The following is a 57,671-nucleotide window of genomic DNA, read 5'->3' on the forward strand; positions in this document are numbered from 1 at the left end:
GTTCGGCGAAGGCACGATCACGGCGCTCGAGGGGACCGGCGGCGATGCGCGCGCGCAGGTCAATTTCCGGCGCAACGGGCAGAAGTGGCTGGCACTGTCGATCGCGAAGCTGCAGCCGATCGAGGACTGAGCCGCGGGAGCCGGGGCAAGCGACACAGGCCAACGGCTCAGGCCAACGGCTCAGGCAAACGGCTCACGCCACTGGCTTCGCCGGCAGCGACGGGTCCGGTGCGTCGGGCACGTCGAACGAGCCGCGATAGGTCGCATAGAACGAGCAATACAGCATGGCCATGATCGCGACCATCAGCGGGATCAGCACGATCAGCGCGAGCATGCTGCCGCCCGCGAGCGCCGCGATCTGGGTCAGCGGGAAGGTGATCGCGATATCGAGCGCGCCCCAGCACAAGGCGTAGACCGCGAACGCCCAGCGATGGCGCCAGAGGGCGACCCAGCTGAAAAACAGTGCCTTGACCGGCGGCACGTCATGCCAGGCCACGAGGATCGGTGCAAACCACATGATGGCCGAGATCGGGATATAGGCGAGCGCCGCGATCAGCATCGCGCCCGTGATCTGCGTGCCGTTCGTGAATTCGCTGACATCGACCTCGCTATTGAGCACGGCCACGCGGAACAGAATCCCGCCGTCGGCGAACGCCGAAATGCCGAAGACCCCGATCATCCCGACCACATAGATCACGCCGAGGATGAGCAGCCTGCGCGAGGTGATCTGGCCATGTTCGCGAAAACCGCTGAGCAGCACGGTCGGATAGAGGGGCTTGCCGAGGATCGCATTGCGGCAGGCCGCCATGAAGCCGACCGACATGCCGGGCACGAACAGCAGGGGCAGCAGGCCGCCGACCACCGGGACTTGCGAGACCAGCAGCCATGCGAACAGATAGGCGATCAGCAACATCATGAAGGCGGCCGGGTTGCGCCGAAACACCCAGATGCCCTGGCGGAACCACACATAGCCAGCTTTGGCAGGAACTTCTTTCAGGCGCATGGGTGGTTAGTGCACTCTTGATCAGGATAAGGGGTCGGTCCTACGACGCCGAGCCGACCGGCGCGGGCGCGCCGATCCGGTCGACAAGGATTCGTTCGAAATGACGGGGGTCGTGCGGCTTGAGCATTTCGGCCGCGCGGGGCTTGTGGAAATCGTACAGCCGCGAGACCCAGAAACGGAAGGCACCGGCTCGCAGCATATCGCGCCAGTGGCGATTCTCCGCATCACTGAGCGGACGCACGCTCTGGTAGGCCCGCACCATCTCCCCCGCACGCCGCGCGTCGAGCGCACCGCTCGCGAGATCGACGCACCAGTCGTTGACGGTGACCGCAAGGTCGAACAGCCATTTGTCGCAGCCGGCGAAATAGAAATCGAAGAAACCCCCGAGCCTGTCGCCGCTTGCCTCACTGCCGAGCAGGCCGGTCGCGCCGTCGCCGGAGCCCGCTGCGTCGCCATGCGCAAACAGCACATTGTCACGGAACAGATCGCAATGGCATGGGCCGCCGGGCAGCGCCGCATAGTCGGCCGAGGCGAAGAACGCCTGCTGGTGCGCGAGTTCGTCGAGCAGCAAGCGCCGCTGCTCGTCGTCGACCATCGGCTCGATCTCAGGCACGACCTCTTCCCACCATGACAGGCTGCGCAGGTTGGGCTGCGAGAATTCGAAGTCGCGTCCCGCGAGATGCATGCGCGCAAGCATTTCGCCGACTTCGGCGCAATGATGCGCGTCCGGTGCGAGCTGCGGTCGACCCGCGAGCTTCGTGACGATCGTCGCGGGCTTGCCGAGCAGATCGCCGAACAGCTGGCCGTCGTCCCGCAGGACAGGGTCGGGCACCGGCACTTGATGCGCGGCAAGATGCCGCATCAGGTTCAGATAGAACGGCAATTCCCCTGCGCTCAGCTTCTCGAAGATCGTCAGCACGTACTCGCCGCGCTCGGTCGTCAGGAAAAAGTTGCTGTTCTCGATTCCGGATGCGATGCCCCGGAAATCGAGAACCTTGCCGAGCGAATAGTGCGTCAGCCAGTGTTCGAGTTGTGCGTCGTTAACAGCGGTGAAGACAGCCATGCACTCAGTATGTGATGTGGATTGATGGGACGCGGCCGGTGTTCGGCCCGTTGCCCGAGTTCGGAATATTGGGCGAATCGTCCGGCGGCGGACTCATCTGATAGTTCGTGCCGAAATTCGAATGCACATTGATTTCGGTCGGTTTCGCGTGATCGCGATATTCGGTGATCTCCGTGCCGCTGCGGTCCTTCTCATGAAAACTCGGCTCGCGCTGCTGGGGGAACTCGACTTTCGAACTCGCGCTGCCGTTCTTCGCCGGCGTCCGGTTGATCGCATCGAGGTCGGGCAGACCTGCGGCTTCGTTCGGCGACACTGGCTTGGATGACGCAGCCGCGGGCGGTGCCGCGGCTGCGGCATTCGCTGGTACGGCTGGCGCACGCTGCGCCGCGCCGGGCGGCGGCGGTGGCGTCGTGCGCGTCGAATCGACCTGCGGGGGCACGGCCAGCGGGTTGTCCTTTCCGGGATCAGCCGCCAGGGCGGGTGTCGCGGCAAGGACAAGCATCGCGCTGAGCGCGCCGGCTGCGACGAGGAGCGGCTTCATTGAGATTCTCCGTTCTGATGCGCCGATTCTAGCAAACCGGGCAAGAGCATGCGGCTTACGGGACAGAAATCAGGGAGATAATGTCAGTGGACAACACTGAGCGAATGACGATGAGCCATAAGCCCTTCGAAACAGAGCCGATTGCCGATCCCGCGGAAGCCGTGGCACGCGCGACGACGATCTACGAGGCGAATACCGCAGCCCTGCGCGATGCGTTCGCGCGCTATCGACGCGGCGAGCAGTTCGATGCCCAGGTGCACGCGTACTACCCGTTCGTGCGAGTGCGCACCAATGTCAACGCGGATATCGATTCGCGCCATTCCTATGGTTTCGTGTCGGGACCCGGCATTTTCGAGACAACGCTGACGCGGTTTGACCTGTTCGGCGACTACTATCGCCAACAGTTGCGCCTGCTTGCGCGGAACCACAAGGTCGCCATCGAGGTCGGCCAGTCGGACCAGCCGATCCCGGTTCATTTCTCGTTTCCCGAAGGGATTCATCTCGAGGGCGACCTGAGCCCCGAGCGTTTGAGGCAGATTCGCGACTTCTTCGACGTGCCCGACCTCGCGTCGCTCGACGACCGGATCGTCAACGGCACGTATGACCCCCCCGACGGCGCGCCGCGACCGCTCGCGCTGTTCACCGCGGCGCGCGTCGACTTTTCGCTGCACCGGCTACGCCACTACACGGCGACGTCGCCGACGCATTTCCAGAACTTCGTGCTCTATACGAACTACCAGTTCTATATCGACGAGTTCGTGAAGCTTGGCCAGAAGATCATGGAGAAGACCGACGATCCCGTGGAGCGCGCCTACCGCAGCCAGTACTCGGCATTCGTCGAGCCGGGCGACGTGACGTCCTACAACGCGAATCTCTACCACGACGCGCCGCATGGTTCGCCGCCGCCGCGCCTGCCGCAGATGCCGGCCTATCACCTGAAGCGCGCGGACGGCAGCGGGATCACGATGGTCAATATCGGGGTAGGGCCGTCGAATGCAAAAACGATCACTGACCATATCGCCGTCCTGCGTCCGCATGCATGGGTGATGCTCGGCCACTGCGCGGGCCTGCGCAACACCCAGCGGCTTGGCGACTATGTGCTCGCACACGGTTATGTGCGCGAGGACCATGTGCTCGATGAAGACTTGCCGCTCTGGGTGCCGGTGCCGAATCTCGCCGAGATCCAGGTCGCGCTCGAGCGCGCGGTCGCCGACGTGACGAAACTCGAAGGGCCTGAACTCAAGCGCGTGATGCGCACAGGAACGGTCGCGAGCGTCGATAACCGGAACTGGGAGTTGCGCGATCACCGCGAACCGGTAATGCGCCTGTCGCAAAGCCGCGCGATCGCACTCGACATGGAGAGCGCGACGATCGCCGCGAACGGGTTCCGCTTCCGCGTCCCTTACGGCACGCTGCTCTGCGTGTCGGACAAGCCACTGCACGGCGAACTCAAGCTGCCCGGAATGGCCGACCAGTTTTACAGCGACCAGGTCGGCCAGCATCTGCAGATCGGCGTGCGGGCGATGGAACTGCTGCGCGAGAATGGCCTCGCGACACTGCACAGCCGCAAGCTGCGCAGTTTCGCGGAGGTCGCTTTCCAGTAGCTGCGGATTCACGCGGTCACTGCAGTACCCATTGATAAGTGAATGATGGAGGTGTGCAATGGCGAGCATGTACGGTGCCATTGCCTGTTGGATCGTCTGATTGAGCTTCGCCTCCACTATTCCCGGGGCGGTTCATCCGGGTCAAGCACGAGATCCTGCTTCAGCATGGCGATAAAAGCGTCACGCGCTGGATGGTGCTTCGTTTCCTTGTGCCAAATGAACAAGTTATCAATGGCATTTAGGTCAGAGAACTCGTAGCCAGCCAGGTTGGTAGCTCGATCGTACTGAAGAAAGATTCCCTTTGGGACCAAAGAGATCCCCGCTCCAGCACTAACACAGCCTACGATCGCGCCGTAGCTCGCATAGCTCACGATTGGCGAATCAAGTCGATGTGTATGCAACCATCGCTCTAAGGCCGCTCGGTAGGGACAACCGTCAGGCCACATAAAGATGGTCTTGCCCTCTACATCCGCAGGCTTTCGCAACGGGCCCATCGACTTCGAGGCGATCAGTACGAGATCCTCCGTGCAGATCACCGCCGTGTCCAGTCCGGGGCGCTTCACTGACACTGCAATTACAGCACCGTCCAGGCGATGGCGCAACGTGTCCTCCATAAGACTAGGCCAAGTACCCGTGTTCAACTGCAAATCGACCTGCGGAAATTGCGCGTGGTACTTGGCCAATAGTCGTGGAAGCCGACCGGTTGCGGAGGACTCGATCGCCCCAATCCGTAGCGTGCCAGACGGCGATGAAGCAGGATCGACTGCCCTCTTGGCTTCGACCACCAGCCCAAGAATTTTCTCGGCATACGCGAGGAACACTTCTCCGGCTGGAGTGATACACAGGCCTCGCCCATCCCTGTGGAACAACGGCGTTCCGAGTTCCTGCTCCAACGCCTTGATTCGAGCGGTCACGTTCGACGGCACACAGCAAGACTTCTCCGCCGCGCGCGCAACGCTGCCGGTATCTGCAACCGCCTTGAACATCCGTATCTGGCCGAGTTCCATCATTCACAATTAGTGAGCTAATGGAACATTATAAGTCACTTGTCGAGATATTTGCTCGCTTGCATAGTGCATCGCAATGTCAGAAGGCACTGGTTGAATGTCCGGCCTTTGTGCGATCCACAACGACGCAGGAGTAAGCATGGATTTTCCAATTAATGATATTTGGATCGCAAGCGCACGCGATCGTAAATCAATGCAAGAATTTGGGAGGATTTTCGTATCGGCCCTGCCCAAGCACATTCAAGTTTTGCAAATTCCCGGACGAAGAATTTCCACGGATGCCGCGATAAACTCTCAGCTCGCCAAAATCGATAAAATAGTGGAGATTCAGAGGGCGATGCAGGAGGTTCTCGTTGATCCCATCACGCGGCAGGCTGAATCGCATGCTGAAAACACGTTCAAGGCTTTCCTTGAAAAGAGAAAAGTGGATGTCGGGCTGTTGAAATTCTTAAACGGTTGGTATGGTACTCATAAAACCACAAGTTTAGTATCGGCAAAAATTATAATGCGACTGGCAGGAGACGCAATATTCATCCCCCTTGATCAACAGATTGGTTATTGTAAAGCCATGGCTCACATGCACGAGGTCGCCAAGGATGACTTTGGGCTCGGACATAAGGGGCATGATGGCATGTACATTCATATGACGGCGGCACTAAAAGCAACAGATTGGGCTGAGAATAAATATGAAGTGCTGGAATGCAATGAATTTTCAGATTTTCTATACGAAACCGGCGTTGCGGAGCACAAGTCTCTATTGAATTCTGATCGCCACAATGAATCGATCTTGAAGGCCATGATGATTTCCATTGCTTCAAAGATTTGGAATGGGAGGGAGTTCAATTATATTGCCCAATACATCGAGGAAAAGATTATTTCCGTCGATCCAGCTTTGGCCAATGAAGCAACGAGCATGAGGAACGCAAAAGGATATGTAGCAGGACATGCCGGTGAAGTGGAAAATAAGCACGGACTGCATGCTCTGGCCGCAGCGCAAATCTTTGCCCGCACGAGAGGTGTGGAGTTCCGTATCGAGCGCCTCAAGGAAGTTATGCTCGAGTACAACGAACGCGTGGGACGAGCTTTCTGGGCATTGCATCGAGCCCTGATGTAGTTTGTCTGATAGACATAGGCGATGTTGTGTCGATGTAAACTAAAAGGCCCGTTTCCGTTTAAAGCAGGCTGAATCCATTGGAAATGGAAGGTGGAAGATTCTAAAGGAGGCCTGCCGTCATGGGAAAATGCAATTCTTCCAATGAAAAAGAGCGTCAGGAACCCGCGTGGAATGAGTTTGATCAATCGATGCATGCACACGAGGTTTCGCGCAGCAATGAGACGAAATTGTCAGACCAGGTGGTTTCGATTTGGATGATGGTTTTGTCTTGTTTGTTATTTGCGCTCATGGGCGCATTCGTAAAGTTGGCTTCTGCTCACTATTCAATTGGTGAGTTGGTTTTTTATCGCAGTCTAATTGGGCTGATTCTAATGTTGGGGGCGGCTCGCGTGCAACGTGGCAGCCTGCTCACAAAATATCCCAAGGAGCATTTGCTGCGCAGTTTGTGCGGGGCAGTCGCCTTGTCCCTGTGGTTCTATTCGATTGGGAAGCTGCCTTTGGCGATGGCCATGACCCTTAATTATACTGCCCCCATCTGGATGGTTTTATTTGTGATTATCAGCGCGCAGTTAAAAGGTTATCGCAAAGTTAGCCCTTTTATGCCGATTGCTGTCACCGTTGGTTTCGGAGGTGTTATCTGCATTCTGCAACCCACGCTTCAGGATAACCAGTGGTGGGGTGGGTCTGTTGGGCTGCTTTCGGGAATCGTGTCGGCTATCGCTTTTTTGCAAGTCGCGGCGTTGGGGAAATTGGGCGAGCCAGGATACCGTGTTGTATTCTATTTTTCTTTGGTGGGCATGATTATTGGTGTTGCTACCGTTATGCTTGAAGGAGGATTTACTTCTCACACTTTTAAAAGTATCTTGATGCTGCTTGCCATGGGCGTGCTGGCTGCTGGGGCCCAGTGGTCATTGACCTATGCGTTTTCAAATGGTAAGACTTTGGTCAACGCCAGCTTGCAATATTTGACTATTGCTTTTTCCAGCGTATTGGGAGGGCTAATTTTTGGAGATCAAATTACACTCATGGGAATTTACGGCATGATCCTGGTCGTAGTATCGGGGGTCATGGCTGCATATTTTCGAAGCAAGACAAGTTGCTATGACCCTGACGCAAGAAATACTCCGCACGGATTCACGCGGTCACTGCAACACCCTATTGATAAGTGAATGATGGAGGTGTGCAACGGCGAGCCTGGACGGTGCCATGACTGCGGAGAGGAACGCCCGGATCTGGGGCAGCTATGGCGAAGGGGTCTTGGCAGGCTACACGCAGCGTCAGCTAAACGACGTCGCCGCCAAGCTGAACTCCCGCTCCAGATAAACTTTGGAATTCAGAACGTCGGCGGAGGCGCTGGATAGCGTGTTCCAGTGACCACGTGCATCCGCAGCTCTTACAGGTAGAACATCCGGTCGTCGTCGCTCTTGGCGGGTACTTCGGTCGGCGCGCCACGTTCCTCGTAGAACTCGAGCACGTGCGACAGCACTTCGTCAGGATCGTCGGTGACTTTCATGAGATCGATGTCGTTCGGGCCGATCAAGCCCATCGGCACGAGCGAATCCTTGAACCAGCCGAGGAGGCCCGCCCAGAAGGTCGAGCCGACCAGGATGATCGGCACGTGGCGCGACTTCTTGGTCTGGATCAGCGTCAGCACTTCGGCAAGCTCGTCGAGCGTGCCGAAGCCGCCGGGCATCACGATGACCGCGTCCGAGTTCTTGACGAACGTCACCTTGCGCGTGAAGAAGTGCCTGAAACGCAGGGAGATGTCCTGCCATTGATTGCCGTGCTGCTCGTGCGGCAACTCGATGTTCAGGCCGACCGACGGCGCCTTGCCCGCGTGCGCACCCTTGTTGGCCGCCTCCATGATGCCGGGGCCGCCGCCTGAGATTACCGCGAAGCCCGCATCCGAGAGCTTGCGCGCGATCTGGACCGTGAGTTTGTAGTACTCGCTGTTCGTCTTGATCCGGGCCGAGCCATAGATGCTGACCGCCGGCCGGATCTCCGACAGGTACTCGGTCGCCTCGATGAACTCTGCCATAATCGTGAACATTTGCCACGACGCGCGGGCTTTCTTGGCTGTCGCCCTCTCTTGATCTGCAATTGATCGCAGACTCGGAATCACTTTTCTCTTGTTCATATGTCTGTACAACCCAACCTGGACGGTAAGACCCTCTTATTGGTCGACGGTTCGAGCTACCTGTATCGGGCGTATCACGCGATGCCCGATCTTCGCGGGCCGGACGGCGAGCCGACTGGTGCGCTGTACGGGATCATCAATATGCTTAGACGTCTGCGCAAGGAATACGCTGCAGAGTATAGCGCGTGCGTATTCGACGCTAAAGGAAAGACGTTTCGCGATGCGATCTATGCCGACTACAAGGCGCATCGCCCGCCGATGCCCGATGACCTCGCGCGCCAGGTCGAGCCGATTCATATCGCGGTGCGCGGGCTCGGCTGGCCGCTCGTGATGGTCGACGGCGTCGAGGCCGACGATGTGATCGGCACCCTCTCGCGGCGCGCTGAAATGGCCGGCATGAAGGTCATCGTGTCGACCGGCGACAAGGATCTCGCGCAGCTCGTGACCGACCATGTGACGCTCGTCAATACGATGAGCAACGAGACGCTCGATCCGGCCGGCGTGACTGCGAAATTCGGCGTACCGCCGAACCGGATCATCGACTATCTGTCGTTGATCGGCGATACGGTCGACAACGTGCCCGGCGTCGACAAGTGCGGTCCCAAGACGGCTGTCAAGTGGCTCACGCAGTTCGACTCGCTCGACGGCGTGATCGAACATGCGGCCGAGATCAAGGGGGCGGTCGGCGACAACCTGCGCCGCGCACTCGAGTTCCTGCCGACCGCGCGCAAGCTCGTTACGGTCGATACGGACTGCGATCTGACACCGCACGTCGAGACCATCGAGGCCTCACTCGAGACGCGTCCCGAAGCGGCCGACCAGATGCGTGAGGTGTTCAAGCGTCATGGCTTCAAGACCTGGCTGCGCGAGATCGATGCGGCCGCGCAGAGCGGACTCGGTTTTGCCGATGCGGGCGCAGGGGCCGCATCGGGTGCGTCGGGGGAAACAGGCGCATCGGGCGTATCAACTGCGACAGACACGGGTTGGGTCAATGGCACACAGGCCGCGCAAGCCGTCGGACCGGGCCAGCTCGAACTCATACCGGCCGCGGAGATCGAGAAACGCTATGTGGCGATCCAGACCTGGGAGCAGTTCGACACCTGGCTTGCCAGGATCGAGGTTGCGAAACTGACCTCGCTCGATACCGAAACGACTTCGCTCGAACCCCTGCATGCGCGCCTCGTCGGCCTCTCCCTGTCGGTCGAGCCGGGCGAGGCGGCCTATCTGCCGCTATCGCATCGCGGCCCCGATGCGCCGACGCAACTGCCGATCGATGAAGTCCTCGCGAAACTCAAGCCCTGGTTCGAGAATCCCGCGCGCCGCAAGCTCGGCCAGAACCTCAAATACGACGAACACGTGCTGGCGAACCACGGGATTCGTCTCGCGGGCGTCGAACACGACACGCTGCTCCAGTCGTATGTGGTCGAGTCGCATCGTCCGCACGACATGGACGGCATGGCACTGCGCCATCTCGGGCTCAAGACGATCAAGTATGAGGATGTCTGCGGCAAAGGTGCCTCGCAGATCGGTTTCGACGAAGTCGCACTCGAGCAGGCCAGTCACTACGCGGCGGAAGACGCGGACATCACGCTGCGCTTGCATCAGTACCTCTATCCGCTGGTCGCGAAGGCGCCCAAGCTGCTTGAGGTCTATCGCGATATCGAGATGCGGGTCGCACGTGTGTTGTGGGCCGTCGAACGCAATGGCGTGTTGATCGATGCCGCGCTGCTCGAGAACCAGAGCGGCGAGATCGGCGCGAAGCTGATCCAGCTCGAGGCTCAGGCGCACGAACTCGCGGGCGGCGAGTTCAATCTGAATTCGCCCAAGCAGATCGGCGAGATCTTCTTCGAGAAGCTCAAGCTGCCGGTCATCAAGAAGACGCCGAGCGGTTCGCCGTCGACCGACGAAGAAGTCCTGCAGAAGCTCGCGGAGGACTATCCGCTGCCGAAGCTGCTGCTCGACTACCGGGGTCTTTCGAAGCTCAAGTCGACCTACACCGACAAACTGCCGAAGATGATCAATTCGCGGACCGGGCGCGTGCATACGAACTATGCGCAGGCCGTCGCCGTTACGGGGCGACTCGCCTCGAACGATCCGAACCTGCAGAACATTCCGGTACGCACGCAGGAGGGCCGCCGGATTCGCGAAGCGTTTATTGCCCCCGCGGGCAGCCGCATCGTATCGGCCGACTATTCGCAGATCGAATTGCGGATCATGGCGCACATCTCCGGTGACGAGAACCTGCTGCGAGCGTTTGCACAGGGCGAGGACATTCACCGCGCCACAGCCGGCGAGATCTTCGGCGTCACGCCGCTCGAAGTGAACGCCGATCAGCGGCGCGTCGCGAAGACGATCAACTTCGGCCTGATCTACGGGATGAGCGCGTTCGGCCTCGCATCGAACCTTGGCATCGCACGCGATGCGGCCAAGCTCTATATCGACCGCTACTTCACGCGTTATCCGGGTGTCGCCGCCTATATGGAAGAGACCCGCCAGAACGCGCGTGCGCACGGCTATGTCGAGACCGTGTTCGGGCGCCGCCTCTGGTTGCCGGAGATCAACGGCGGCAATGGCCCGCGGCGGCAGGCGGCGGAACGCGCGGCGATCAATGCGCCCATGCAGGGGACCGCGGCCGACCTGATCAAGCTCTCGATGATCGCTGTGCAAGGCTGGCTCGAAACCGCGCAGCGGCGCAGCAAGATGATCATGCAGGTCCATGATGAACTGGTGCTCGAGGTGCCGGACGAAGAATTCGACGAGGTCCGGGTGAAGTTGCCCGAGCTCATGTGTGGTGTCGCCCAACTCAAGGTGCCGCTCGTGGCCGAGGTCGGATCGGGTGCAAACTGGGAAGAGGCGCATTGAACAGGCGGTCGGCTGATATCCGGGAGGGCGGCTGAGTCTGTCAGGTCATTCGTCATGACGTGAAGCGGAGGGTGAAGATGCGACGGATCATAGTGGTGGGCGGGGGCGCAGGCGGCCTTGAACTGGTGACGCGTCTGGGCGACCGGCTCGGCGCCCGCGCGCGGCAGCCGCGGGCTGAGATCGTCCTGGTGGACCGGGATCCAACCCATATCTGGAAACCCCTGCTTCATGAAGTCGCGGCGGGCAGCATGGATCCATTCACCCATCAGCTCGAGTATGCCGCGCAGGCTCGCTGGCATGGCTTCGAGTTTCAGCAGGGGGAACTCATTGGCCTCGATCGTGCGAACCGCGTGATCCGAATCGGCGCATTGACCGATGAAGACGGCGCTGCGCTGCTGCCGGCTCGCGAATTGCGCTATGACACGCTGGTGATCGCGATCGGCAGCACCACGCATTTCTTCGGTGTGCCCGGCGCGGAAGACCATGCGATTGCACTCGATACCCCCGAGCAGGCTGAACGCTTTCGGCGACGCATGATCTCGCAGTGCATCCGGGCGCAATATCGGCGCGCCAGCGGTGCGGCTGACGACGATGTTGCACGACCGGACGTTGCCCGCGACGGGGCCTCGATCGCGCCGTCCGGCGAGCATCCCAAGGTCAGAGTCGCGATCATTGGCGGCGGGGCGACCGGGGTCGAGCTGTCCGCCGAACTACGCAATACGGCCCAGGTGCTCGCGGCATATGGCTTGCACGATGTCGATCCCGCTTACGATGTTTCGATCACACTCGTCGAGGCCGGCCCGCGGTTGCTGCCCGCACTGTCCGAACGTCTTTCCGAAGAAACGCGCAAGCTGCTGACCAAGCTCGGCGTGACCGTCATGACGGGGGCGCGCGTCGAAGCCGTCGAGGCGGGCGGCTTGCGGCTACCGGACGGGGATCTGCTGCCGGCCGATCTGATCGTGTGGGCCGCGGGCATCAAGGCGCCTGCGATTCTCGGACAACTCGACGGCCTCGCCACGAACCGGCTCGGCCAGCTTCTCGTGCGCGAGTCATTGCAGACCGAAGCCGACGATGCGATTTTCGCGCTCGGGGATTGCGCAAGTTGTCCGTGGGCCGGCACCGGCAAGACCGTGCCGCCTCGCGCACAGGCGGCCCACCAGCAGGCGAGTTTTCTGTTCGAGGCCTTGCTGCGGCAAATGGACGGCAAGCCCTTGCAAACCTTTAGCTACCGCGACCTCGGCTCACTCGTCTCGCTGGGCCGCTTCAGCGCGGTTGGCAGCCTGATGGGCGGCCTGATCGGGGGGAGCATGTTCGTCGAGGGTATGTTCGCGCGGCTCATGTACAGCTCGCTCTACCGGCTCCATATCGTCGCATTGCATGGCTTTGCGCGCATGGCACTCGACACCGTCGCGCACTGGCTGCGCCGCTCGACCATGCCGAGGGTCAAGCTCCACTAGGGCGTCGGCTCGCATCGCACGCATGGGCCGACGCGAATGATATCGGCCGGGGCGATGCCTGCCTGGTCGATATCGACCGCCACGAGGCGGCCTTTCGGCCTTGTAGAGCGGCCGGGGCCTATGCGGCCCCCAAGCGATGGGCTCCTGCCTCGATCCCTTTAAGCCGCCGACCCGATTGCGACGGGCCGCAAGGGACTGGCACACCATTCGCTCCACGAACCGCCATAGAGCGCCGCGCCGTGCAAGCCTGCGACTTCCATCGCGAGCAGATTGTGGCAGGCGGTCACACCCGAGCCACACTGCATGACCGCGCGTTCCGGGGCGATCGGGCCAAGCACGGCATGAAATGCTTCACGCAGTTCATGTGCAGACTTGAACCGTCCATCCGGCTGCAGATTGTCCATGAACGGACGGTTCAGCGCGCCGGGAATATGCCCGCCGACCGGGTCGATCGTTTCGTTTTCGCCGCGATAGCGATCGGCTGCGCGGGCGTCGACGATCAGCCGCTCACGTGACTGCAGATTGCGTTCGACCGCGGCGACATCGATCGTGACGGCGAGCGGGGCAGCCGCGGCGAAGTCGCCCGGGGTTTCCGCGGGTACCTCGCCGACGAGCGCACGACCCGTTTCGGTCCACGCCGCGAGGCCGCCGTCGAGCACGGCGACCGAATCGTGACCGAGCCAGCGCAGCAGCCACCAAAGCCGTGCCGCGTACGTGCCGCCTTGCGCATCGTAGGTGATGACCTGCTGGCCCTTCTTCAGTCCGCGGGCCGCGAGGTTGCGCGCGAGCGTCTCGCGATCGGGAAGCGGATGGCGGCCGTTGCCGCCACTCTTGGGTCCTGAGAGATCGCGGTCGAGATGCAGGTAGTGTGCGCCGGGCAGATGACCGGCGGCATAGGCGCGTTCGCCGGCTGTGGGATCGGCCAGCTCGAAGCGGCAGTCAGCGATGAACACCGACTCGGGGGCGGCATCGAGCCGTTCGCCGAGATTGGCGGCGGAGATCAGGGTGGTGAAGTGTGTATGGGGCATGGCGACCTCGTGATGGGCCGGAAGGCGCCGGCCGATGCGTTGCCGGAAAGCCGCGGCGGGAGAGACGATAGTCCTCCGCGCCGCGCATTTCGGCAAGATGCACGTGCTCGACTACCCGAGCGCCCCGGTCGGCTCGATCTCGCGCCGGTAGAACTCGTGGAAGTGCTGCATGCCGTCTTCCATCGGGCTCTGGTACGGACCGGCCTGCGACTCGCCGCGCAGCATCAGCGCGTGGCGGCCCGCGTCCATGCGTTCGGCGATCTCGTCATCCTCACGTGCCGTTTCCATATAGGCCGCGCGTTCGGCCTCGACGAACTCGCGCTCGAACAGTGCGATTTCCTCGGGGTAGTAGAACTCGACGATATTGGTCGTATGCTGGGGCCCGCGCGGGATCAGCCACGATACGACGAGAACGTGCGGATACCACTCGATCATCAGGCCCGGGTAGTAGACCATCCAGATCGCGCCGAACTCCGGTGGTTGCCCGTTGCGGAAATTCAGCACCGCGTCGTGCCACTTGCGATAGGTCGGACTGCCGGGCGTGGCGAGCCCCTGGTGAACGCCGACCGTCTGCACGCTGTACCAGTGGCCGAATTCCCACTGGAGATCGTCGCACGAGACGAAGCTGCCGAGTCCCGGATGGAACGGCACCACGTGATAGTCCTCGAGATACACCTCGATGAACGTCTTCCAGTTGTAGTTGCATTCATGGATTTCGGCATGATCGAACTGGAAGCTCGAAAAGTCGAAATGATGACGCGTGCCGAGATCCGCAAGGTCGCGTGCGACATCGCGGCCCCCCTGTTCAAACAGCATGCCTTGCCAGTTCTGCAGCCGTGTGCGGCCGAGATCGAGGCAGGGGTTGTCCGGAAAGTGTGGGGCGCCGAGCAGCTCGCCTTGCAGGTTGTAAGTCCAGCGATGCAGCGGACAGACGATGTTCTCCGTGTGGCCACGACCGTTGAGCATGATCGCCTGTCGGTGACGGCACACATTCGAGAGCAGTTCGATCGACCCCTGATTGCGCACGAGCACGCGCCCCTCAGCCTCGCCAGGCAGCGCGTAATAGTCGCCGGCTTCCGGCACCATGAGTTCGTGACCGATATAGCGCGGCCCGCGCTTGAACAGCGTTTCGATCTCCTGGGCCAGCAAGGCCTGATCGAAATATGCCGAAACCGGCAATTGACTATGAATGGACTTAAGCTGAACAGCAGTGCTCAGATTGGACATTCCCACTCCCCGAAAGCGTGAAAGCAGTGAACAACCCAACCATCGAAAATTCGATTTGGGGAGCCGATGATTATAACCGGCCCGCGCGAAACGGGGTAATTCCAACATCTGCCGGATACGCTTAAGTCCATGATTTCGTCTGGAAAATGTTGGATTCGTGAGGTCAGGCGGACCACCCACGGGGCGGATCGAGCCTTTTTTACCGTAGAATGATGGACTTGGTTGCGATCTAAAATACTGACATGGCGAACACCGCTACCCCGCGCACTCCCGGCGAGCCGGCCGAAGCACTCGAAGCATCCGCAGCACTCGAAACGGCCGGACCCGTGAGCTATGAAGCGGCCGTGGCCGAGCTCGAAGCGCTCGTTGCACGAATGGAGGGCGGTGCGCTGTCGCTGGAAGAATCGCTGAGTGCCTATCGCCGCGGTTCGCAACTGGTCTCGTACTGCCAGCAACAGCTGGAAAAAGTCGAGCACCAGGTGCGTGTGCTCGACGGCGAGGTCCTCAAGCCTCTGGCGACCGACGAGGACAATGCATGACTTTTAATGAATGGACCCGCTCGGTACTTGCGCGTACTGAGGCGGCACTTGACGCCTGCCTGCCGCCGGCCGATCTCGAACCCGCTCGTCTCCACGATGCGATGCGATACACGACGCTTGGCGGCGGGAAACGCGTGAGACCGTTGCTCGTCCATGCCGCCGGACTGTTGACGGGCGCGACGCCCGAGGCGCTCGACGCGGCCGCCGCCGGCATCGAGATGATTCATGTCTACTCGCTCGTGCATGACGACATGCCAGCGATGGACGACGATTCGATGCGGCGTGGCAAGCCGACCGTGCACGTCCAATATGACGAAGCGACAGCACTGCTGGTCGGCGATGCGCTTCAGTCACAGGCGTTCATCGCGCTGAGCGAGGCTCCGGTGCCGCCGGTGCGGCAGGCGGCTTTGCTGCGCGAACTCGCACTCGCGAGCGGTTCGATCGGGATGGCGGGCGGGCAGGCCATCGATCTCGCGAGCGTGGGTGTTGCACTCGATCGCGCCTCGCTCGAAAAGATGCATCGGATGAAGACGGGCGCGCTGCTGCGGGCGGCCGTCCGCATGGGTGCACTGTGCGGTGCCGAGGCACCTGATAGTCTTGCGGCCGCTGCGCCGACGCAATTGGGCCAGTCGGCTCCGTCGTCGCTGGCTGTCGCGCTCGAGCGCTATGCGGCCGCGGTCGGGCTGGCCTTCCAGGTGGTCGACGATATTCTCGACGTGACCGCCGATTCGGCCACGCTCGGCAAGACTGCCGGCAAGGATGAAAAGGCCGGCAAGCCGACCTATGTATCGCTGATGGGTCTGGCCGAGGCGCGCCAGCTCGCGACCGAGCTGCAAGCCGAGGCCCATGCGGCGCTTGCACCGTTCGGCGAACGCGCCGCCCGGCTAGCGCAGCTCGCCGACCTCATCGTGGAGCGCGTAAATTAGCGCGAGCCCGAGGCCCGCAGTGTCAATCGGATCCGTCAATGGATCCTTGCAGCGGGTGCTGACTAAAATAGACGGTCCAAGACCGCCCAAGATCCCTGGAAACGAACAACGATGTATGACTTGCTGAAAACCATCGACGACCCTGTGGCGCTGCGCCGGCTGGAACGCCGCGAGCTGTCGCCGCTCGCCGACGAACTGCGCGCCTTCGTGCTGGACAGCGTGTCGCAAACGGGGGGGCACCTGTCGTCGAATCTCGGCACGGTCGAACTGACCATTGCTCTCCACTACGTGTTCGACACGCCGAACGACCGCATTGTCTGGGACGTCGGCCATCAGACCTATCCGCACAAGATCCTGACCGGCCGCCGCGACAAGATGGGCACGCTGCGCCAGGCCGGCGGCATCTCCGGTTTTCCGCGTCGCGACGAGTCGGAGTTCGATACGTTCGGCACCGCGCATTCGAGCACCTCGATATCGGCGGCGCTCGGCATGGCGCATGCATCCAAGCTCAAGGGTGAGTCGCGTTATTCGATCGCCGTGATCGGCGACGGTGCGATGACGGCCGGCATGGCCTTCGAGGCATTGAACAATGGCGGCGTGGCCGACGACCTGCCGCTGCTCGTCGTGCTCAACGACAACGACATGTCGATTTCGCCGCCGGTGGGCGCGCTCAACCGCTATCTGGCACGCCTGATGTCGGGCCGTTTCTATGCGGCCGCGAAGAAGGGCGTCGAGCGCGTACTGAGCGTGGCGCCGCCGATGCTCGAACTGGCGCGCCGGATCGAGGAACATGCGAAGGGCATGGTGGTTCCCGCCACGATGTTCGAGGAATTCGGTTTCAACTATATCGGGCCGATCGACGGCCATGACCTCGAGTCGCTGATCCCGACCCTGCAGAACATCAAGGGGCTCAAGGGACCGCAATTCCTTCATGTCGTGACGCGCAAGGGCCAGGGCTACAAGCTCGCCGAAGCCGATCCGGTGCTCTATCACGGCCCGAGTAAGTTCAACCCCGCCGAAGGTATCAAGCCGTCGAAGCCGGGCGGCCGCAAGACCTACACCCAGGTGTTCGGCGAGTGGCTGTGCGATGCGGCCGAGCTCGATGCGCGTGTGGTCGGCATTACGCCCGCGATGCGCGAAGGCTCGGGCCTCGTCGAATTCGAACGCCGTTTTCCCAATCGTTATCACGACGTGGGTATCGCCGAACAGCATGCCGTCACGTTTGCAGGTGGGATGGCGACCGAAGGGCTCAAGCCCGTCGTCGCGATCTATTCGACCTTCCTGCAGCGCGGCTACGACCAGTTGATCCACGACATCGCGCTGCAGAACCTGCCCGTCTTGTTCGCGATCGATCGCGCGGGCCTTGTCGGCGCCGACGGCGCGACGCACGCAGGCGCCTATGACATCGCGTTCCTGCGCTGCATTCCGAACATGACGATCATGGTGCCGGCCGACGAGAACGAATGCCGGCAGATGCTGCATACCGGGTTGACGATCGACGGGCCGTCGGCGGTACGCTATCCGCGCGGAGCCGGTACGGGCGTCGAGACGGTCAAGCACCTCGCGGCGCTGCCGATCGGCAAGGGCGTGGTGGTACGCGAGTCGGGCAAGCCCGCGGGGCATCGCATCGCCATCCTCGCCTTTGGCACGATGGTGGCGCCGAGCCTCGACGCGGGCATTGCGCTCGATGCGACGGTGGCGAACATGCGTTTCGTGAAGCCAGTCGACCACGAATTGATCCGGCAACTCGCCCAAACGCATGATGTGCTGGTGACCGTCGAGGAAGGATGCATCATGGGCGGGGCGGGTACTGCGTGCGTCGAAAGCCTGCTTGCGAGTGGCCTGAGCCGTCCGGTCCTGCAACTCGGACTGCCGGACCAGTTTATCGATCACGGCGATCCGGCCAAGCTGCTGTCGGGTTGCGGACTCGATGCGAGCGGTATCGCGGCTTCGATTCGCCAACGTTTCTTCGCGAAAGACGGCGCGGGCGAAAAGATCAGCGTGGCGAAGCTCGTCGCCTGAGGCGGGGCGGGCCGGTGTATCGTCAGTCGCCGGCGAGCGCCGACAAATCCCAGCGAGGCTTGACGGTAAAAGCATACGAATGCTCGGCCTGCTCGGGCCAGCGTTCGAGCCGCAGTGCACCGGCGAGCGCGATCATCGCGCCGTTGTCGGTGCACAGGGCCAGATCCGGATAGTGGACCGCGAAGCCGCGGCGTTTCGCGGCATGATTCAACGCTTCGCGCAGTTGGCGATTCGCACCGACGCCGCCGGCGATGACGAGGCGCTTGAGTCCGGTTCGCTTGAGCGCCGCAATTGATTTTGCGGCCAGCACATCGACCGCTGCGTCGACAAAACCTCTTGCGATATCGGCCTTGTCCTGCTCGCAGATATTCGTGCCGAGCTTGCGGACCTGTGTCAGCACCGCCGTCTTGAGACCGCTGAAACTGAAATCGAGATCGCCGGAATGCAGCATCGGCCGCGGCAGCACGATCGCGCCGGGAGTGCCGAACTCGGCGAGCCGCGAGACTTCCGGGCCCCCCGGATAGCCGAGACCGAGCAGCTTCGCTGTCTTGTCGAACGCCTCACCGGCCGCGTCGTCCAACGTTTCGCCAAGTGTCTCGTATTCGCCTACGCCCGTGACGCGCATCAATTGGGTGTGTCCGCCCGAGACGAGCAGCGCGACGAACGGAAACGGCGGCGGTGCGTCGACGAGCAGTGGCGACAGCAGATGGCCTTCCAGATGGTGAATGCCGATCACGGGCTTGCCGAGTGCGAGCGCCAGTCCGTTTGCGACACTTGCCCCGACGAGCAGTGCGCCCGCGAGACCGGGCCCCTGCGTGAACGCGATGGCATCGACGTCGACGAGCTTGACGCCCGCTTGTTCGAGTACCTCCTCCAGCAAGGGGAGCGCACGGCGGATATGGTCGCGCGAAGCGAGTTCCGGCACGACGCCCCCGTACTCCCGATGCATGGCAATCTGGGAGTGAAGCGCGTGTGCGAGCAGGCCGCGCTGCGTATCGTAGAGCGCGAGGCCGGTTTCATCGCAGGAGCTTTCGAGACCGAGAATAAGCATGGGGCGTGGGTGTGTTCGGAAATGTCCGCGATGTCCGCAAGATCGGAAATCCGGGACGTGAGGGTCTTGGGAATCGTGCCTGGCAGGCACGGGCCCGGCAAACCGGCGATTCGACAATCTGAAAGTATAGCGCGCGGCCCCTGTTTACCCGGTCGGGCCGTATGTGCCACGTACAATGCCGCCCATGGAAAATTTTGATGTCGCAGTGATCGGCGCCGGTGCCGCCGGAATGATGTGTGCAGCCGTGGCGGGACAGCGCGGGCTGCGGGTCGTGCTGATCGACCATGCATCGAGCCTCGCGGAGAAGATCCGGATTTCGGGCGGCGGCCGGTGCAATTTCACCAACCGCGACGCGGGGCCCGCCAACTATCTGTCAGAGAATCCGCGCTTCTGCCGCTCGGCACTTGCGCGGTATTCGCCCCAGGACTTCATCTCGCTGGTCAAGCGCTATCGAATCGCTTTCCATGAGAAGCACAAGGGCCAACTCTTCTGCGACGACTCGAGCGAGCAGATCATCGACATGCTCGTGCGCGAATGCGGCGCGGGCAATGTGACGTGGCGCCGTCCTGTTGACGTACACGAAGTCCGCGCGGGCACAACGTTCGAGTTGTCGACGAGCGCCGGCGAGATGACCGCGGCCTCAGTCGTGGTCGCGACAGGCGGACTGTCGATCCCGAAGATCGGGGCGACCGATTTTGCCTACCGGCTTGCCCGGCAATTCGGCCTCGCGACCGTCGAGCCACGACCAGCACTGGTGCCGCTGACCTTCACGTCGACTGGCTGGGAGCCCTTTGCAGCGCTGTCAGGCCTCGCCCTCGAAGCCCGCGTGAGCACGAGCGCGGGCCGCACGCGCGGCGATTTCCTCGAGGATCTGCTACTCACCCACCGCGGTCTGTCTGGCCCGGCGATCCTGCAGATATCGAGCTACTGGCAACTGGCGACCCCACTCACCATCGATCTGTTGCCCCAATTCGATGCGACCGCGCGCCTGCTCGAGGCCAAGACCGGATCGAAGAAGCAGGTCGTGACCGAGCTGTCGGGATGGCTGCCCGCGCGCTTGGCTGAAGTCTGGGTCGCCGTCCATGGCCTCGCGCCCGATGCGCGCATGGCCGATGTGCCCGATCGTCAGCTGCGCGTGCTCGGCGATGCGCTGAACCGCTGGACGCTGACGCCGGCTGGCAGCGAGGGCTGGCGCAAGGCGGAGGTGACGGCTGGTGGTGTCTCGACGCAGGAGCTTTTTTCGACGAGCCTCGAAGTGCGCAAAGTGCCGGGGCTGCATTTCATCGGCGAGGCGGTCGATGTGACAGGCTGGCTCGGCGGTTACAACTTCCAGTGGGCATGGGCCTCGGCCGTGGCGGCGGGGCAGGCGATTGCGGATCGCCGCGAAGCTGCTTAGCTGTGGCTCGGGCAAGTCCGTGGTACACTCGTGGACCCTCGGAACTTTCCAGTCGCTGGGCTGGTAACCCCCGTTATCGAATCATGACCATCATTCATCTAAAAGAGAATGAGCCGTTCGAAGTCGCCATGCGCCGGTTCAAGCGCACGATCGAGAAAAACGGCCTGCTGACGGATCTTCGCACACGTGAGTTTTATGAGAAGCCGACTTCCGAGCGCAAGCGCAAGAAGGCCGCGGCCGTGAAGCGCCACTTCAAGGCGCTGCGCAGCCAGATGTTGCCGAAGAAGATGTATTGAACGACAGCGCCCGCCAGACGGGGCGCGCCAAGCAAAACCCGCTCGCGGATAGTCCGAAGCGGGTTTTTGTGTTGCTGGAATTGACAAACATTGCACTTGCCGGCCTTGCAGTATCCCGGCGACACGCTATTTTATTTCCTAGTATCTTGTGTTGAGGACTCGCCGTCGATGAGCAGCCTGAAGGAACGGATCACTGAAGACATGAAAGCCGCGATGCGCGCGCGCGACACCGACCGCCTGGGCACGATTCGGCTGTTGCTTGCGGCGATCAAGCAGCGCGAGGTCGATGAGCGCATCGAGCTTGACGACGCAGCCATCACCGGGGTGATCGACAAGCTCGTCAAGCAGCGCAAGGACTCGATCTCGCAGTTCTCGAGCGCTGGGCGCCAGGATCTGGTCGACAAGGAAGAGTCGGAGCTCGTGGTGCTGAAGGGCTATATGCCTCAGCAGCTCAGCGCGGCCGAGGTCGAGGCCGAAGTGGCCGCGGCGGTCGCCCAGGTCGGCGCGGCGGGGCCGCAGGACATGGGCAAGGTGATGGGCGTGCTCAAGGGCAAGCTCGCGGGGCGTGCCGACATGACGGCGGTGTCCGCTCAGGTGAAAGCGGCACTGGCGGGCAAGTAGCGGGGACCCGGCGGGAAGCCGATCGGATAGGCGAGAAGACTTGCGGTAATAAAGGCGGCTTTGATTCCCCACTCTTTCCTGCAGGACCTGTTGAACCGCGTCGATGTCGTCGAGGTGGTGGGTCGCTACGTGCAGTTGAAAAAGGGTGGCGCGAACTTTATGGGGCTTTGCCCGTTCCATAACGAGAAAAGCCCGTCTTTTTCGGTGAGTCCAACCAAGCAGTTTTATCACTGCTTCGGTTGCGGTGCACACGGGACAGCCATCAACTTCCTGATGGAGCACACGGGCCTGACGTTCCCCGAAGCCGTCAATGAGCTCGCCCAAGGGGCGGGCCTTACCGTACCGCAGGAGCCGCGTGCCGGGGGTGAGGCGCGCGAGGGCGGCAACTGGAAGCCGACCACGGGTCTGGTCGATTTGATGAAGACGGCTTGCGACTTCTACAGGCAGGCATTGCGCGGTGCGCCACAGGCGATTGACTACCTCAAGAAGCGCGGCCTCACGGGGCCGATCGCCGCGCGCTTCGGGCTTGGGTATGCGGCCGGCGGCTGGCAGAACCTCGAGGCGGCGTTCGACGACTACCGGTCCGACGCACTCGTCGAGGCGGGACTGGTGCTGGTCAGTGAGAAGACGGACGAGGCGGGCGTCGCGCGCCGCTACGACCGTTTCCGGGATCGGGTGATGTTTCCGATTCGCAACGTGCGCGGCCAGGTGATCGGTTTCGGCGGTCGGGTGCTCGACGGCGGCGAGCCCAAGTATTTGAATTCGCCTGAAACGCCCCTATTTAGTAAGGGCAGCGAGCTTTACGGCCTGTTCGAAGCGCGCCTCGCGATTCGCGAGAAGGGTTATGTGCTGGTCGTCGAAGGGTATATGGACGTGGTGGCGCTTGCGCAGCTCGGGTTTCCGAACGCGGTGGCCACGTTGGGCACCGCGTGTACGCCCGTCCATGTGCAGAAACTGATGCGCCAGACCGATATGGTGGTGTTCAGCTTCGACGGCGACAAGGCGGGCCGGCGCGCGGCCCGGCGGGCGCTCGACGCCTGCCTGCCGCATGCAGCCGACAATCGCACGATCAAGTTTCTGTTTTTGCCGGCCGAGCATGATCCGGACAGCTTTGTGCGTGAATTTGGCACCGACGCGTTCGCGGACGAAGTCGAGCAGGCCCTGCCGCTGTCGCAGTTTCTGCTGAACGAAATCGTCGCCGACAAGCCGCTCGACCAGCCCGAAGGCCGCGCCAAGGCCCTGTTCGAGGCCAAGCCGCTGCTCGCCGCGCTGCCTCCGAACGCATTTCGGACACAGGTGGTCCATATGCTGGCGGATCGGCTGGGCCTGCCCTTCGGCGAGGTGGCGGCGCTGTGCGGGATCGATGGCGCGATCCAGCGCGCGGTGCACGACGCGCCGGCGCGGGCCGCACGGCGCCGGGTGACGGGCAACGAAGAACGCGCCTTGCGCAACCTGATCATGTACCCGCGCAGCGCGGCGGCGATCGGGGAAGAGGAGCAGGTGGCGCTCGGGTACGCCGGGCGGCGCGAATTGTTCGAGGAGGTTTTGCTGCACGTCCGGGCGCTCGGCGAGAGCGCGGATTTCAGATTGCTTTCGGAGGTGCTTCGAAATACGGCAAATGCGCCAGTATATGAAGAGATTTTTCGTGAAATTCTGACCTATGATGAAAACGTGCGAGATTTGTTGCTCGCACCCGAGACCGAAGGGTCGGTCGAACGTTATCAGAATCAGGAGCGCATGGCCGGCGAAGAGCTGCGCGCTGCGCTTGCGAAGCTTCATTACGAGGCGTTGCGCGAACGTTGCGAGCGCCTGTCGCGACAGTCGAAGCTGACAACCGAAGAGACAACCGAATACGCCGATCTGCTGAGGCAAACCGCTGACCTCAGAAGAAGGCTTGCGCCACTGGCGTCTCGCGAGTGACTGCTATAATTGAGGGTTTTCAGCGGGCTCTTTTCTGGCGGATGTACCTTGGACGGTCGGCGCGAGGGTTGCGGCAACTGGACGATAGCGGGCGCATCTGACGAAGTTCTGTTGATGGGGCGAAATCGCAATGGTGAAGACGACGAGCGGCAAGACGAAGGTGAAGGCCCAGGACGAGCGTGTGAAGCCGCACGACCCGGCTGTGGACCTGCCATCGGCTTCGACGGATACGCGCGAGCGCTCAACGGGGTCCAGCAAGCGGTCCGTTTCTGCCACCAGAACAACTTCCAGCAAGGCCGCGGCGCCAGTCGCGGAGAACAGCACCAAGGGCACGACCAAGAGCACCGCCGGAAGTGCCGCGAAAAGTAGCAAGGAGGCCGCGAAAGCGGCCGGCGCCGCCTCGAGGGCGGTCGTCAGGGCGCCCGCGGCAGAGGAGCCGGCGTCGAGCGCAACCGCGAAGTCATCCGCCAAGGGTGCTGCCTCTACGGCGCGCGTGAGCAAGGTTTCAACGGGCGACACGGATGTTGAAGAACAGCCGGCCGCCGAGATACAAGCCGCTACGGCCAGTCCAATGAAGAAATCGTCGAACGAAGCAACTGTCGAGAACGCCGCGGCACCTGCCGAGGACCAGCAACCCGCGCCGAAGGTCGAGAAGCTCAAGGCACGTGATCGTCGCGCGAAGGAAAAGGCTCTGCTCAAGGACGCCTTCGCCTCGCATCAGCCGGGTACCGCGGAAGAGCTCGAAGAGCGTCGCGCGAAGCTGCGCGCGCTGATCAAGCTCGGCAAGGACCGGGGCTTCCTGACGTACGCGGAAATCAACGATCACCTCCCGGACGACCTCAACGAGGCCGAGGCGATCGAAAGCATCATCAGCACGTTCAACGATATGGGCGTGGCCGTCTACGAACAGGCCCCCGATGCGGAAACGCTGCTGCTCAACGACAACGCCCCGGCCGCGTCGAGCGACGATGAAGTCGAGGAAGAGGCCGAAGTCGCGCTGTCGACGGTCGATTCCGAGTTTGGCCGGACCACCGATCCCGTGCGGATGTACATGCGCGAGATGGGCACGGTCGAGCTGCTGACCCGCGAAGGCGAAATCGAGATCGCCAAGCGTATCGAAGACGGTCTCAAGCACATGGTCATGGCCATTTCGGCTTGCCCGACGACGATCGCCGAGATTCTTGCGATGGCCGAGCGCGTGGCGAACGAAGAGATGCGTATCGACGAACTCGTCGACGGCCTGATGGACGAGAATGCCGAGGATTCTGACGGCTTCAATGCCGCCGCAGCCGAGGCGATCGAATCCGAGGACGAGGAAGGCGAGGAAGAAGCCGAAGAGGAAGAAGAGGAAGACGACGGTGCGGTGGCCGAGCGCGCGAATGCTGCGCAGCTCGAGAAGCTGCGCGTCGACTCGCTTGCGAAGTTCGCGTCGATCGGCGAATGGTTCGACAAGATGCGCCGTGCGTACGAGAAGGAAGGCTATAAGTCGAAGGCCTACCTGAAGGCGCAGGAAACCATCCAGAACGAGCTGATGATGATTCGCTTCACGGCGCGCAACGTCGAGCGTCTGTGCGACACCTTGCGTGCGCAGGTCGAGGAAGTGCGTGCCGTCGAACGGCAGATCCTGCACACGGTGGTGGACAAGTGCGGGATGTCACGTGCCGAGTTCATTTCGCGTTTCCCGAGCAACGAAACGAATCTGGAATGGGCACCGGGGATCGTCAAGGAAGGTCATGGCTATAGCGCCGTGCTCGACCGGAACATCCCGGCGATCCGCGAACAGCAGCAGCGTCTGATCGACCTGCAGGCGCGCGTCGTGTTGCCGCTGCAGGACCTGAAGGAAACCAACCGCCAGATGGCGGCCGGTGAACTGAAGGCACGTCAGGCCAAGCGTGAAATGACCGAGGCGAATCTGCGCCTGGTGATCTCGATCGCGAAGAAGTACACGAATCGTGGGTTGCAGTTCCTCGACCTGATTCAGGAAGGCAATATCGGCCTGATGAAGGCGGTGGACAAGTTCGAATATCGACGCGGCTACAAGTTCTCGACGTATGCGACGTGGTGGATCCGGCAGGCGATTACGCGTTCGATCGCGGACCAGGCCCGCACGATCCGGATTCCGGTGCACATGATCGAAACGATCAACAAGATGAACCGGATCTCGCGCCAGATTCTGCAGGAAACCGGCCTTGAGCCGGATCCGGCGACGCTGGCCGAGAAGATGGACATGCCGGAAGACAAGATCCGCAAGATCATGAAGATCGCGAAGGAGCCGATCTCGATGGAAACGCCGATCGGCGACGACGACGATTCGCATCTGGGCGACTTCATCGAGGACACCAACACCGTGGCGCCGGCCGATGCCGCCTTGCATGCAAGCATGCGCGACGTTGTGAAGGACGTGCTCGATTCGCTGACCCCGCGCGAAGCGAAGGTCTTGCGGATGCGGTTCGGGGTCGAGATGAGCACCGATCACACGCTTGAGGAAGTCGGCAAGCAGTTCGACGTCACGCGTGAGCGGATTCGCCAGATCGAAGCCAAGGCGCTGCGCAAACTGCGTCACCCGAGCCGTTCGGACAAGCTCAAGTCGTTCCTCGAAGGCAATTGATTCGAGGCAGGTTGATCCGAGGCCTGCCGTTGGCTGAGGCAGGCATGAGACAAGTGCGAATCAGGCGAGTGAGGCAGCGTGTGAAGCGGGCTGGGTAGAGGCTGAAGCGGACCTGACTGAACATGCCTCAGCGTTGACTGATGTGGACAAGCGCTCCTGCGGGGGCGCTTGTCATATCTTGGCCGGCTCGCTATGCTGCTGGTCCTGTCGCACTGTGCGACCGATCCCGTTTCCGGGCCTCTAGCTCATGCTTGGTTAGAGCAGCGGACTCATAATCCGTTGGTGCCGTGTTCGACTCACGGGAGGCCCACCAGACAGAAGGGGTTCCGATTTTCTCGGAACCCTTTTTTTGATACTTCCTCGTCAAAACCCGAAACAGGCCCCTGATTGGGGTCTTTTTCATACGTTTGGCCGTCGCCGGACCTGCGACACTCATGCCGTCGACATGTAGGGGACGATGCCTCGGTTGCGCCCTCGCGAGGAAATGGTTGCCGTGGGTCATACGGCGGGCACCCGCGCCGCGCGGGTGGGTTTCCTCATGCCGTCAAACCGTTTGAGAACTTTGCATGGGAACAGTCGATGCCGATGGTCATAACTCCTGGCGTAGGGGGTGGACAGCTTGATGCGTTCCCCGGCGGCATCGGTGAAACGCAGTCGCCCCAGACACGGCAGGTACCCGGTTCGGTCCCGCCGGTCTCTCCCGAGAAAAAGGACCCCGGCCTCGTCGGAGGCCAACTCCAGGACGCGACGCGCGAAAGGCGCTCGCCATTCCTGCGCCGTCCCGCACCCGCGCTTAAGCCAGGCGACCCGCTGCCGTTCAATCCCCGTCAATATGCGTCGGTACGCGCCGCATTTCGCGGCCAGAACCGCTTTCGCCAGTATGTGCAGACCGCCGCGACACTCACCGATGTGTTGTCTCAAAGCCTCGCGCAATTTCGGATCAATGTGCCGGCCCGGCGTCTCAAGGTCCAGACGAAGCGGATGCTGATTCTCTACGGCAACCTGATCACCCCGGGCACGCTCACGGTAACCGGCGACGATCTCAATGAACTGCAGATGGAGCAGTTGAGCCAGTTCATGACGCAGCAGCCGGAGTTGATGACCGCTGTCGGCGAAATGAATATCGCCGCGGTCGAGGTGCTGGGCTTCCCCAACCACGAGCCGCCGCAGCCGTTGCCGATCGAGCTCAACCAGCCGTACTTCATCGACGAACATCTGGGTCGCGTGCGGTATTCAGAGGTCACGGATTCGCTCGTCGATACCTCGGATCTCGAAAGCTGGATCGATGGCGCGATCGACTTCAACCGGTTTGCGATCAACGTGAATCGCTATCTGCAAACGGGCGAGCTGCCGGTGATGCCCAACCGGTCCCGGCGCGGCATCTACGAGCGTACGGGCGGCTACCTCGACAACGGTTACGGTGCGAAGGTACTGGGACCGGTCGACCAGTCCACGCTTCGGCATAACGCGCCGCTGCGCGCGAACTGGGGCTCGGTTTGGTCGTCGTTTGCCGCGATCACGCTGCTCGACGTCGATATCGCTCCGCGCGGCGAAATACCTTCGGTCAACGACTTCGTCTAACGGCCGCGGGCCTCGCGCGCCGAGATTGCGAGGACTTCGCCTAACGAGCAGCGGCCAGCACGCGCCGTGCGAAGACGAGACAAACGAGCGCGAACACGGCCAGCGCGAGCCACTCCGATGCCGGCGCAAAGCCGTTGCCGACCACCGCGAGCGGCGCATCCTTGCCGGTGAAACCGACCACGCCCGCGATCACTACGCCGATCAGGCTCTCGCCGACGATCAGGCCGGATGCCAGCAGCACGCCGCGCCGGTTCGCATGATCGGCGAATTCCTGATAGTCGATCTTCCGAGCCTTCGCGCGCCGCTTCAGCGCGCGCTCGATCCACCAGCCGAGCACAGCACCGATGACGAGTGTCGTGCCGATGGTCGGCGGCAGGTAAATGCCGATACCGACGGCGATGACCGGCAGCCGCGCGGTACCCCCGCGACGCGCGAGTGCCATGTCGATCAGGATCAGGACGACGCCGAGCGCGACGCCGATGCCGAGCATCGACCAGTCGAGCTGATGGGTGAAGATGCCTGTCGCGATCGCGGTCATCAGCGTGGCCTGCGGGGCGGAGAGCGCCTGGGACGGATCCATGCCCGCGTGAGGCAGCGCACCCGCAAAGCCATAGGCGTGGTATAGCAGGTTCAGCACAGGCGGAATCACGGCGGCACCGACCACGCAGCCGATCAGCAGCGCCACTTGCTGACGCCACGGCGTCGCGCCGACGAGCCAGCCAGTCTTGAGATCCTGAAGGTTGTCGTTCGAGATCGTCGCGACGGCGATCACGGCCGAGGTGGTGAACAAGGCGAGCGCAATCGCAAGCTGGCGGCCTTCGTCGCTCGCGAGCAGGCCGCTTGCCTGGCTCACGCCGAGGATCAGCAGGGACACGAGGATTACCGCGACAATCCCGATCCCCGAGATTGGACTCGTGGACGAGCCGACGAGCCCCGCCATATACCCGCAGGCCGCCGCGACGAGAAAGCCGAACACGACTGCGAATACGACACCGCAAAGCACCAGCGAGCCAACTACGCGGAAGGTGAGCGGCGCATCCGACAGGAAGGCGCCGAAGGTCACGAGCCAGATCGCGACGAGCACGAACGTCACGAGGATGATCCAATGCGGCGCGAGATCCTCGTCGGTGCGGTCGGCCGCGAGAGCGTTTTCGCGTCGCCGGCGCGCGTGGCCGAATGCGGCGAAGGAGGCCTTGACGCCGTCGATCATCGGCTTGGCAAGCGAGATCAAGGTCCAGACCGCGGCGACGCCAATGGTGCCCGCGCCGATAAACCGGACTTTGTGCGCCCACAGGCCGGTCGCGAATGACGAAATGGACGGGTCCGCAGGATGAATCGTCGTTGCGGTCAGAATCGGCACCGCGACGCCCCACGTCAACACGATGCCCAGCAGGATCGCGAGACCCGCAACGATGCCGATCAGGTAACCGGCACCGATCAAGGCGAGCGAGAAGCCGGTCGTCAGGCGAAAGACCGCGGTGCCTGCGGGCACCCATGCGGTGATGCTCTCGCCAAAGATCTTGAGGCCCGTGGTCGCAAAAGTGAACAGCGCGGCGACGATCCCGCCGAACGCGATATCGCGAGCGCCGATCTCACTCTGCGCCGAGGTGCCTGCATTGGCATCGGCACCATTGGCACCTGCACCTGCACTGACACTCCCACTGGCATCGGCCGCAGTTCGCTCACCCTCGATCCCATCCAACGGCGCACTGCCGATGCGCAGGATTTCAGCCGCCGCGACACCCTCCGGATAGGGCAGGTCGCTGTTGACGACCATCGCGCGCCGCAGCGGGATGGTGAACATCACGCCGAGCATGCCGCCCGCGCCGCAGATGCCGAGCGTCTGCCAGAACGGAAAGCCGTGCCAGTGGCCGATCATCAGCAAGCCGGGCAGCACGAAGATGATCGACGAGAGCGTGCCGGCCGCGGACGCCTGCGTCTGCACCATATTGTTTTCGAGGATATTGCCGCCACGCAGGGCGCGCAGCACCGCCATCGAGATCACGGCCGCGGGGATCGACGACGAGAACGTCAAGCCGACCTTGAGGCCGAGATAGACGTTCGATGCCGTGAACACCACCGTGAGCAGCGCGCCCAGGATCATGCCGCGCAGCGTGAGTTCCGGCAGCGTGGTCGTGCCGGCTATGTGGGGAGGAGCAGGAGACATGAGACTCTCTTTTTGTGCGAGCCCGAGAACACTATCAGATAGCCACCCCGGACCGCATCGGGCAACCGGTGAATCGTGTTCGGACCAAGCCCCGGGGCGAGAGAGGCGCGCTCAAAAACACCCGGTGAGAATCAACATGCAGCGGCACGCGTAAAGTATTCGCATTGGAGATCCCCGCACAGGATTCCAACTGCCGCAGACGTCACGCCATGTGATGTGGAAGCAGGCCCGCTTCGAAGGAGGGCAGTCAGCGCCCCGCGGGCGGCACCCATGGCCGCCACCGTGATAGGATCGGCGCACTTTTTGGACGGAGAACGCGATGACGATCGGCAACGTAATCGGAACGCCACTGTCTGGCACGGCAACACGCGTCATGCTGCTGGGTGCCGGCGAGCTTGGCAAGGAAGTGATCATTGCGCTGCAGCGCCTGGGCGTGGAAACCATCGCGGTCGACCGCTATGCGGACGCACCGGGTCATCAGGTCGCACACCGCGGATTCGTGATCGACATGACCGATCCGAAGGCCCTGCGCGAACTCATCGAGCGCGAGCGCCCGCATCTCGTGGTGCCGGAGATCGAGGCGATCGCGACCGATGCGCTTGCACAGATCGAACGCGACCGCATCGCCGAAGTGATTCCGACTGCACGTGCCACCCAGCTGACGATGAATCGAGAAGGCATTCGCCGGCTCGCAGCCGAAGAACTCGATCTGCCGACCTCGCCCTATGCGTTCGCCGATTCGCTCGAAGCGCTGCGCACGGCGATTGCGGGCAGCATTGGTTTTCCGTGCGTCGTCAAGCCGGTGATGTCGTCGTCGGGCAAGGGGCAGTCGGTGCTCAAGAGCGACGCCGATGTCGAGACCGCATGGAATCACGCGATGGCGGGGGGCCGCGTGAAGGGCGGCCGCGTGATCGTCGAAGGCTTTATTCGCTTCGACTATGAAATCACCTTGCTGACCGTGCGCGCGCGCGGTGCCGACGGCGCGATCGAAACTTCGTTCTGCGAGCCGATCGGCCATTTGCAGCAGGCCGGCGACTATGTCGAATCGTGGCAGCCGCAGCCGATGAGCGCGCTCGCGCTCGAGCGTGCCCGTGATGTTGCCGCGAAGGTGACCGCCGCGCTCGGCGGCCGCGGGTTGTTCGGGGTCGAACTGTTTGTGCGCGGCGACGAAGTGTGGTTCTCCGAAGTGAGCCCGCGTCCGCACGATACGGGGCTCGTGACGTTGATCACGCAGCGCCAGTCGGAATTCGAACTGCATGCGCGCGCGATTCTCGGCTTGCCCGTCGATACCGGCATGCGCGAGCCAGGCGCCTCGGCCGTGATCTATGGCGGGCTCGAACAGCGCGGGATCGGCTTCGAGGGCGTGGCCGAGGCGCTCGCCGTGCCGCGCACCGACCTGCGCCTGTTCGGCAAGCCGGAGAGTTTTGCGAAGCGCCGCATGGGCGTCGCGGTTTCGGCGGCGGCGACAGTCGAAGAAGCACGTGAACGTGCGCGCACGGCCGCCTCGCGGGTGCGGCCGGTGCGGGCGAAGGCCTGAAGAGGGTTGACCAAGACCGATGGAGGTCCGCTCATGCTGAATCTCTTGCCGCGCATCTCACGAATCGTCTGTAACGCGCGCGCGTTGATGCTGTCGGGCGTCATGCTCGCCGTCTCTCCGGTGCTTGCCGCCGGATCCACGGCCGCTTCCGAGGGCGCGCCCGTTTCAGCGTCGGCGGCCTCCGTCGTCCCGGCACCCGCCACCCGCACGTTCGCGCTCTCGTTCGGCAATATCAAGGTGGTGTCGCGCAGCATCGTCTCGTACCGGTGCGAGAATGGCCGCGAAATAGGCGTCGCCTACATGAACACGGACAATCAGCAGAGCTTCGCCGTGATCCGGATCGAAGGCCGGCATCTGGTTTTCGTGGACACCGCGGCGGGTTCCGGTGTTCGTTATGTCGCGGGCCGCTACGTCTGGTGGAGCAAGGGCGACGAAGGCAATCTGTACGACGTGATGGCAGGCGAGAACGCCGCACCGATTGCAAAAGCTTGCAAGGCCATCGAACAGTAACCCCTTCGATGTTCGCCCCCTCTTGACTTGGTGCGGCGAATTTGATTCACGCCACGGGACAATCTCTCAGCGGTGTTAGAATCCTGGGTTGCCAACACGTGCGCAGCGCGGTAAGCGCCGCCGGTGCGAAAGGCCTCCCTAGATAACTATGCCCGATACTTCTGCTCCCCCAGCCGGCACGCCTGACGTGTTCGGCCAACTTGCTGCAATGCCTCCGTCCGCGGCGCCAGCCGTGACGTTCGATTCTTTTGGCCTCGCGCCGGAGATTCTGAAGGCAGTGCTCGAGCAAGGCTACACGATTCCGACGCCGATCCAGGCGCAGGCGATTCCGGTCGTCCTGTCCGGTCGCGACGTGATGGGCGCGGCGCAGACGGGCACGGGCAAGACAGCGAGCTTTTCGCTGCCGATTCTCCAGCGCCTGTTGCCGCTCGCGAGCAACAGCGCATCGCCGGCGCGCCATCCGATCCGCGCGCTGATCCTGACGCCGACGCGTGAGCTCGCCGACCAGGTCGCCGCGAACGTCTTCGCCTACGGCAAGTACACATCGCTGCGCAGCGCCGTGGTGTTCGGCGGTGTCGATATGAATCCGCAGTCCGAGGCTCTGCGCCGCGGTGTCGAGATTCTGATCGCGACGCCTGGCCGGCTGCTCGACCACGTCCAGCAGAAGACCGCGAATCTGGGCCAGGTTCAGATGCTCGTGCTCGACGAGGCGGACCGGATGCTCGACATGGGTTTCCTGCCTGATCTCCAGCGCATCCTGAACCTGCTGCCGGCCTCACGGCAGACGCTGTTGTTCTCGGCCACGTTCTCCAACGAAATCAAGAAGCTCGCGGGCAGTTACCTGCGCGATCCGCAGACCATCGAGACGGCGGTGCGCAACTCCACCGCGACCAATGTCACGCAGATCGTCTTCGAAGTCGGTGAGGGGGACAAGACGGGCGCGGTCGTCCAGTTGATCCGCGAGCGCGGGCTCAAGCAGGTCCTCGTGTTCTGCAACAGCAAGATCGGCGCAAGCCGTCTGGCCAAGCAGATCGAGAAGGCAGGCATCGTGGCCGCCGCGATTCACGGCGACCGCACGCAGTCCGAGCGCATGCAGGCGCTCGAAGCGTTCAAGAACAACCAGATCGAAGCGCTCGTTGCGACGGACGTGGCCGCACGCGGGCTCGATATCGCCGAGTTGCCCGCGGTCATCAACTTCGACCTGCCGTTCAGCGCCGAGGACTATGTGCACCGGATCGGCCGCACCGGCCGGGCAGGTGCTTCGGGCGACGCGCTGTCGCTGTGCAGCCCGAGCGAACGCAAGCAACTGGCCGATATCGAAAAGCTGATCAAGCGCCCGCTCGACCGCGGCACGCTCGTCGTCACGGTGACGCCGGCGCGTGAGCACGACGGCATCCGGCCGCCGCGTCGTGACGGCGAACGTCCTTCGCGTCACCGTGAGGAAGGCGAGGGTGGTGGCGTGCGCCGCGAACGCGTGCGCTTCGAGGAGGACAGCGGTCGCCGCCGCGATCGGCCGCGTTTCCAGCCCGCGCCGCTTGTTCATGACGACATCTTCACCAAGCCCTACGAACCGTCACCCAGTTCGCTGGCGGCTGAAGAAACGAATCGCGCTTCCGAACGCAAGGCGCCGAAGCGCCAAGTCGCCGCATTGCTCGGCGGCCTGCGTCGCAAGACCGAAGACTAAGGCCCGGGCGGTCGGCCTTCTGAAGGCTGTTCGAACTTCGCCGCCCATTCTTCGATCGCTATCCCATAGAACGCATCGAGCGTCGTCGCTTCGCTTGCCTTGAGCAAGCCCAGATGGCGGCTTGCTGCTGCGAGCGCCTCGAGCGGATGCGCGTCGTCGATTGCCTGTGCCTCCGTTTGCTTGCTGAGCTTTTCTCCATAAGCGTCGTTGACCACCGGCACGTGCAAATAACGCGGCGTCGGTAGCGACAGGCAGCGCTGAAGGTAGATCTGCCGCGCAGTCGAATCGAGCAGGTCGGCACCGCGCACGATATCCGTGATGCCCGCGTCGGCGTCGTCGACGACCACGGCCAGCTGATAGGCCCATTGCCCATCCGCGCGCTTGAGCACGAAGTCGCCGACCTCGCTCGCGAGGTCCTGCTGCTGGGGTCCCAGCCAACGATCTTCAAAACGGATGACGGCGTCCTCGCCGTCCGGCACGCGCAGACGCCAGGCGCGCGGCGGCTTGCCGTGCAAGCCGTCGCGGCAGGTACCCGGATAGGCGAGGGTCTGATGGCGTTCGCGCAGATTCGTCAGGGAATCCGCGATCTCCTTGCGCGTGCAGCCGCACGGATAGACCCGGCCCGCTTCGATCAAGCGTTCGAGCGCGTGCTCATAGTGTGCGAGACGCTGCATTTGCCAGATCGGCGGGGTATCGCTGCGCATGCCAAAACGATCGAGCGATTGGAGAATCTGTTCGGCCGCCCCGGCCATGGTACGTGGCCCGTCGATATCCTCAATCCTCACGAGCCAACGACCGTGATGCGCGCGCGCATCGAGAAAACTTGCGAGCGCACTCACCAGCGACCCCGCATGCAGCGGGCCGCTCGGCGACGGCGCGAACCGGCCGCAATAGGGGGGCTCTGTGCTCGCGCCGCGCTCAGGCATGCCGTGCGTCACCGGCATCGGATGCCGCGGCCAGGGCCTTGCGATTGAGCGCGTAACAGGCGGGGCAGTATTCGCCGGACTGGTAGTTGGGCGATCGCTGATCCGTCGCATCGACGGTCGCCCGGCACGAGAAACACTGGACCGTCGCCGCGGGTTCGAGCCTCGGGTTGAGCGCGGTGCGATGGTCGAACACGAAGCAGTCGCCGTCGTAGTGTTCGCCGCCGACTTCCTCGAAGTATTTGAGGATGCCGCCCTCGAGCTGGTAGACATGGTCGATGCCGACGTTTTTCATATGGATCGCGGCCTTTTCGCAGCGAATCCCGCCCGTGCAGAACGAGACCACGGTCTTGCCCTCGAAATCTTCGCGATGCTCGGCGACCACTTGCGGAAATTCGCTGAACTTGTCGATCCGATAGTCGATCGCGTTCGAGAAGGTGCCCACATCGACCTCGAAAGCATTGCGCGTATCGAGCATCACCACCGGCCGGCCGCCATCGTCGCGGCCGGCATCGAGCCAGCGCTTGAGCGTACGGGCATCGACCTCGGTGGCGCGACCCGCTTCCGGGCGGATCGCGGGCGAATGCATCGTGATGATTTCGCGCTTGAGCTTCACGAGCATCCGGCGGAACGGCTGCTGGTCCGAGAGGCTTTCCTTGACCTCGAGGTCGGTGAACTTGCCGGCAAACAGCGCATCGTGCCGCAGGTAGTCGAGAAAGGAGTCGGTCGCCTCGCGCGGCCCCGCGAGAAAGAGGTTGATGCCTTCGGGTGCGAGCAGGATCGTCCCGCGCAGGCCGAGCGCTTCGCAGCGCGCGCGCAGCGGCTCGCGCCAGTCGGCGGTGGACTCGATCGAGACAAACTTGTAGGCGGCCAGATTGACGATGCTCATGTGGCAAAAAACGAAGGCGAAGATGGACCCGTATTATCGCCGATCGCACGCGGCGACGGGCGTGCAGGGCCCCGGCGCGACGCCATGGGACGGTAATCGCACGTAATCGGCCGTTTGAGTCCTGGCCTGAATTCATATTTCGTCAAACGCACGGTGAGTCGGCCCGTTTTTGGGCATTCCGTCCCGTCGTGCTTGAAAGGTACAATTCGCCCATGTCTTCACCTCGCTTTGTTCATCTGCGCCTGCATTCCGAATTCTCGATCGCCGACGGTGTCGTGCGCATCGACGATGCCGTGCGGGCCGCCGCCGAGGACGGCCAGGGCGCGCTCGCGCTGACCGACCTCGCGAATGCGTTCGGCCTTGTGCGCTTCTACAAGGAAGCGCGTGACAAGGGCGTCAAGCCGATCGTCGGCTGCGACGTCTGGATCACCAATCCCGACGACCGCGACAAACCCGGCCGCCTATTGCTGCTCGTGCGCAACAAGGTTGGCTATCTCAATCTTTGCGAGTTGCTGTCGAAGGCCTGGCTCACCAACCAGTATCGCGGCCGCGCCGAAATCGAGGTCTCGTGGCTCGACGAAGGCGGCCTTGCCGAAGGTCTGCTCGCGCTCTCGGGCGCCCAGCAAGGCGATATCGGCCTTTCGCTCGCGGCGGGCAATGCCGATGCCGCGCGCCGCCATGCGCGGCGCTGGGCCGGATTGTTCCCGGGTGCCTTCTATATCGAAGTCCAGCGCGCGGGCCAGCCGGGCAGCGAGGCCTATCTGGGCCAGGCGGTGCGCCTCGCGGCGGAATTGCAACTGCCGGTCGTCGCGACGCATCCGACGCAGTTCATGAGCGCCGACGACTTCACGGCACACGAGGCGCGAGTCTGTATCTCGGAAGGCGATATTCTCGCCAACCCGCGCCGGCAGAAGCGCTTTACGGTCGAGCAGTTTTTCCATACGCAGGACCAGATGGCGGCGTTGTTCGCCGATTTGCCGTCGGCACTCGCGAACAGCGTCGAGATCGCCAAGCGCTGCAATCTCACGCTTGAACTCGGCAAGCCGAAACTGCCTCTGTTTCCGACACCGGACGGCATGTCGCTCGACGACTATCTGGTCCAGTTGTCGAAAGAGGGACTCGAGCAGCGCCTCGAACAGTTGTATCCGAACGTCGAGGAGCGTGACCGGCAACGTCCGACCTATCTCGCGCGGCTCGAGTTCGAGTGCGGCACCATCATCAAGATGGGCTTCCCGGGCTACTTCCTGATCGTCGCGGACTTTATCAACTGGGCCAAGAACAACGACGTGCCGGTCGGCCCGGGGCGCGGCTCCGGCGCGGGCTCGCTGGTCGCCTACGCGCTCGGCGTGACCGACCTCGATCCGCTCAAATACAACCTGCTGTTCGAACGGTTCCTGAATCCCGAGCGCGTGTCGATGCCCGACTTCGACATCGACTTCTGCCAGCAAGGCCGCGATCGTGTGATCCAGTACGTGAAGACCAAGTACGGCGCCGATGCGGTCTCGCAGATCGCGACGTTCGGCACGATGGCCGCGAAGGCCGCGGTGCGCGACATCGGGCGTGTGCTCGATCTCGGCTACAACTTCACCGACGGTGTCGCGAAGCTCATTCCGTTCAAGCCGGGCAAGCTCGTCACGCTCGACGACGCGCTCAAGGAAGAGCCGGCGCTTGCCGAACGGCGTGACAACGAAGACGAAGTCCGCCAGTTGCTTGAACTCGCCCAGCGCGTCGAGGGGCTGACCCGCAACGTCGGCATGCATGCGGGCGGCGTGTTGATCGCGCCGGGCAAGCTCACCGATTTCTGCCCGCTCTATACGCAGGGCGAGGAAGGCGGCACGGTCAGCCAGTACGACAAGGACGATGTCGAAGCAGTCGGCCTCGTCAAGTTCGACTTTCTGGGCCTGACCACGCTGACCATCCTCGACTGGGCCGAGCGTTACATCCGCCGGCTCGACGCGTCGAAAAAAGACTGGAATCTCGGACAGGTGCCGCTCGACGATCCGGCATCGTTCACGATCCTCAAGAAGGCCAATACGGTCGCGGTGTTCCAGCTGGAAAGCCGCGGCATGCAGGGCATGCTCAAGGATGCGCAGCCCGACCGCTTCGAGGACATCATCGCCCTCGTCGCGCTCTATCGGCCGGGTCCGATGGACCTGATCCCGAGCTTCTGCGCGCGCAAGCACGGCCGCGAAGTCGTCGAGTATCCCGACCCGCGTGTCGAGTCGGTGCTCAAGGAGACCTATGGGATCATGGTCTACCAGGAGCAGGTGATGCAGATGGCGCAGATCATCGGCGGCTACTCGCTCGGCGGGGCCGACTTGCTGCGCCGGGCGATGGGCAAGAAGAAGGCCGAGGAAATGGCCCAGCATCGCGAGCTGTTTCGCGAGGGCGCGGCGAAGAACGGTCTCGACGGCACCAAAGCCGATGAGATCTTCGACTTGATGGAGAAGTTCGCGGGCTACGGCTTCAACAAGTCGCACGCGGCAGCCTACGCGCTGCTTGCGTACCAGACCGCCTGGCTCAAGGCGCACCATCCGGCCGAATTCATGGCGGCGAATATGAGTCTCGCCATGGACGACACCGACAAGGTGAAGATTCTCTATGAGGATTGCCTGGCCAATGGCATGGCGGTATTGCCGCCGGACGTGAACCAGTCGGCCTACCGCTTCGAACCCGTGGGTGAGGCGGATGGCAGCCGTGCGAAGACGATCCGTTATGGGCTCGGTGCGATCAAGGGTAGCGGGCAGGGGGCGATCGAGGAAATCCTGCGCGCGCGCGCGCAGGGACCGTTTACCGATCTGTTTGATTTCTGCTCGCGCATCGATCGCCGCGTCGTCAACCGGCGGACCATTGAAGCGATGATTCGCGCGGGGGCATTCGATTCGCTGAACCCGAACCGTGCGCAACTGATCGCCTCGGTCTCGCTCGCGATGGATGCCGCCGAACAGGTCAGCGCGAACGCGATGCAGGGCGGCCTGTTCGAGATGGACGCCGATGATGGAGGCATGGCCGCGCATGTACTGGTTGCCGAACCGGCATGGCCCGAAAAGCGCCGCCTCCAGGAAGAGAAAGCGGCGCTCGGCTTCTTTGTGTCGGGCCATCTGTTCGATGCCTATCGCGCGGAGATAAGGCAGTTCGTGCGGACCAAGCTGTCCGATCTCAACGAGGGACGCGACAAGCTTGTCGCGGGCATCATCACGAGCCTGCGCACGCAGATGACCCAGCGCGGCAAGATGATGATCGCGCTGCTGGACGATGGCTCCGCGCAGGTCGAGGCGACGATCTTCAACGAGACCTATGAGGCGAACAAGGGCTTGTTCAAGGAGGACGAGTTGCTCGTCGTGCAGGGCATGGCGCGCAACGATAGCTTCTCGGGCGGCCTGCGCTTCACAGTCGATACGGTGATGGACCTCGAGCGTGCGCGTTCGCGGTTCGCGCGCTCGCTGCGCCTGTCGTTGAACGGCAATGCCGACGCGCGCCTGCTGCGTGCCTTGCTCGAACCCCATCGTGCTGTGGATGAGCCTGTCCCGGCGGCCGTGGCCGAAGGGGTGGCGGGACGTGGCGGCCAGGGCACGCGTGGGGGATATGGAGAGAGCGGCGGCAGCTTTGGTGGCGGCAACGGCAGTGGTGGCGGAGGTTTCGGCGGCAATGGCGGCGGCTATGGCGGTGCACGCCGCGGTGCACCGCGCGACAACACGCCCGTGCGCAGCAGCCTGCCGGTGAGCGTCCATTACCGCAGCGACATGGCTGAGAGCGAGGTCGTGCTCGGTGATGCATGGCGGATCAAACCCTCCGACGCGTTGCTCACGGCCTTGAAAGCGGCCGACGCGCGCTTGAGTGTAGACATCCTTTATTGATATTGCGGCGGCCCTCATGGTGAGGGCCGTCGGCATTCTTGCTCGGTGGCTTCGCCATCGGAACGGTCTCGATGTTTTCGATCATCATTCCCACTTGGAACAATATCGCGCACCTGCAACTGTGCGTCGACAGCCTGCGCCGTAATTCGACCTACGAGCACCAGCTGATCATCCATGTGAACGACGGGGCGGACGGCACGCTCGAATGGGTCAAGCACGAGGGACTCGAGTACACGGCATCGCCGGCCAATATCGGCATCTGCCATGGGGTCAACTGGGCGGCCGCGCGTGCGATTCGCGACTACGTCGTCTATATGAACGACGATATGTACTGTTGTCCAGGCTGGGATGAAGCGCTCGCGCGCCGGATCCCGAAGATGCCGTCGAACCTGTTCATGCTGTCGGGCACGATGATCGAGCCGGTCGACACCCGCAACCCCTGTGTCGTCGTCGGGAACTTCGGGCGCGACGTGCCGAGCTTCAATGCGCCGGCACTATTGGCCGCCGCGCCGTCCCTGAAGCGTCCGGACTGGCTCGGTGCCACCTGGCCGCCGACGCTCGTGCATCGCGAGTGGTGGGAGCGCCTGGGTGGCTACAGCAGCGAGCTGAGTCCGGGCATGAGCAGCGACAACGATTTCTCGATGAAGATGTGGGATGCGGGCTGCCGCGTCTTTCTCGGGATCGGCGATTCCCTCGTCTACCACTTCCAGCAGAAGAGCACCTCGAAGATTGTGAAGAACGACGGGCGCCGTCAGTTTCTGCACAAATGGGGGATCACGCAGGCCACGTTCGATCGTTACTATCTGCGGCGCTGCCAGCTGGCGGGCGATACGCTTGCCGTCTCCGAGCCGGAGCAGACCAGCCGATACCGGCGTGCCTTGTTCATGTGCCGCATCAAGCGGGCGTTCAAGTGATTTGCCCGGTTGACCCGCTCAGCTAGCCCTGTGGTTCGTCTTCTCAGTTAGTCCGCCCGGGGCGTTCGATCGCCCCCCCGAGTTCAACCGCACCCGCACGGGGGCATACGCTTCTGCCGCATGACACGCAGTCGCAGATACTTCTGAGCGGTCGAGCGCGCGTTCATCGCTGCGATGCCCGCGCCCGCCGCGCCGTCGAGAAAACCGGCGCGCAGTATCCAGGTGCGTATCCACGCCCAGCCGCCCGCGAGGTAGGGTTTGAGCGGCCCATAGTGCTTGCCGCGCTGAAACATCTGCTCGGCACCGGCCTGCGCGTACCGGTCGATCTTGTCCTCGACCTGTTTGCGATCGAGATAACTGTAGTGATGCAGGGGCTCGCGGAGCCGTTCGACGGTGCCCTCGACATCGATCCTTTCGTGGACGAGATCGTCGCTGAAGCGTGCGGTGCCGCGCCGGAACAATCGCGTCACATGATCGGGATACCAGCCCGAATGCCGGACCCAGCGACCGCAGAACTGCGACAGGCGCGGCAACGCATAAGCCGCGCAGGGCGGCGACGCGGTACGCGGCGCGGTCAGTATCGCGGCCAGTTCGGCGCGGCCGGCGTCCGTCACCCGTTCGTCGGCGTCGAGAGACAGCACCCATTCGCCGGTGGCGTAGGAGAGTGCACGGTTCTTTTGCGGGCCGAAGCCGGGCCAGTCGGACGTCTCGATGACCGTGGCGCCCGCGGTTCGTGCGATCGAGATCGTGTCGTCGGTGCTGCCCGAGTCGACGACGACGATCTCATGGGCGAGCGGGTGGATCGACGCGATACAGTCGCCGACGTTGTGCGCCTCGTTCCGGGTGATGATGATCACGCTCAGGGTGGCGATCTCACCCGCTGGCGGGCGAGCTATCGTCTCCTGCGTGCCGGACTCCTGGAATGCGGCGCCCCTCTGGTCTTCCCGCATGGTGGCGTCGCGTGGCGGGGCGTCGTGGTCAATCATGTCCTGCTTCATGGGCGTGCTCCGCGTGCCGCGCGCTTGAGCCAGAATACCGGCGCATAGACAGCAGGGCAGGCCGCATAGAAAAACATTCGAATCCGGAAGCCCGCTTTGACGCCGGCTGAGCCCAGCAAGAGGCGAACGCGCGCACCGAGACTTTTCGCCTCGAAAATCGACTCCGTATAGCGCTCGCGCGCGAGCTTCGGTGCAAGGTGTTCGCGCATGCGCACACCAAGCCCCGCGATGTCCGCGTCCTGCTGCAGTTGGGCGACTTCGGCGAGGGCATGGCGATTCGACAGCCGCATGCGCTCGACGAATGCGGCGACGTTCGCGTAACGCCGCTTGCGCGACAGGCCGCCGCGTCGATAGCGGACCAGCGGCTCGCGCAGGCTCAGTGCACCGCCCGATATGATCGCCCGGAAAGTCATCAACTGGTCTTCGGCCGCGGCACCCGACATCAACGGGCCGAAGCGCTCGAACAACCTGCGCGACCAGGTGTGCGCGGCGCCGATCAGGTGCGGCCGTTTCGCGAGCCAGTCGTCGAAACTTCGATAGGCATCGAGTTCCGTCGGAGCAAGGCGTTCATGGGTCTGTCCTGCATCGTCCATGTCGACGAGGTCCGTGGCGATGAGATCGGGGCGGCGTTCGCGCGTGATCCAGTAGTCGACGACCCGCGCGCAGCGTTCGGGTGCCGATACGTCGTCACCCGCCGCGACGAACAGCAGTTCGCCCTGCGCGCGCATGGCCAGCGCCGACAGATGAGCGCTGATTCCGAGGTTTTGCTCGTTCCGGTGGATCGAGACGCGATGCGGTCCCGCGTAGTCGCGCACGGTCGCTTCGATGATCTCGAAGGTTCTGTCGCGCGAATTGTCGTCGGAGATCAGGATCTCGAGCGGTTCGTAGGTCTGGGCGAGCGCGGCGCGAACGGCGTCTGCGATCACGGTTTCCTGGTTGAATGCAATCAACAGGATCGAGACGAGCGGCCGGGGCGGAGAGCTGTTCATGCAAGTCACAAAGGGTGGGCGCGGGTTAGATTCTAATCGGTGTTCGGGCGCGGGCCATCATCGATCGGAGCGCGTCAATTACAATCGATGCATCCTTGCGCCGCGTCTTCCCGTTGCACTTTTCAAAGCGTCTTTTCATCTTCCTGTCCGGTCGGATTCAGCCCGCCGTCCACCGCTTGCGGCTGCCGCTGCCGTGCGCGGGGGGCCGGACAACTTGCCCAGTAGAGGTTGCCCTTGTCTGCTCCGAATGTCCGCCGTCCCGCACCCGCCGATTCCGCCGATTCGATCCTGCCGGTCGCCGAACTCGTCGTGACCGCGCAGGCCATGACCAATAGCGGCGGTGCCGAACGCTATATGCGCGATCTCGCGGCGGGTTTTCACCGTTTGGGCATCAGGCCGACGCTCTACGCGCGCAAGATCGATCGCGATCTGCCCGAGGCCGCGTGGGTCGATGCGCAGCGGCTCGACGTGCGCTGGGCACCCGGCAAGCTGCGCAACCTAGCGTTCGCCTGGCTTTTCAGGCGCCGCCTGCGCGCACATCCCCATGCATACGTGTTGTCGATCAATCATCCGGCCATCGCCGATCTTGCGCTGTGCGGCGGCACGCATTCGGGCTTCGTCGAAACCACGGGGCGCCGCCTGAGGCTCAGCGACCGCTGGCAGATCGGGCTCGAACGCAAGACCTATGGAAGTGCCCGCGCGGTCATCGCGCATTCGCGGCGCATGGCGGTGGAGTTGCAGCGCGTGTACGGCGTGCCGGCCGAGCGTATCCACGTGCACTATCCGCCGGTCGAAACCGGGCGGTTCCGACCGGCGGACGCTGCCGAGCGCATGGCGCTGCGCCGCAGGTTCGGTTTGCCCGACGATCGCACGGTGTTCGTGTTTTCGTCGACCAGCCATGAGCGCAAAGGCTACGCGCTACTCGAAGCGTTCTTCGAAAAGACCACTTTGCCGATCTGCCTCGTGGTGGCTGGCCGCCCCGTGCCGAAGACGAGCGAGACGATCCGCTACGTGGGGTACTGCAAGGACATCGAGAATCTCTTTCGCGCCGCGGACTTCACGGTGGTCGCGTCGGTCTACGAGCCGTTTGGGCTGGTCGGGGTCGAATCGGTGATGTGCGGCACGCCGCTCGTGATCGCCGACAATGTGGGTTCGGCCGAGGCGGTCGCCGGCGATGCGAAGATCGAGTTTTCGCGTGCGGATCCGGCGGATTTCGACCGTGCAATCAGCGCGGCGCTCGAGCGTGTACGCGGGCCGAATCCCCGCGTCGCCGATCCGGCCGCAAGCGTTGTCTATGACCCGGGCGTCGATGCCCATGTACGCGCACTTTGCAGGCTAATGGCGCTCTGAAGTCGGCGGCTCCGAGGGCAAGGTATTCGAACACGAGCGCTGGGAAGATGATGACGACATTTCGCGCCGACGCGCCTCGACCATGGCGAGAAATCCCGCGATCAAAAGCGCGAGCAGCGTCGTATTCATGAGGGGGACCAGCACGTCGATCGTCAGCCCGTAGACCAGCGTGCTCAACATGACGGCCAGACCCGCATAACAGGCCGTTGTCGTCGCCGGGTCAGCCGAGCGACGCGCCCGCCGGAACTCCGCGATGGCACCGCCATAAAACAGCAGCAGGCAGGCAAGGCCGATCGTACCCAATTCCGCGATCGTCGAGAAGCTATCGCTGTGCGCGCGCTCGTTGACGATGTCCTCCGTGGCCAGCCCGCGGCTCACGAGTTCCCCGAGCGCCTGTTCGAGATGCCCCTTGCCGACACCGAAGACCGGGTGCTCGGTATAGAGCTGCCATGAGGCTTCCCAAAGCCGGAACCGCAGGCCAACCGCGGTATGGGAGTTGCCCCGCCCGAATTCGACGAAATCGGCGCTCGCGGCGCCGACGCGCTCTTGAACGAGCGAGGTCGACAGCAGGGCGGCGGTGGCGATGAGGATGGCCGACAGGGCGATCACGATCCGTTTCCAGTGCGCAAACCAACCAAACTGGAGCCCGAGCAACAGGATGAACACGGGCACCGCAAGCCAGCCGCCGCGTGTGCCGGACAGGTAGGACACGTAGCCGCCAGCCAGCAGCCCGAGCCCCTTGACCGCGAGCACGACCCCGCTGCGCCGCGCGTCCCAGCCGAGCGTGAAGATCGAAAGAAAGGCGAGCAGCAGCGCGGTATCGCCGAAGGGAATTGCATTCGTGAACGCATTGCTGAATCGCATGGTATCGGTCGGCCCCGTACCCAGGACACTCCACGCGGCCCAGCCGCCCGCGAGGATCGCGCCGGCCGCGCAGCCCCAGCCGAGCGCACGGAGCTGGCGCGAGGACAGATGGCACAGCACGACAAAGATCGGCAAGACGAACATGAAGCGCGAGTGTGCTTCGAACTGACGCGGAATGTAGAAATGTCCGACCAGTTGCTGAGCAACGATCGCACACGGAATTGCCAGCATCGCGATCGTGAACCCGCGGTACCGCCGCAGCGGCGCGAAGTAAAGCGGATCGTGCCGATGGACGAAGGCACCCCCGAGCGAGAGGGCCAGCAATACGAAATAGCAATAGCCGGCGCCTCCGCGCAGCGTCAGCACCAGCGTCGGCGCGAGAAAGAGCGCGGCAGTCGCGAGCCGGTCGAACGCGGCGGCGGGGGAGGCGGAGGCAGCGATCGAGGAAACGATGAAAGCGCGCATCGGGCAGGTACCAGGCAAAGTCGTATCTGGCGCATCAGATCAAAGTACTGATTTCGAAGATATACCGTCTGTCCCTTTCGACAAGCATCGGATGTGCCTGTGCCGCACAAGCCGGAATCGGCGAGGGGCACAGCCGTCGGCCGACTTGCGCAAAAGGCCGGCACGAGCCTCGCGATGCCAGGCAAGACAGTACGGGCGGGGCGGAAGCGGCGTGCGCGTCCGGTAGAATGGCGTTTTTGAACTGTTCAAGCAATCCATGAAAACGCCTCCCGGCCGCTCCATCAGCCTGCTCAAGGCCCTCGCGCTGGAGGTCAAGCCGCATCTCTGGGCCGTGGTGCTCGGCGTGCTCGCGATGGGAGTGGTCGCCGCCTCGGAGGCCGGCATTCCGGCCCTGCTCAAATCGGTGCTCGACAAGGGTTTCGGCTCGAAAGACCACACCACGCACATGAAGTATTTCGTGCCGATCGCGGTGGTGGGCCTTGCCCTGGTGCGTGGCGCCGCGCAGTACGCATCCAACTACCTGTTGTCGTGGCTGTCGAACACGGTGCTCTTGAACCTGCGGCTCAAGATGTTCGACCGCGTGCTTCACGCGAGCGCTTCGTTCTTCCAGCGAGAGACCGCAAGCACGATCATCAATGCGGTCGTGTTCGAGGTTAACCAGGTGCTGCAGATCCTGACCGGGGTCGCGATCACGCTGGTCCGCGAATCGCTGACGGTGATCTTCCTGCTCGGTTATCTGTTCTACCTGAACTGGCGGCTGACGCTGATCATCGCCGTGATAATGCCCCCGATCGGCTACCTCGTCAGCAAGATCAACCGGCGCCTGCGGCAACTGAACCGCGACTACCAGAACCTGACCAACGAGTTGTCCTATATCGTCGAGGAGACGGCGGGCGGCTACAAGGTCGTCAAGGTGCACAACGGGCAGAAATACGAGATGACCCGTTTCGAGAGCATGTCGCGCCGACTGCGCGGCTATTCGATGCGCATGACCATATCAGGTGGCCTGGCTCAGCCGCTGACCCAGTTTCTTGCTTCGATTGCGCTCGCCGTGGTCATCACCATCGCGGTCCTGCAGTCGGCCAACGACCAGACCACGGTTGGCGGGTTTGTGTCGTTCGTCACGGCGATGCTGCTCGTGATCTCGCCGCTCAAGCATCTGATGGACGTCAACCAGCCGTTGCAGCGCGGCATCACGGCCGCGGAGCTGATCTACGGCCTGATCGATGAACCGGTCGAGCCGCCCGGCGGCGGCACGCCGCTCGCACGGTCGCGCGGCAAGGTCGCGTTCGAGCATGTGTCGTTCAACTTCTCACAGCGCGACCGGCCCATTCTCTCGGATATCAACCTGACTGTGAAGCCGGGTGAAATGGTCGCGCTCGCAGGGGCGTCCGGCGGCGGAAAGACGACGCTGGTCAATCTGCTGCCGCGCTTCTTCGATCCGACCGGCGGCCGCATCCTGATCGACGACGTGCCCGTGGCTGAATATGTGCTTGCCGACCTGCGTTCGCAGATCGCTTTCGTGAGCCAGGACGTCGTGCTGTTCAACGACACGATCGCGGCCAATGTCGCCTACGGTCAGGATATCGACCTTCCCAAGGTCAAGGCGGCGATCGCGGCGGCCAACCTGACGGATATGGTGGCCAGCCTGCCGCACGGTCTGGATACACAGGTCGGCGACAACGGCATGCGTCTCTCGGGCGGCCAGCGTCAGCGCGTCGCGATCGCGCGCGCGATCTACAAGGATGCGCCGATCCTGATTCTCGACGAAGCGACCTCGGCGCTCGACTCCGAATCGGAACGTCATGTGCAGGCGGCGCTCGAAACCTTGATGGTGGGCCGCACTACGCTCGTGATCGCACACAGGCTGTCGACGATCGAGCGAGCCGACCGGATCCTGGTGCTCGATGACGGGCGCATCGTCGAGCAAGGCAGTCACCTCGAGCTGTTGCAGGTCAATGGCTTGTACGCGAACCTGCACAAGATCCAGTTCAAGCAGCAGGAAGCGGCCTAGGAGCGAGCGGCAGGCGGGAGCAGGGCGCCCGCCTGGTCAGGCATCAGACGATCCCTTCGAGATCGAGCTTCAGCCGGTCGAGCATCATGCTCGCCGTGGCGAGATTGGTCGCGCATGCGACGTTGTGGACGTCGCACGCGCGCACGAGCGCATTGATATCGGGTTCGTGCGGCTGCGGTGTCATCGGGTCGCGCAGGAACACGACCATCTGCACCTTCCCCTCTGCCAGCTCGGCGCCGATCTGCAGATCGCCGCCATGCGGACCCGACAGCTTGCGCTCGACGCTGAGTTGCCAGGCATCGATCAGTAGCTGACCCGTCGTGCCGGTTGCCACGAGATCGCATTGCCTTAGAGTGTCGACGTAACGGCCGGCAAGTTCGACCATCTGGTCTTTTTTCCTGTCATGCGCAATCAGCGCGATGCGGATCTTCATTGACCATTCCCCTATGTTTGTTGTTTAGAAGGTGCCGGGGTAGGCGCCGCCATCCACCAGCCAGTTCTGCCCCGTGATATAGCCCGCATGCGCGCTGCAAAGGAACGCACAGGCTGCGCCGAATTCGTCTGGCTGGCCGTACCGGCCGGCGGGAATGGATTTCTGCCGCTGCGCGCGGACTTCTTCAATACTGATCTGGTTTTTTGCCGCGACGGCTTCGTTGACCTTGCGGATACGGTCCGTGTCGAAGGCGCCTGGCAAAAGGTTGTTGATCGTTACATTGTGCGAGGCGAAGCGGCGCGCCGCGCCGGCGACGAAACCGGTCAATCCCGAACGCGCGCCATTGGACAGGCCGAGCACCTCGATCGGCGCCTTCACCGATGAGCTCGTGATGTTGACGATGCGCCCGAAGCCTCGTGCGACCATGCTGTCGATGGTCTGGCGGATCAGTTCGATCGGGGTGAGCATATTGCTGTCGAGCGCGGCGATCCAGTCTTCGCGCTCCCAGTCGCGAAAATCGCCGGGCGACGGGCCGCCGGCGTTATTCACGAGAATATCGGGCTCGGGGCAGGCGGCGAGGGCAGCTGTGCGACCTTCGGGTGTCGTGATGTCGCAGGCGACGGCGATGATCTTCGCGCCCGTCTTCGCGCGGATTTCCTCGGCGGTGCGTTCGAGTGCGTCACGGCTGCGCGCGAGGATCGTCACTTCGACGCCTTCGGCCGCGAGCGCCTCGGCACACCCGCGTCCGAGGCCTTTGCTGGAGGCGCAAACGAGAGCCCGCCGACCGGCAATTCCCAAATCCATTGTGATTCTCCAGAGATACGTCGCGCCAGGGGGCGCGTGTTCGCGGTGCCCATTTTAGAAGATCGTCGCAGCAGCGGGCGTCCGCGACGCTGCCGTCGAAGCGCAGATGCGCCCGGCGTGCGGCAAATTCGCTACACTTCGTTCAAACCGTCCATTGACGAATGGCATACCGGTTTATTGTTGCGAGCTTTGGTTTTTTTGAGTGTTCGTCTCGGGTTTCCGTCCCGAATGTTTGAAGTGAGTTTTCGTCCCGAGTTTTTGTCCTTCTCCCGCTTCGCGCTGAAGCCAACCGAGCCCACCCGGCCATGACCGCCAGCCAAATCGACACGCCCGTCCTGGGCACGTACTACGATTCGCGCTTTCCGAATCTCACGATTCTCAATCATCCGCTGATCCAGCACAAACTCACGCATATGCGTGACAAGAACACGTCGACCCGGACCTTTCGCGACCTGCTTCGCGAAATCACGCTGCTCATGGGTTATGAGATCACGCGCACGCTGCCGCTGACCACGCGCCAGATCGACACACCGCTGACCGTCTACGACGCACCCGTGATCGCGGGCAAGAAGCTCGCGATCGTGCCCGTGCTGCGTGCGGGCGTCGGCATGTCTGATGGCCTGCTCGAGCTGATTCCGTCGGCGCGAGTCGGCCATATCGGCGTGTATCGCGACCACGAGAGCCATCGCCCGGTCGAATATCTCGTCAAGCTGCCGCCTGATCTCGAAGAGCGAACCTTCATCCTCTGTGATCCGATGGTCGCGACCGGCTATTCGGCCGCGCATGCGGTCGATGTGCTCAAAAAGCACGGGGTGGCGGGCGATTCGATTCGCTTTCTCGCACTGGTGGCCGCGCCCGAAGGGGTCAAGGTTTTCCACGATGCGCATCCGGACGTGCATTTGTTCGTTGCCTCGCTCGATTCGCACCTCGACGAGAACGCCTATATCGTGCCGGGCCTTGGCGACGCCGGCGACCGGCTTTTTGGAACCAAGAACTAGGGTTCGGCGTGCTAAAATCGCGGTCCGGTCGAGCGGTTTCAGCAATGAAACATCCGCGCCGCGGCGCCTGTCGTTACGCCGCTTGGGCCGAGTCAACGAATGTTTACACAGATAGCAGCGCACGCGCCCTCGCGTGCCACGGAGAATTTCTATGGCCGGTCATTCCAAATGGGCCAACATCAAACATAAGAAGGCCGCCACGGATGCGAAGCGAGGCAAGATCTGGACGCGTCTGATCAAGGAAATCACGGTCGCTGCCCGTCTGGGCGGCGCCGATATCAGCAGTAACCCGCGCCTGCGCCTCTCAGTCGAGAAGGCCGCCGATGCGAACATGCCCAAAGACAACGTCCAGCGCGCGATCCAACGCGGCGCGGGCGGTCTCGACGGGGTCAACTACGAAGAAATCCGCTACGAAGGCTATGGCCTGAACGGCGCGGCGATCATCATCGACACGATGACGGACAACCGGACCCGCACGGTCGCCGAAGTCCGCCATGCGTTCTCGAAGTTCGGCGGCAATATGGGCACCGACGGTTCCGTCGCCTTCATGTTCGATCATGTGGGCCAGTTCCTGTTCGCGCCGGGTACGCCTGAAGACGCGCTCATGGAAGCCGCGCTCGAGGCCGGTGCCGACGATGTCGCCAGCCAGGAAGACGGCAGCATCGAGGTCATCTGCCCGCCGCACGATTTCGAGAAGGTCAAGGCCGCGCTCACCGCCGCCGGCTTCAAGGCCGAGCTTGCTGAAGTCACGATGAAGCCGCAGACGGAAGTGACGTTTACGGGTGAGGACGCGCTCAAGATGCAGAAGCTGCTCGACGCGCTCGAGAACCTCGACGATGTCCAGGAAGTTTATACAAACGCGGTGATCGAAGAGGCTTGACGCCTTGTCGGCAGACGATTTCAAAGCTCGGGGATTCACATGAAGGTATTGGTAGTCGGTGCTGGTGGCCGCGAACACGCGCTCGCATGGAAGCTCGCGCAGTCGCCCCGCGTGCAACTGGTCTATGTTGCGCCGGGCAACGGCGGCACCGCTCAGGACGAACGGCTGCGCAACGTGCCGATTACCGACTTCGCGGCACTCGCGGACTTCGTCGTCAAGGAAGGCATCGCCTTCACGCTCGTCGGTCCCGAAACACCGCTTGCCGGGGGCATCGTCAATCTGTTCCGTGCGCGCGGGCTCAAGGTGTTCGGTCCGACGCAGGAAGCGGCCCAGCTCGAGAGCTCGAAGGATTTTGCGAAGGCGTTCATGAAGCGCCACGGCATTCCGACGGCCGACTACGAGACCTTCACGGATGCCGCTGCCGCGCACGCCTACCTCGACCGGAAGGGCGCGCCGATCGTCATCAAGGCCGACGGACTCGCGGCCGGCAAGGGTGTGGTCGTGGCCCAGACGCTCGAAGAAGCGCACCAGGCAGTCGACTCGATGCTGGCCGACAATAAATTCGGCGCGGCGGGCGCGCGCGTCGTGATCGAGGAATTCCTGAGCGGCGAGGAAGCGAGCTTTATCGTGATGGTCGACGGCAAGCATGTGCTCGCGCTTGCTTCGAGCCAGGACCACAAGCGCCTGCTCGATGACGACCAGGGGCCGAACACCGGCGGCATGGGCGCGTATTCACCGGCGCCGGTTGTCACGCCGCAATTGCATGCGCGCGTGATGCGCGAAATCATCCAGCCGACCGTGCGCGGCATGGAGAAGGAAGGCATTCGCTATACCGGCTTCCTTTACGCGGGCCTGATGATCGACGCGCAGGGCAACCCGAAGACGATCGAATTCAACTGTCGGATGGGCGACCCTGAAACGCAGCCGATCATGGCGCGGCTCAAGGGAGACTTTTCGAAGGTCGTCGAACAGGCCATCGCGGGCGAACTCGATCTGGCCGAGTTGAGCTGGGATCGCCGTACCGCACTGGGTGTCGTGCTGGCCGCGCACGGCTACCCCGACAAGCCGCGTCAGGGAGACCTGATTTCGGGCATTCCGGCCGAGAACGAAACCGCGGTGACTTTCCACGCGGGCACGACGCTGGCTGACGACAAGCTCACGACGTCGGGTGGCCGCGTGCTCTGCGTGGTCGGCTTGTCCGACTCGGTGCGCGGTGCGCAATCGGCCGCCTACGAAGCGATCAACCGGATCGAATTCGACGGCATGCAATACCGGCGCGACATCGGCCACCGAGCGCTGAACCGCAAGCACTGAGCACCGGGGCGAAGGCCTGCGACGATTTGTCTCGGCCTCGGTACGCTGATCGAACTTCCTCCGTCTGCGATACTTGACGGCAGACCGCACCGGCCGGTGCGGCTGCCCGCGCCGGGCGCGATGACCGGACTTCAGGTCTTGCCGCTGAAGGGCGGCGATCATCGAGGAACGCCGAAGGCGCATTTCTTTCGCTGGAACGTGATCTGATGAATGCAACACTCGACCTGGCCGCGGTCAGGCACTATCTACTGGACCTGCAAGCGCGTATCACCGACACCCTGGGCGCAATCGACGGCGCCCCGTTCTCGACCGATGCGTGGGAGAAACTTCCGACCGATCCGCTGCGCGGCAATGGCCGGACGCGGATGATCGAAGGCGGATCGGTGTTTGAACGCGGCGGCGTCGGCTTCTCGCATGTGCTCGGGGATAGCCTGCCGCCTTCCGCGTCGGCCCGGCGTCCGGAACTCGCGGGGCGGAGTTTCGAGGCGCTCGGCGTGTCACTCGTCATGCATCCGCTGAATCCGTACTGCCCGACGGTTCATATGAACGTGCGCGTATTCGTTGCGCATCATCCGACCGATGCGCCAGTGTTCTGGTTTGGCGGCGGCATGGATCTGACGCCATACTACGGATTCGAGGACGATGCACGGCACTTTCATGCGAGCTGCCGAGATGCGCTCGCGCCGTTCGGCGAGGATCTGCATCCGCGGTTCAAGAAGTGGTGCGACGAGTATTTTTATCTGAAGCACCGCAGCGAGCCGCGCGGTGTCGGCGGCATCTTCTACGACGACTTCCACGAGCTGGGGTTCGAGCAGGGGTTTGCGATGATGCGCAGCGTCGGCGACGCGTTCCTGACGGCTTACCAGCCGATCGTCGAACGCCGGCGTTCGCACCCGTATGGCGAACGCGAGCGTGCGTTCCAGTGTTACCGTCGCGGGCGTTATGTGGAATTCAATCTGGTGTTCGATCGTGGCACGCTGTTCGGCCTGCAAAGCGGTGGCCGGACCGAATCGATCCTGATGTCGATGCCGCCCGTCGCGCATTGGCGCTATGACTGGAAGCCCGAACCCGGATCGGAAGAGCAGCGCTTGTACAGCGACTTCCTGATCCGGCGCGCGTGGGTTTGATCGATCTGAAAGGTCTTGCGGGAGACGTGAGAAGATGCGGCAAGCGAACAAAGGGGAAGGGCGGCTGATGCAGGCCGTTTGGGCGTGCGTCACGGCAAATTGGTTCGCGCATGAATGAACGGCACCGCATCGGCATTCTGGGCGGTACGTTCGATCCGATTCACAATGGGCATCTCGCACTGGCAAGCCGCCTGGCGGGTTTGCTCTGCCTGCATGAGCTCGTGCTGATGCCGGCCGGCCAGCCATACCAGAAGGCCGGCGTAACGAGTGCCGAACATCGGGTCGCGATGACGCGGCTCGCGGCGGAACAGCTGACGTTGCCCGGCACGCAGGTCTGGGTCGCGACGGACGAAATCGAGAAAGACGGCCCGACCTATACCATCGACACGCTCGCCGCGTGGCGCGAGCGGCTTGGGCCGGACGCGTCGCTGTCCTACCTGATCGGCGCCGATCAACTGGTCAGGCTCGATACGTGGCATGAGTGGCCGCGCCTGTTCGACTATGCGCACATCTGCGCCGAGTCGCGGCCGGGTTTCGAGGCGAACGTCGCCTCGCTCGCCCTGCAGGCGGAGATCGCGCAACGGCGGGCCGACAGCGCCATGATCGCGCGCTCCGCACAGGGTCATATATTGATCGACGAAGCACTGGCACTCGATATTTCGGCGACCGACATACGAGAACACCTGCGTGGCCCGCTGGCCGCACGGGACCTTACTTCGGAGCATGTGCCAGCCAGTGTCTGGCACTATATCCGGCAACATCATCTCTATCAGTCGTAAACCATGGATATCATCAAGTTGCAGCGCGTCATTATCGACGGTCTCGAAGACGTCAAGGCGCAAGACATCAAAGTCTTCAATACGAGCCACCTGACCTCGCTGTTCGATCGCGTGATCGTCGCCAGCGGCACCTCGAACCGCCAGACCAAGGCGCTTGCCTCGAGCGTGCGCGAAAGCGTCAAGGAGGCGGGCGGGCATGTCATCAGCGTCGAGGGCGAGGACGTCGGCGAATGGGTGCTGGTCGACTGCGGCGATGCCGTGGTCCACATCATGCAACCCGCGCTGCGCCAGTACTACAACCTCGAGGAGATCTGGGGTGACAAGCCTGTCAAGGTCAAGCTGAGTACGCAATCGACCTTCGGCGGCGCCAGGGTGACGATCGACGAAGACGAAGACGAAGCAAGCTCCGCTCCCGCTCGCAAGGCCGCGGCGAGAAAGACCGCCGGCAAGAAGACGACCGCGACCAAGGCGGCGGGGACGAAGACAGCCCGGACCAAGTCGACCGGCGCGAAGACGGCGGGTGCCAAGACGACAGTTTCTCGGACGACGGGTACCAAGTCGACGGGCACGAGCACCTACTCTGCGAAGACCCCTGCGCGCACCGGTACGAAGGCCGCGGCCGGGGTAGCCCCTGCGAAGAAGGCTCCGGCGCGCAAGAGTGCCGCGGGTGCCGCCGCGAAAACCGGGGCACCGCGCAAGACAGCTGCCCGCAAGACGCCGCGTTCGGCGGGCTGATGAAGCTGTACGTGCTCGGCGTCGGGCACAAGATGCCTGACTGGATTGCGAGCGGATTTGCCGAGTATACGAAGCGTATGCCCCCCGAGCTGCGCATCGAACTGATCGAAATCAAACCCGAGCTGCGCTCCGGCTCGCGCACCGCGGAAACCGTGATGGCGGTCGAACGCCAGCGCATCGAAGCAGCCTTGCCGAAGAAGGTGCGGCTTGTCGTGCTCGACGAGCATGGCAAGGACTGGACCACGATGCAGCTTGCGCAGGCCCTGCCGCGCTGGCAGCAGGACGGCCTCGATGTCGCGTTCGTGATCGGCGGCGCCGACGGTCTGGACCCGGCGCTCAAGAGCCGCGCCGACACCCTGCTGAGACTCTCGAGTCTCACCCTTCCGCATGGCATGGTCAGAGTGCTGCTTGCCGAGCAGCTCTATCGCGCCTGGTCCATCACACAGAACCATCCTTACCATCGCGCCTGACGCGTCATCTACGCCCGCATGCGACCGACCTCCGATATCCCGTCGTCTCCCTTCGTCTACCTCGCTTCGCAAAGTCCGCGGCGGCGCGAACTGCTCGCGCAGATCGGCGTGCGTTATGAACTCCTGCTGCCCGACGATGCCGAGGCTGCCGAAGCACTTGAAGCCGAGCGGCCTGGCGAGGCGCCGCGCGACTATGTGATGCGCGTCTGCCAGGTCAAGGCCGAAGCGGCCGTGGCCCGGCTTGACGGCGGCAAGCTGATACGCGCGCCGATCCTGACGGCCGATACGACCGTCACCATCGACGGGGTGATCCTCGGCAAGCCCGTCGACGCCGGCCATGCGGCCGAGATGCTGGCACGGCTGGCCGGTCGCGAGCACGAGGTGCTGACTGCGATTGCCGTCGGCTCGGCGGCGGGCGTGCAATCGGATCTGTCTGTTTCGAAGGTACGTTTCGCGGCGATGAGCGTCGCGCAAATCGACGCGTACGTGGCGAGCGGCGAGCCATTTGGCAAGGCCGGTGCTTATGGTATTCAGGGTCGGGCGGGTGGGTTTGTCGAGCGAATCGAAGGGTCCTATTCCGGTATCATGGGTCTACCGTTGTTCGAGACAGCGAGCCTTTTGAGAGCCGCGCACGTCGAATTCTGAATAGCGATTCCAGGGCCAAAATGAAAACATGAACGAAGACATCCTGATAAATATTACGCCGCAGGAGACGCGGGTGGGACTCGTTCAACAGGGGGCCGTGCAGGAACTGCATGTCGAGCGCACCCTGTCGCGCGGACGCGTGGGGAATGTCTATCTCGGCAAGGTCGTGCGCGTGCTGCCGGGCATGCAATCCGCATTTATCGACATCGGCCTGGAGCGAGCCGCCTTTCTGCACGTTGCCGATATCTGGCATCCGCGCGTGCCGGGCGAATCGCACAATGCCAATCTGCAAGCGATCGAGAAGACCGTGTTCGACGGGCAAACCCTGATGGTGCAGGTCATCAAGGACCCGATCGGCACCAAGGGCGCGCGCCTGTCGACCCAGATCAGCATCGCGGGACGCACCCTCGTGTATTTGCCGCAGGAGCCTCATATCGGGATTTCGCAAAAGATCGAAAGCGAAGCCGAACGCGAGGCCGTGCGTGCGCGCCTGACGGCCGTATTGCCGCTCGACGAGAAGGGCGGCTACATCGTGCGGACCATCGCCGAGGATTCGACGAGCGAGGAGTTGGCCAACGACGTCGCCTATTTGCGCACGACGTGGATGACGATCCAGGGCCAGGCCTTGCGCGTGCCGGCGCCGAGCCTGCTCTATGAAGATCTGAATCTGGCCCAGCGCGTGCTGCGTGATTTCGTGAGCGATGAGACGAGCAAAGTGCTGGTCGATTCGCGCGAGACTTATCAGAAGCTGGTCGAGTTCGCCACGCAGTTCACGCCGGCGGTCGTGCCCAAGCTCAACCACTATGTGGGCGAGCGGCCGCTATTCGATCTGTTCAACATCGAGACCGAGATCGAGCGCGCGTTGTCACGGCGCGTCGATTTGAAGTCGGGCGGCTATCTGATGATCGACCAGACCGAGGCGATGACGACGATCGATGTGAACACCGGGGGCTATGTCGGTGCGCGCAATTTCGACGATACGATTTTCAAGACCAATCTCGAGGCTGCGCATACGATCGCCCGTCAATTGCGGCTGCGCAATCTGGGTGGAATCATCATTATTGATTTCATCGATATGGAGAACGCCGAGCATCGCGACCAGGTGTTGAGCGAACTCAGGAAGGCGCTCTCGCGCGACCGCACGCGCGTGACGGTGAACGGATTCTCACAGCTGGGCCTGGTCGAGATGACACGCAAGCGCACGCGTGAGTCGCTGGCCCATGTGCTGTGCGAGCCTTGTCCGATCTGCTTGGGGAAGGGGCAGGTCAAGACCCCGCGTACGGTTTGTTATGACGTGCTGCGCGAGATTTTGCGCGAGTCACGGCAGTTCAACCCGAGGGAGTTCCGCGTGGTTGCATCGCAGACTGTGATCGACCTGTTCCTCGAGGAAGAGTCGCAGCATCTCGCGATGCTTTGCGATTTCATCGGGAAGCCGGTGTCGTTGCAGGTGGAGAATAATTTGAGTCAGGAGCAATACGATATTGTTTTGATGTAGCCCCGCGTGCACGCACGAGCCGGCCCCGTCGCCTGATCTCCTGTAGTATCTGAGGCATCTACCCGTGCCCGATGGCACTAGATGCCGCCACTGGAGGAAAGATGACAGCGCACACGCTCACCTTTCTGTTGCTAGCCGCCGTTGCATCGAAGGCGGTGTATGCAGGCTCCATCGAGGACAATCTGAACCGCAGTACGACAGTGGCACGTCCCAGTTCGGTTGATGCAGACTGTCGCCAGTGGACTGCGGCCCCGATCCAGTTCGGGGCCGGTAAAACTTCCGTCGATTTAGGTCGATTGGCACTGGAGATGGCCGCCAACGCAGCGGCGGCGCGGTCAGGGGTGTATCACACGGCGCCCCGTTCCCATTTGTGCGACCGCAGTGCTTTCGCGAACTAGCCGTCAGACTTCAACAGGCGAGACTTAAATATGCGGTGCGGCGGTCGTGTATGTCGTGCACCTCTGTCACTCGATCGTCGAGCCTCCAGCCGTTTGTGAACGCCCTAGCCGTCGTCGACGGTTGGACAAAAAGACCGAGCTTCTCGCTGTCGGTTCTAGGTCAAAAGCGAGACAGCTTTGACCTGAGCCCAAACCCGCATGCCAACGGCGAGGCCGAGGCGATCGCTCGAAAAACGCGTGATGCGCGACAGGAGCGGGGTGCCTTCCACGTCGAGCCTCACCATCACATGCGACGGCGCGTGCGCTTCGGCAATACCGACTACCGTGGCAGGCAACACATTGAGAATGCTTCCGAGCGCTGGGGCCTGCGGCGTCAGACTGACATCGCGCGCCTTGACGACGACTCGAATGGTGTCGCCCAGCCGCATC

General features: G+C 62.9%; 48 protein-coding genes and 1 tRNA gene (2 of these 49 cut by a window edge). 32 read left to right on the forward strand and 17 right to left on the reverse strand.

Annotation, left to right across the window (positions count from 1 at the left end; genetic code table 11):
- Positions 1 to 130 carry the 3' portion of a UvrD-helicase domain-containing protein gene (locus HV670_RS11160; RefSeq protein WP_175104846.1) on the forward strand. Its footprint begins 2,243 nt before the window's first position, so the window shows 130 of its 2,373 coding nt (coding positions 2,244–2,373); its start codon lies off the left edge, out of view; the stop codon is at positions 128 to 130.
- Between the two features lie 63 nt (positions 131 to 193).
- Here HV670_RS11160 and HV670_RS11165 read toward each other — a convergent pair whose 3' ends face one another.
- Genes HV670_RS11165 through HV670_RS32215 form a run of 3 tightly spaced genes read right to left on the reverse strand, consistent with a single transcriptional unit; the run spans position 194 to position 2,607 of the window.
- Complete coding sequence (locus HV670_RS11165; protein ID WP_175104847.1) at positions 194 to 1,003, reverse strand: BPSS1780 family membrane protein; 810 nt, start codon at positions 1,001 to 1,003, stop codon at positions 194 to 196.
- A 40-nt stretch (positions 1,004 to 1,043) separates the two neighbouring features.
- Entirely contained in the window at positions 1,044 to 2,066 is a 1,023-nt protein-coding gene (locus tag HV670_RS11170; protein WP_175104848.1) for a homoserine kinase, read from the reverse strand.
- 4 nt (positions 2,067 to 2,070) lie between these two features.
- Positions 2,071 to 2,607, reverse strand: a complete 537-nt coding sequence (locus HV670_RS32215) for a hypothetical protein (RefSeq protein ID WP_425511412.1) — start codon at positions 2,605 to 2,607, stop codon at positions 2,071 to 2,073.
- A gap of 110 nt (positions 2,608 to 2,717) precedes the next feature.
- Between HV670_RS32215 and HV670_RS11180 the strand changes: the two genes are divergently transcribed.
- On the forward strand, positions 2,718 to 4,211 hold the full coding sequence (locus HV670_RS11180) for an AMP nucleosidase (RefSeq protein WP_484555931.1): 1,494 nt from the start codon (positions 2,718 to 2,720) through the stop codon (positions 4,209 to 4,211).
- 116 nt (positions 4,212 to 4,327) lie between these two features.
- On the opposite strand, the gene HV670_RS11185 is transcribed toward HV670_RS11180, so the two are convergent.
- Positions 4,328 to 5,221, reverse strand: a complete 894-nt coding sequence (locus HV670_RS11185; RefSeq protein ID WP_217478405.1) for a LysR family transcriptional regulator — start codon at positions 5,219 to 5,221, stop codon at positions 4,328 to 4,330.
- Between the two features lie 136 nt (positions 5,222 to 5,357).
- On the opposite strand from HV670_RS11185, the gene HV670_RS11190 reads away from it, so the two are divergent.
- Both HV670_RS11190 and HV670_RS11195 read left to right on the forward strand, forming a co-directional pair.
- Complete coding sequence (locus HV670_RS11190) at positions 5,358 to 6,332, forward strand: hypothetical protein (RefSeq protein WP_217478406.1); 975 nt, start codon at positions 5,358 to 5,360, stop codon at positions 6,330 to 6,332.
- A gap of 119 nt (positions 6,333 to 6,451) precedes the next feature.
- The gene (locus HV670_RS11195) at positions 6,452 to 7,501 is read left to right on the forward strand and encodes a DMT family transporter (RefSeq protein WP_246257221.1); all 1,050 of its coding nucleotides are present in this window, start codon (positions 6,452 to 6,454) and stop codon (positions 7,499 to 7,501) included.
- Between the two features lie 224 nt (positions 7,502 to 7,725).
- On the opposite strand, the gene HV670_RS11200 is transcribed toward HV670_RS11195, so the two are convergent.
- Complete coding sequence (locus HV670_RS11200) at positions 7,726 to 8,469, reverse strand: LOG family protein (protein ID WP_175104850.1); 744 nt, start codon at positions 8,467 to 8,469, stop codon at positions 7,726 to 7,728.
- On the opposite strand from HV670_RS11200, the gene polA reads away from it, so the two are divergent.
- Both polA and HV670_RS11210 read left to right on the forward strand, forming a co-directional pair.
- Positions 8,470 to 11,331 (forward strand): DNA polymerase I, encoded by a 2,862-nt coding sequence (polA, locus tag HV670_RS11205; protein ID WP_175104851.1) that lies wholly within the window; start codon positions 8,470 to 8,472, stop codon positions 11,329 to 11,331. It abuts the gene before it with no gap.
- Positions 11,332 to 11,408: 77 nt separating this feature from the next.
- Positions 11,409 to 12,788, forward strand: a complete 1,380-nt coding sequence (locus HV670_RS11210; protein ID WP_175104852.1) for an NAD(P)/FAD-dependent oxidoreductase — start codon at positions 11,409 to 11,411, stop codon at positions 12,786 to 12,788.
- A 158-nt stretch (positions 12,789 to 12,946) separates the two neighbouring features.
- Here the strand turns inward: HV670_RS11210 and HV670_RS11215 are convergent, their stop codons facing one another.
- Both HV670_RS11215 and HV670_RS11220 read right to left on the reverse strand, forming a co-directional pair.
- A complete protein-coding gene (locus HV670_RS11215; protein WP_175104853.1) occupies positions 12,947 to 13,816 on the reverse strand; it encodes a sulfurtransferase in 870 nt (289 codons plus the stop codon).
- 111 nt (positions 13,817 to 13,927) lie between these two features.
- Positions 13,928 to 15,043, reverse strand: a complete 1,116-nt coding sequence (locus tag HV670_RS11220) for an aromatic ring-hydroxylating oxygenase subunit alpha (protein ID WP_175104854.1) — start codon at positions 15,041 to 15,043, stop codon at positions 13,928 to 13,930.
- Positions 15,044 to 15,285: 242 nt separating this feature from the next.
- On the opposite strand from HV670_RS11220, the gene HV670_RS11225 reads away from it, so the two are divergent.
- The 3 genes from HV670_RS11225 to dxs all read left to right on the forward strand — a co-directional run bounded on the left by HV670_RS11225 (position 15,286) and on the right by dxs (position 18,530).
- The gene (locus HV670_RS11225; protein WP_175104855.1) at positions 15,286 to 15,582 is read left to right on the forward strand and encodes an exodeoxyribonuclease VII small subunit; all 297 of its coding nucleotides are present in this window, start codon (positions 15,286 to 15,288) and stop codon (positions 15,580 to 15,582) included.
- On the forward strand, positions 15,579 to 16,508 hold the full coding sequence (locus tag HV670_RS11230) for a polyprenyl synthetase family protein (protein ID WP_175104856.1): 930 nt from the start codon (positions 15,579 to 15,581) through the stop codon (positions 16,506 to 16,508). The genes HV670_RS11225 and HV670_RS11230 overlap by 4 nt, the downstream gene beginning before the upstream one ends.
- A gap of 111 nt (positions 16,509 to 16,619) precedes the next feature.
- On the forward strand, positions 16,620 to 18,530 hold the full coding sequence (gene dxs / locus HV670_RS11235) for a 1-deoxy-D-xylulose-5-phosphate synthase (protein WP_175104857.1): 1,911 nt from the start codon (positions 16,620 to 16,622) through the stop codon (positions 18,528 to 18,530).
- Between the two features lie 22 nt (positions 18,531 to 18,552).
- Here dxs and tsaD read toward each other — a convergent pair whose 3' ends face one another.
- Positions 18,553 to 19,581 carry a tRNA (adenosine(37)-N6)-threonylcarbamoyltransferase complex transferase subunit TsaD gene (gene tsaD, locus HV670_RS11240; RefSeq protein ID WP_175104858.1) on the reverse strand — a complete coding sequence of 343 codons (1,029 nt, stop codon included), beginning with the start codon at positions 19,579 to 19,581 and terminating at the stop codon, positions 18,553 to 18,555.
- 184 nt (positions 19,582 to 19,765) lie between these two features.
- Between tsaD and HV670_RS11245 the strand changes: the two genes are divergently transcribed.
- The 7 genes from HV670_RS11245 (at position 19,766) to HV670_RS11275 (ending at position 28,003) form a co-directional block, all read left to right on the forward strand.
- The gene (locus tag HV670_RS11245; protein ID WP_175104859.1) at positions 19,766 to 20,977 is read left to right on the forward strand and encodes a BaiN/RdsA family NAD(P)/FAD-dependent oxidoreductase; all 1,212 of its coding nucleotides are present in this window, start codon (positions 19,766 to 19,768) and stop codon (positions 20,975 to 20,977) included.
- 83 nt (positions 20,978 to 21,060) lie between these two features.
- A complete protein-coding gene (gene rpsU / locus HV670_RS11250) occupies positions 21,061 to 21,273 on the forward strand; it encodes a 30S ribosomal protein S21 (protein WP_175104860.1) in 213 nt (70 codons plus the stop codon).
- 168 nt (positions 21,274 to 21,441) lie between these two features.
- Complete coding sequence (locus HV670_RS11255) at positions 21,442 to 21,894, forward strand: GatB/YqeY domain-containing protein (RefSeq protein WP_175104861.1); 453 nt, start codon at positions 21,442 to 21,444, stop codon at positions 21,892 to 21,894.
- Positions 21,895 to 21,954: 60 nt separating this feature from the next.
- On the forward strand, positions 21,955 to 23,814 hold the full coding sequence (gene dnaG / locus HV670_RS11260) for a DNA primase (protein WP_175104862.1): 1,860 nt from the start codon (positions 21,955 to 21,957) through the stop codon (positions 23,812 to 23,814).
- Positions 23,815 to 23,944: 130 nt separating this feature from the next.
- The gene (gene rpoD, locus HV670_RS11265; protein ID WP_175104863.1) at positions 23,945 to 26,422 is read left to right on the forward strand and encodes an RNA polymerase sigma factor RpoD; all 2,478 of its coding nucleotides are present in this window, start codon (positions 23,945 to 23,947) and stop codon (positions 26,420 to 26,422) included.
- A 234-nt stretch (positions 26,423 to 26,656) separates the two neighbouring features.
- A tRNA-Ile gene (locus HV670_RS11270) sits at positions 26,657 to 26,735 on the forward strand.
- A 266-nt stretch (positions 26,736 to 27,001) separates the two neighbouring features.
- Complete coding sequence (locus HV670_RS11275; protein ID WP_175104864.1) at positions 27,002 to 28,003, forward strand: hypothetical protein; 1,002 nt, start codon at positions 27,002 to 27,004, stop codon at positions 28,001 to 28,003.
- A gap of 40 nt (positions 28,004 to 28,043) precedes the next feature.
- On the opposite strand, the gene HV670_RS11280 is transcribed toward HV670_RS11275, so the two are convergent.
- Positions 28,044 to 30,170 carry an OPT family oligopeptide transporter gene (locus tag HV670_RS11280; protein WP_175104865.1) on the reverse strand — a complete coding sequence of 709 codons (2,127 nt, stop codon included), beginning with the start codon at positions 30,168 to 30,170 and terminating at the stop codon, positions 28,044 to 28,046.
- A 319-nt stretch (positions 30,171 to 30,489) separates the two neighbouring features.
- Between HV670_RS11280 and purT the strand changes: the two genes are divergently transcribed.
- The 3 genes from purT (at position 30,490) to HV670_RS11295 (ending at position 33,901) form a co-directional block, all read left to right on the forward strand.
- Positions 30,490 to 31,707 carry a formate-dependent phosphoribosylglycinamide formyltransferase gene (gene purT, locus HV670_RS11285; protein ID WP_175104866.1) on the forward strand — a complete coding sequence of 406 codons (1,218 nt, stop codon included), beginning with the start codon at positions 30,490 to 30,492 and terminating at the stop codon, positions 31,705 to 31,707.
- A gap of 33 nt (positions 31,708 to 31,740) precedes the next feature.
- A complete protein-coding gene (locus HV670_RS11290; protein ID WP_175104867.1) occupies positions 31,741 to 32,217 on the forward strand; it encodes an MliC family protein in 477 nt (158 codons plus the stop codon).
- A gap of 208 nt (positions 32,218 to 32,425) precedes the next feature.
- Positions 32,426 to 33,901 carry a DEAD/DEAH box helicase gene (locus HV670_RS11295; protein WP_217478410.1) on the forward strand — a complete coding sequence of 492 codons (1,476 nt, stop codon included), beginning with the start codon at positions 32,426 to 32,428 and terminating at the stop codon, positions 33,899 to 33,901.
- Here HV670_RS11295 and gluQRS read toward each other — a convergent pair.
- Positions 33,898 to 34,845: a tRNA glutamyl-Q(34) synthetase GluQRS gene (gluQRS, locus tag HV670_RS11300; protein ID WP_246257223.1), complete on the reverse strand. Its 948-nt coding sequence runs from the start codon at positions 34,843 to 34,845 to the stop codon at positions 33,898 to 33,900. The genes HV670_RS11295 and gluQRS overlap by 4 nt on opposite strands.
- Positions 34,820 to 35,713 (reverse strand): sulfurtransferase, encoded by an 894-nt coding sequence (locus HV670_RS11305; protein WP_175104869.1) that lies wholly within the window; start codon positions 35,711 to 35,713, stop codon positions 34,820 to 34,822. Before HV670_RS11305 ends, gluQRS begins: the two co-directional genes overlap by 26 nt.
- A gap of 212 nt (positions 35,714 to 35,925) precedes the next feature.
- On the opposite strand from HV670_RS11305, the gene dnaE reads away from it, so the two are divergent.
- On the forward strand, positions 35,926 to 39,570 hold the full coding sequence (gene dnaE / locus HV670_RS11310; RefSeq protein ID WP_175104870.1) for a DNA polymerase III subunit alpha: 3,645 nt from the start codon (positions 35,926 to 35,928) through the stop codon (positions 39,568 to 39,570).
- 71 nt (positions 39,571 to 39,641) lie between these two features.
- Entirely contained in the window at positions 39,642 to 40,484 is an 843-nt protein-coding gene (locus HV670_RS11315; RefSeq protein ID WP_175104871.1) for a glycosyltransferase family 2 protein, read from the forward strand.
- 83 nt (positions 40,485 to 40,567) lie between these two features.
- Here HV670_RS11315 and HV670_RS11320 read toward each other — a convergent pair whose 3' ends face one another.
- Complete coding sequence (locus tag HV670_RS11320) at positions 40,568 to 41,482, reverse strand: glycosyltransferase family 2 protein (RefSeq protein ID WP_246257226.1); 915 nt, start codon at positions 41,480 to 41,482, stop codon at positions 40,568 to 40,570.
- Positions 41,479 to 42,471 (reverse strand): glycosyltransferase family 2 protein, encoded by a 993-nt coding sequence (locus tag HV670_RS11325; RefSeq protein ID WP_175104872.1) that lies wholly within the window; start codon positions 42,469 to 42,471, stop codon positions 41,479 to 41,481. The genes HV670_RS11320 and HV670_RS11325 overlap by 4 nt, the downstream gene beginning before the upstream one ends.
- Before the next feature lie 234 nt (positions 42,472 to 42,705).
- Between HV670_RS11325 and HV670_RS11330 the strand changes: the two genes are divergently transcribed.
- The gene (locus HV670_RS11330; RefSeq protein WP_246257228.1) at positions 42,706 to 43,821 is read left to right on the forward strand and encodes a glycosyltransferase; all 1,116 of its coding nucleotides are present in this window, start codon (positions 42,706 to 42,708) and stop codon (positions 43,819 to 43,821) included.
- Here HV670_RS11330 and HV670_RS11335 read toward each other — a convergent pair.
- Positions 43,807 to 45,150 carry an O-antigen ligase family protein gene (locus HV670_RS11335; protein ID WP_175104873.1) on the reverse strand — a complete coding sequence of 448 codons (1,344 nt, stop codon included), beginning with the start codon at positions 45,148 to 45,150 and terminating at the stop codon, positions 43,807 to 43,809. The two genes, HV670_RS11330 and HV670_RS11335, sit on opposite strands and share 15 nt — an antisense overlap.
- A 256-nt stretch (positions 45,151 to 45,406) precedes the next feature.
- Between HV670_RS11335 and msbA the strand changes: the two genes are divergently transcribed.
- Positions 45,407 to 47,164: a lipid A export permease/ATP-binding protein MsbA gene (gene msbA / locus HV670_RS11340; protein WP_175104874.1), complete on the forward strand. Its 1,758-nt coding sequence runs from the start codon at positions 45,407 to 45,409 to the stop codon at positions 47,162 to 47,164.
- Between the two features lie 43 nt (positions 47,165 to 47,207).
- Here msbA and HV670_RS11345 read toward each other — a convergent pair whose 3' ends face one another.
- Both HV670_RS11345 and HV670_RS11350 read right to left on the reverse strand, forming a co-directional pair.
- Positions 47,208 to 47,597, reverse strand: coding sequence for a methylglyoxal synthase (locus HV670_RS11345; protein ID WP_175104875.1), 390 nt, complete (start codon positions 47,595 to 47,597; stop codon positions 47,208 to 47,210).
- Between the two features lie 24 nt (positions 47,598 to 47,621).
- Positions 47,622 to 48,401, reverse strand: coding sequence for an SDR family oxidoreductase (locus tag HV670_RS11350; RefSeq protein WP_175104876.1), 780 nt, complete (start codon positions 48,399 to 48,401; stop codon positions 47,622 to 47,624).
- A 305-nt stretch (positions 48,402 to 48,706) separates the two neighbouring features.
- Here HV670_RS11350 and upp point away from each other — a divergent pair, with 305 nt between their 5' ends.
- The 9 genes from upp (at position 48,707) to rng (ending at position 56,844) form a co-directional block, all read left to right on the forward strand.
- Positions 48,707 to 49,399: a uracil phosphoribosyltransferase gene (gene upp, locus HV670_RS11355; RefSeq protein WP_175104877.1), complete on the forward strand. Its 693-nt coding sequence runs from the start codon at positions 48,707 to 48,709 to the stop codon at positions 49,397 to 49,399.
- A 151-nt stretch (positions 49,400 to 49,550) separates the two neighbouring features.
- Positions 49,551 to 50,279: a YebC/PmpR family DNA-binding transcriptional regulator gene (locus tag HV670_RS11360; RefSeq protein WP_175104878.1), complete on the forward strand. Its 729-nt coding sequence runs from the start codon at positions 49,551 to 49,553 to the stop codon at positions 50,277 to 50,279.
- Between the two features lie 39 nt (positions 50,280 to 50,318).
- Positions 50,319 to 51,593: a phosphoribosylamine--glycine ligase gene (gene purD / locus HV670_RS11365; protein ID WP_175104879.1), complete on the forward strand. Its 1,275-nt coding sequence runs from the start codon at positions 50,319 to 50,321 to the stop codon at positions 51,591 to 51,593.
- Between the two features lie 206 nt (positions 51,594 to 51,799).
- Positions 51,800 to 52,720, forward strand: a complete 921-nt coding sequence (gene hemF, locus HV670_RS11370; RefSeq protein WP_175104880.1) for an oxygen-dependent coproporphyrinogen oxidase — start codon at positions 51,800 to 51,802, stop codon at positions 52,718 to 52,720.
- Positions 52,721 to 52,830: 110 nt separating this feature from the next.
- Complete coding sequence (locus tag HV670_RS11375; RefSeq protein ID WP_175104881.1) at positions 52,831 to 53,499, forward strand: nicotinate-nucleotide adenylyltransferase; 669 nt, start codon at positions 52,831 to 52,833, stop codon at positions 53,497 to 53,499.
- Positions 53,500 to 53,502: 3 nt separating this feature from the next.
- A complete protein-coding gene (gene rsfS / locus HV670_RS11380) occupies positions 53,503 to 54,234 on the forward strand; it encodes a ribosome silencing factor (protein ID WP_175104882.1) in 732 nt (243 codons plus the stop codon).
- Complete coding sequence (gene rlmH, locus HV670_RS11385) at positions 54,234 to 54,704, forward strand: 23S rRNA (pseudouridine(1915)-N(3))-methyltransferase RlmH (protein WP_175104883.1); 471 nt, start codon at positions 54,234 to 54,236, stop codon at positions 54,702 to 54,704. The genes rsfS and rlmH overlap by 1 nt, the downstream gene beginning before the upstream one ends.
- A gap of 18 nt (positions 54,705 to 54,722) precedes the next feature.
- Positions 54,723 to 55,349: a Maf family protein gene (locus tag HV670_RS11390; protein WP_175104884.1), complete on the forward strand. Its 627-nt coding sequence runs from the start codon at positions 54,723 to 54,725 to the stop codon at positions 55,347 to 55,349.
- Positions 55,350 to 55,377: 28 nt separating this feature from the next.
- Positions 55,378 to 56,844 carry a ribonuclease G gene (rng, locus tag HV670_RS11395; protein WP_175104885.1) on the forward strand — a complete coding sequence of 489 codons (1,467 nt, stop codon included), beginning with the start codon at positions 55,378 to 55,380 and terminating at the stop codon, positions 56,842 to 56,844.
- A 553-nt stretch (positions 56,845 to 57,397) separates the two neighbouring features.
- Here the strand turns inward: rng and modC are convergent.
- Positions 57,398 to 57,671 carry the 3' end of a molybdenum ABC transporter ATP-binding protein gene (gene modC, locus HV670_RS11400; RefSeq protein WP_217478407.1) on the reverse strand. Its footprint extends 848 nt past the window's final position, so only the last 274 of its 1,122 coding nucleotides appear in the window; its start codon lies beyond the right edge, outside the window; it ends in the stop codon at positions 57,398 to 57,400.

This window comes from Pararobbsia alpina, from assembly GCF_902859895.1.
Taxonomy (GTDB): domain Bacteria; phylum Pseudomonadota; class Gammaproteobacteria; order Burkholderiales; family Burkholderiaceae; genus Pararobbsia; species Pararobbsia alpina.

Bases quoted from the DNA above. Each gene is read 5' to 3' on its own strand.
- rlmH (WP_175104883.1), top strand. From the start codon at position 54,234: ATGAAGCTGTACGTGCTCGGCGTCGGGCACAAGATGCCTGACTGGATT.
- rsfS (WP_175104882.1), top strand. From the start codon at position 53,503: ATGGATATCATCAAGTTGCAGCGCGTCATTATCGACGGTCTCGAAGAC.
- HV670_RS11255 (WP_175104861.1), top strand. From the start codon at position 21,442: ATGAGCAGCCTGAAGGAACGGATCACTGAAGACATGAAAGCCGCGATG.
- dxs (WP_175104857.1), top strand. From the start codon at position 16,620: ATGTATGACTTGCTGAAAACCATCGACGACCCTGTGGCGCTGCGCCGG.
- HV670_RS11305 (WP_175104869.1), bottom strand. From the start codon at position 35,713: ATGAGCATCGTCAATCTGGCCGCCTACAAGTTTGTCTCGATCGAGTCC.
- HV670_RS11350 (WP_175104876.1), bottom strand. From the start codon at position 48,401: ATGGATTTGGGAATTGCCGGTCGGCGGGCTCTCGTTTGCGCCTCCAGC.
- HV670_RS11185 (WP_217478405.1), bottom strand. From the start codon at position 5,221: ATGATGGAACTCGGCCAGATACGGATGTTCAAGGCGGTTGCAGATACC.
- polA (WP_175104851.1), top strand. From the start codon at position 8,470: ATGTCTGTACAACCCAACCTGGACGGTAAGACCCTCTTATTGGTCGAC.
- rng (WP_175104885.1), top strand. From the start codon at position 55,378: ATGAACGAAGACATCCTGATAAATATTACGCCGCAGGAGACGCGGGTG.
- HV670_RS11275 (WP_175104864.1), top strand. From the start codon at position 27,002: ATGCCGATGGTCATAACTCCTGGCGTAGGGGGTGGACAGCTTGATGCG.
- HV670_RS11325 (WP_175104872.1), bottom strand. From the start codon at position 42,471: ATGAACAGCTCTCCGCCCCGGCCGCTCGTCTCGATCCTGTTGATTGCA.
- HV670_RS11210 (WP_175104852.1), top strand. From the start codon at position 11,409: ATGCGACGGATCATAGTGGTGGGCGGGGGCGCAGGCGGCCTTGAACTG.
- HV670_RS11335 (WP_175104873.1), bottom strand. From the start codon at position 45,150: ATGCGCGCTTTCATCGTTTCCTCGATCGCTGCCTCCGCCTCCCCCGCC.
- HV670_RS11225 (WP_175104855.1), top strand. From the start codon at position 15,286: ATGGCGAACACCGCTACCCCGCGCACTCCCGGCGAGCCGGCCGAAGCA.
- msbA (WP_175104874.1), top strand. From the start codon at position 45,407: ATGAAAACGCCTCCCGGCCGCTCCATCAGCCTGCTCAAGGCCCTCGCG.
- HV670_RS11245 (WP_175104859.1), top strand. From the start codon at position 19,766: ATGGAAAATTTTGATGTCGCAGTGATCGGCGCCGGTGCCGCCGGAATG.
- HV670_RS32215 (WP_425511412.1), bottom strand. From the start codon at position 2,607: ATGAAGCCGCTCCTCGTCGCAGCCGGCGCGCTCAGCGCGATGCTTGTC.
- gluQRS (WP_246257223.1), bottom strand. From the start codon at position 34,845: ATGCCGGTGACGCACGGCATGCCTGAGCGCGGCGCGAGCACAGAGCCC.
- HV670_RS11290 (WP_175104867.1), top strand. From the start codon at position 31,741: ATGCTGAATCTCTTGCCGCGCATCTCACGAATCGTCTGTAACGCGCGC.
- HV670_RS11190 (WP_217478406.1), top strand. From the start codon at position 5,358: ATGGATTTTCCAATTAATGATATTTGGATCGCAAGCGCACGCGATCGT.
- upp (WP_175104877.1), top strand. From the start codon at position 48,707: ATGACCGCCAGCCAAATCGACACGCCCGTCCTGGGCACGTACTACGAT.
- hemF (WP_175104880.1), top strand. From the start codon at position 51,800: ATGAATGCAACACTCGACCTGGCCGCGGTCAGGCACTATCTACTGGAC.
- HV670_RS11360 (WP_175104878.1), top strand. From the start codon at position 49,551: ATGGCCGGTCATTCCAAATGGGCCAACATCAAACATAAGAAGGCCGCC.
- HV670_RS11315 (WP_175104871.1), top strand. From the start codon at position 39,642: ATGTTTTCGATCATCATTCCCACTTGGAACAATATCGCGCACCTGCAA.
- HV670_RS11180 (WP_484555931.1), top strand. From the start codon at position 2,718: ATGAGCCATAAGCCCTTCGAAACAGAGCCGATTGCCGATCCCGCGGAA.
- HV670_RS11215 (WP_175104853.1), bottom strand. From the start codon at position 13,816: ATGCCCCATACACACTTCACCACCCTGATCTCCGCCGCCAATCTCGGC.
- HV670_RS11230 (WP_175104856.1), top strand. From the start codon at position 15,579: ATGACTTTTAATGAATGGACCCGCTCGGTACTTGCGCGTACTGAGGCG.
- HV670_RS11280 (WP_175104865.1), bottom strand. From the start codon at position 30,170: ATGTCTCCTGCTCCTCCCCACATAGCCGGCACGACCACGCTGCCGGAA.
- HV670_RS11390 (WP_175104884.1), top strand. From the start codon at position 54,723: ATGCGACCGACCTCCGATATCCCGTCGTCTCCCTTCGTCTACCTCGCT.
- HV670_RS11345 (WP_175104875.1), bottom strand. From the start codon at position 47,597: ATGAAGATCCGCATCGCGCTGATTGCGCATGACAGGAAAAAAGACCAG.
- HV670_RS11200 (WP_175104850.1), bottom strand. From the start codon at position 8,469: ATGAACAAGAGAAAAGTGATTCCGAGTCTGCGATCAATTGCAGATCAA.
- HV670_RS11170 (WP_175104848.1), bottom strand. From the start codon at position 2,066: ATGGCTGTCTTCACCGCTGTTAACGACGCACAACTCGAACACTGGCTG.
- tsaD (WP_175104858.1), bottom strand. From the start codon at position 19,581: ATGCTTATTCTCGGTCTCGAAAGCTCCTGCGATGAAACCGGCCTCGCG.
- HV670_RS11375 (WP_175104881.1), top strand. From the start codon at position 52,831: ATGAATGAACGGCACCGCATCGGCATTCTGGGCGGTACGTTCGATCCG.
- purT (WP_175104866.1), top strand. From the start codon at position 30,490: ATGACGATCGGCAACGTAATCGGAACGCCACTGTCTGGCACGGCAACA.
- HV670_RS11195 (WP_246257221.1), top strand. From the start codon at position 6,452: ATGGGAAAATGCAATTCTTCCAATGAAAAAGAGCGTCAGGAACCCGCG.
- rpsU (WP_175104860.1), top strand. From the start codon at position 21,061: ATGACCATCATTCATCTAAAAGAGAATGAGCCGTTCGAAGTCGCCATG.
- HV670_RS11165 (WP_175104847.1), bottom strand. From the start codon at position 1,003: ATGCGCCTGAAAGAAGTTCCTGCCAAAGCTGGCTATGTGTGGTTCCGC.
- HV670_RS11220 (WP_175104854.1), bottom strand. From the start codon at position 15,043: ATGTCCAATCTGAGCACTGCTGTTCAGCTTAAGTCCATTCATAGTCAA.
- dnaE (WP_175104870.1), top strand. From the start codon at position 35,926: ATGTCTTCACCTCGCTTTGTTCATCTGCGCCTGCATTCCGAATTCTCG.
- HV670_RS11320 (WP_246257226.1), bottom strand. From the start codon at position 41,482: ATGAAGCAGGACATGATTGACCACGACGCCCCGCCACGCGACGCCACC.
- rpoD (WP_175104863.1), top strand. From the start codon at position 23,945: ATGGTGAAGACGACGAGCGGCAAGACGAAGGTGAAGGCCCAGGACGAG.
- HV670_RS11295 (WP_217478410.1), top strand. From the start codon at position 32,426: ATGCCTCCGTCCGCGGCGCCAGCCGTGACGTTCGATTCTTTTGGCCTC.
- purD (WP_175104879.1), top strand. From the start codon at position 50,319: ATGAAGGTATTGGTAGTCGGTGCTGGTGGCCGCGAACACGCGCTCGCA.